At 64.5% G+C, this 57,671-nt stretch carries 46 protein-coding genes, 1 tRNA gene and 1 pseudogene (1 of these 48 running past the window's edge); 40 read left to right on the top strand and 8 right to left on the bottom strand.

Translation table 11 applies throughout. The annotated features are described in order from the left end of the window. Positions 1-246, top strand: the 3' portion of a protein-coding gene (locus QME84_02125) for a MaoC/PaaZ C-terminal domain-containing protein (GenBank protein ID MDI6873072.1). The gene continues 180 nt to the left of window position 1, outside the view; 246 of the gene's 426 nt are visible here — the last part of the coding sequence; its start codon lies off the left edge, out of view; it ends in the stop codon at positions 244-246. Positions 247-661: 415 nt separating this feature from the next. On the opposite strand, the gene QME84_02120 is transcribed toward QME84_02125, so the two are convergent. Beyond that, the gene (locus QME84_02120) at positions 662-1,816 is read right to left on the bottom strand and encodes an acyl-CoA dehydrogenase family protein (protein ID MDI6873071.1); all 1,155 of its coding nucleotides are present in this window, start codon (positions 1,814-1,816) and stop codon (positions 662-664) included. Positions 1,817-2,023: 207 nt separating this feature from the next. Between QME84_02120 and QME84_02115 the strand changes: the two genes are divergently transcribed. The 14 genes from QME84_02115 to QME84_02050 all read left to right on the top strand — a co-directional run bounded on the left by QME84_02115 (position 2,024) and on the right by QME84_02050 (position 14,052). Then, positions 2,024-2,458: a MaoC/PaaZ C-terminal domain-containing protein gene (locus QME84_02115; protein MDI6873070.1), complete on the top strand. Its 435-nt coding sequence runs from the start codon at positions 2,024-2,026 to the stop codon at positions 2,456-2,458. Continuing rightward, the gene (locus QME84_02110) at positions 2,455-3,018 is read left to right on the top strand and encodes a DUF501 domain-containing protein (protein MDI6873069.1); all 564 of its coding nucleotides are present in this window, start codon (positions 2,455-2,457) and stop codon (positions 3,016-3,018) included. The genes QME84_02115 and QME84_02110 overlap by 4 nt, the downstream gene beginning before the upstream one ends. Then, positions 3,015-3,983, top strand: a complete 969-nt coding sequence (locus QME84_02105; GenBank protein ID MDI6873068.1) for a Ppx/GppA phosphatase family protein — start codon at positions 3,015-3,017, stop codon at positions 3,981-3,983. The genes QME84_02110 and QME84_02105 overlap by 4 nt, the downstream gene beginning before the upstream one ends. Positions 3,984-4,317: 334 nt before the next feature. Next, positions 4,318-4,689 (top strand): response regulator, encoded by a 372-nt coding sequence (locus tag QME84_02100; GenBank protein MDI6873067.1) that lies wholly within the window; start codon positions 4,318-4,320, stop codon positions 4,687-4,689. Positions 4,690-4,854: 165 nt separating this feature from the next. Next, positions 4,855-4,939, top strand: a tRNA-Leu gene (locus tag QME84_02095). Positions 4,940-5,184: 245 nt separating this feature from the next. Next, on the top strand, positions 5,185-6,285 hold the full coding sequence (locus QME84_02090) for a hypothetical protein (protein ID MDI6873066.1): 1,101 nt from the start codon (positions 5,185-5,187) through the stop codon (positions 6,283-6,285). Between the two features lie 30 nt (positions 6,286-6,315). Continuing rightward, positions 6,316-7,614, top strand: coding sequence for an acyl-CoA dehydrogenase family protein (locus QME84_02085; GenBank protein ID MDI6873065.1), 1,299 nt, complete (start codon positions 6,316-6,318; stop codon positions 7,612-7,614). A 161-nt stretch (positions 7,615-7,775) separates the two neighbouring features. Then, entirely contained in the window at positions 7,776-9,095 is a 1,320-nt protein-coding gene (locus QME84_02080; GenBank protein ID MDI6873064.1) for an acyl-CoA dehydrogenase family protein, read from the top strand. A 187-nt stretch (positions 9,096-9,282) separates the two neighbouring features. Then, positions 9,283-9,441: a hypothetical protein gene (locus QME84_02075; GenBank protein ID MDI6873063.1), complete on the top strand. Its 159-nt coding sequence runs from the start codon at positions 9,283-9,285 to the stop codon at positions 9,439-9,441. Positions 9,442-9,633: 192 nt separating this feature from the next. Next, positions 9,634-9,876 carry a hypothetical protein gene (locus tag QME84_02070; protein MDI6873062.1) on the top strand — a complete coding sequence of 81 codons (243 nt, stop codon included), beginning with the start codon at positions 9,634-9,636 and terminating at the stop codon, positions 9,874-9,876. A 95-nt stretch (positions 9,877-9,971) separates the two neighbouring features. Beyond that, a complete protein-coding gene (locus QME84_02065) occupies positions 9,972-10,307 on the top strand; it encodes a hypothetical protein (GenBank protein ID MDI6873061.1) in 336 nt (111 codons plus the stop codon). After that, positions 10,304-11,380, top strand: coding sequence for an NAD(P)-binding protein (locus tag QME84_02060; GenBank protein ID MDI6873060.1), 1,077 nt, complete (start codon positions 10,304-10,306; stop codon positions 11,378-11,380). The genes QME84_02065 and QME84_02060 overlap by 4 nt, the downstream gene beginning before the upstream one ends. Before the next feature lie 470 nt (positions 11,381-11,850). Beyond that, positions 11,851-13,218 (top strand): type III PLP-dependent enzyme, encoded by a 1,368-nt coding sequence (locus QME84_02055; GenBank protein MDI6873059.1) that lies wholly within the window; start codon positions 11,851-11,853, stop codon positions 13,216-13,218. 264 nt (positions 13,219-13,482) lie between these two features. Further along, positions 13,483-14,052 (top strand): GNAT family N-acetyltransferase, encoded by a 570-nt coding sequence (locus QME84_02050; GenBank protein MDI6873058.1) that lies wholly within the window; start codon positions 13,483-13,485, stop codon positions 14,050-14,052. A gap of 8 nt (positions 14,053-14,060) precedes the next feature. Here the strand turns inward: QME84_02050 and QME84_02045 are convergent, their stop codons facing one another. Then, a complete protein-coding gene (locus tag QME84_02045; protein MDI6873057.1) occupies positions 14,061-16,184 on the bottom strand; it encodes an ATP-binding protein in 2,124 nt (707 codons plus the stop codon). A 554-nt stretch (positions 16,185-16,738) separates the two neighbouring features. On the opposite strand from QME84_02045, the gene QME84_02040 reads away from it, so the two are divergent. From QME84_02040 to QME84_02025, 4 genes and pseudogenes are all read left to right on the top strand, one after another. Then, on the top strand, positions 16,739-17,266 hold the full coding sequence (locus tag QME84_02040; GenBank protein MDI6873056.1) for a hypothetical protein: 528 nt from the start codon (positions 16,739-16,741) through the stop codon (positions 17,264-17,266). Positions 17,267-17,517: 251 nt separating this feature from the next. Then, positions 17,518-17,649 carry a hypothetical protein gene (locus QME84_02035; GenBank protein MDI6873055.1) on the top strand — a complete coding sequence of 44 codons (132 nt, stop codon included), beginning with the start codon at positions 17,518-17,520 and terminating at the stop codon, positions 17,647-17,649. 18 nt (positions 17,650-17,667) lie between these two features. After that, positions 17,668-18,339, top strand: a pseudogene (locus QME84_02030) (enoyl-CoA hydratase/isomerase family protein). Between the two features lie 239 nt (positions 18,340-18,578). Beyond that, positions 18,579-19,844, top strand: coding sequence for a thiolase family protein (locus QME84_02025; GenBank protein MDI6873054.1), 1,266 nt, complete (start codon positions 18,579-18,581; stop codon positions 19,842-19,844). Between the two features lie 211 nt (positions 19,845-20,055). Here the strand turns inward: QME84_02025 and QME84_02020 are convergent, their stop codons facing one another. Next, on the bottom strand, positions 20,056-20,661 hold the full coding sequence (locus tag QME84_02020; protein MDI6873053.1) for a TetR/AcrR family transcriptional regulator: 606 nt from the start codon (positions 20,659-20,661) through the stop codon (positions 20,056-20,058). Positions 20,662-21,426: 765 nt separating this feature from the next. On the opposite strand from QME84_02020, the gene QME84_02015 reads away from it, so the two are divergent. The 5 genes from QME84_02015 to QME84_01995 all read left to right on the top strand — a co-directional run bounded on the left by QME84_02015 (position 21,427) and on the right by QME84_01995 (position 29,032). Further along, on the top strand, positions 21,427-23,040 hold the full coding sequence (locus QME84_02015; GenBank protein MDI6873052.1) for an AMP-binding protein: 1,614 nt from the start codon (positions 21,427-21,429) through the stop codon (positions 23,038-23,040). 340 nt (positions 23,041-23,380) lie between these two features. After that, positions 23,381-24,862 (top strand): acyl-CoA dehydrogenase family protein, encoded by a 1,482-nt coding sequence (locus QME84_02010; GenBank protein MDI6873051.1) that lies wholly within the window; start codon positions 23,381-23,383, stop codon positions 24,860-24,862. Then, positions 24,859-25,923, top strand: a complete 1,065-nt coding sequence (locus QME84_02005; protein MDI6873050.1) for an acyl-CoA dehydrogenase family protein — start codon at positions 24,859-24,861, stop codon at positions 25,921-25,923. Before QME84_02010 ends, QME84_02005 begins: the two co-directional genes overlap by 4 nt. Positions 25,924-26,063: 140 nt before the next feature. Next, a complete protein-coding gene (locus QME84_02000) occupies positions 26,064-27,065 on the top strand; it encodes a nitroreductase family protein (protein ID MDI6873049.1) in 1,002 nt (333 codons plus the stop codon). 230 nt (positions 27,066-27,295) lie between these two features. Continuing rightward, complete coding sequence (locus QME84_01995; protein ID MDI6873048.1) at positions 27,296-29,032, top strand: AMP-binding protein; 1,737 nt, start codon at positions 27,296-27,298, stop codon at positions 29,030-29,032. Positions 29,033-29,103: 71 nt separating this feature from the next. Here the strand turns inward: QME84_01995 and QME84_01990 are convergent, their stop codons facing one another. Together QME84_01990 and QME84_01985 are read right to left on the bottom strand one after the other, a co-directional pair. Continuing rightward, positions 29,104-30,969 (bottom strand): ASKHA domain-containing protein, encoded by a 1,866-nt coding sequence (locus tag QME84_01990; GenBank protein ID MDI6873047.1) that lies wholly within the window; start codon positions 30,967-30,969, stop codon positions 29,104-29,106. A 28-nt stretch (positions 30,970-30,997) separates the two neighbouring features. Further along, on the bottom strand, positions 30,998-32,068 hold the full coding sequence (locus QME84_01985; GenBank protein MDI6873046.1) for a flippase-like domain-containing protein: 1,071 nt from the start codon (positions 32,066-32,068) through the stop codon (positions 30,998-31,000). 387 nt (positions 32,069-32,455) lie between these two features. Here QME84_01985 and QME84_01980 point away from each other — a divergent pair, with 387 nt between their 5' ends. The 11 genes from QME84_01980 to QME84_01930 all read left to right on the top strand — a co-directional run bounded on the left by QME84_01980 (position 32,456) and on the right by QME84_01930 (position 46,062). Further along, complete coding sequence (locus QME84_01980; protein ID MDI6873045.1) at positions 32,456-35,002, top strand: heavy metal translocating P-type ATPase; 2,547 nt, start codon at positions 32,456-32,458, stop codon at positions 35,000-35,002. Between the two features lie 25 nt (positions 35,003-35,027). Then, positions 35,028-35,192 carry a YHS domain-containing protein gene (locus tag QME84_01975; protein MDI6873044.1) on the top strand — a complete coding sequence of 55 codons (165 nt, stop codon included), beginning with the start codon at positions 35,028-35,030 and terminating at the stop codon, positions 35,190-35,192. A 152-nt stretch (positions 35,193-35,344) separates the two neighbouring features. After that, positions 35,345-35,893, top strand: a complete 549-nt coding sequence (locus QME84_01970) for a SoxR reducing system RseC family protein (protein MDI6873043.1) — start codon at positions 35,345-35,347, stop codon at positions 35,891-35,893. A gap of 291 nt (positions 35,894-36,184) precedes the next feature. Then, the gene (locus QME84_01965; GenBank protein ID MDI6873042.1) at positions 36,185-36,565 is read left to right on the top strand and encodes a RidA family protein; all 381 of its coding nucleotides are present in this window, start codon (positions 36,185-36,187) and stop codon (positions 36,563-36,565) included. Positions 36,566-36,764: 199 nt separating this feature from the next. Then, on the top strand, positions 36,765-37,328 hold the full coding sequence (locus QME84_01960; protein ID MDI6873041.1) for a DUF362 domain-containing protein: 564 nt from the start codon (positions 36,765-36,767) through the stop codon (positions 37,326-37,328). Positions 37,329-37,711: 383 nt separating this feature from the next. Next, complete coding sequence (locus QME84_01955) at positions 37,712-38,977, top strand: tetratricopeptide repeat protein (GenBank protein MDI6873040.1); 1,266 nt, start codon at positions 37,712-37,714, stop codon at positions 38,975-38,977. A 180-nt stretch (positions 38,978-39,157) separates the two neighbouring features. Next, positions 39,158-41,320, top strand: a complete 2,163-nt coding sequence (locus tag QME84_01950) for a DUF5719 family protein (GenBank protein MDI6873039.1) — start codon at positions 39,158-39,160, stop codon at positions 41,318-41,320. Between the two features lie 328 nt (positions 41,321-41,648). Beyond that, on the top strand, positions 41,649-42,815 hold the full coding sequence (locus tag QME84_01945) for a porin PorA family protein (protein MDI6873038.1): 1,167 nt from the start codon (positions 41,649-41,651) through the stop codon (positions 42,813-42,815). Between the two features lie 324 nt (positions 42,816-43,139). Continuing rightward, the gene (locus QME84_01940; protein ID MDI6873037.1) at positions 43,140-43,472 is read left to right on the top strand and encodes a hypothetical protein; all 333 of its coding nucleotides are present in this window, start codon (positions 43,140-43,142) and stop codon (positions 43,470-43,472) included. Positions 43,473-43,663: 191 nt separating this feature from the next. Next, positions 43,664-44,860, top strand: coding sequence for a L,D-transpeptidase/peptidoglycan binding protein (locus tag QME84_01935; protein ID MDI6873036.1), 1,197 nt, complete (start codon positions 43,664-43,666; stop codon positions 44,858-44,860). 161 nt (positions 44,861-45,021) lie between these two features. Beyond that, on the top strand, positions 45,022-46,062 hold the full coding sequence (locus QME84_01930; protein MDI6873035.1) for a 2-dehydropantoate 2-reductase N-terminal domain-containing protein: 1,041 nt from the start codon (positions 45,022-45,024) through the stop codon (positions 46,060-46,062). A gap of 31 nt (positions 46,063-46,093) precedes the next feature. Here QME84_01930 and QME84_01925 read toward each other — a convergent pair whose 3' ends face one another. Together QME84_01925 and QME84_01920 are read right to left on the bottom strand one after the other, a co-directional pair. Next, positions 46,094-47,611, bottom strand: a complete 1,518-nt coding sequence (locus QME84_01925) for an AMP-binding protein (protein MDI6873034.1) — start codon at positions 47,609-47,611, stop codon at positions 46,094-46,096. 156 nt (positions 47,612-47,767) lie between these two features. Continuing rightward, positions 47,768-48,862, bottom strand: coding sequence for a DUF362 domain-containing protein (locus QME84_01920; GenBank protein MDI6873033.1), 1,095 nt, complete (start codon positions 48,860-48,862; stop codon positions 47,768-47,770). 465 nt (positions 48,863-49,327) lie between these two features. Here QME84_01920 and QME84_01915 point away from each other — a divergent pair, with 465 nt between their 5' ends. Then, positions 49,328-51,811 (top strand): MMPL family transporter, encoded by a 2,484-nt coding sequence (locus tag QME84_01915; GenBank protein ID MDI6873032.1) that lies wholly within the window; start codon positions 49,328-49,330, stop codon positions 51,809-51,811. Here QME84_01915 and QME84_01910 read toward each other — a convergent pair. Further along, positions 51,798-52,733 carry an amidohydrolase family protein gene (locus QME84_01910; GenBank protein ID MDI6873031.1) on the bottom strand — a complete coding sequence of 312 codons (936 nt, stop codon included), beginning with the start codon at positions 52,731-52,733 and terminating at the stop codon, positions 51,798-51,800. The two genes, QME84_01915 and QME84_01910, sit on opposite strands and share 14 nt — an antisense overlap. 466 nt (positions 52,734-53,199) lie before the next feature. Between QME84_01910 and QME84_01905 the strand changes: the two genes are divergently transcribed. The 4 genes from QME84_01905 to QME84_01890 all read left to right on the top strand — a co-directional run bounded on the left by QME84_01905 (position 53,200) and on the right by QME84_01890 (position 57,615). Next, positions 53,200-54,213 (top strand): alcohol dehydrogenase catalytic domain-containing protein, encoded by a 1,014-nt coding sequence (locus tag QME84_01905; protein ID MDI6873030.1) that lies wholly within the window; start codon positions 53,200-53,202, stop codon positions 54,211-54,213. 233 nt (positions 54,214-54,446) lie between these two features. Beyond that, entirely contained in the window at positions 54,447-56,147 is a 1,701-nt protein-coding gene (gene ade / locus QME84_01900) for an adenine deaminase (protein MDI6873029.1), read from the top strand. A gap of 135 nt (positions 56,148-56,282) precedes the next feature. Further along, positions 56,283-56,540 carry a hypothetical protein gene (locus QME84_01895; protein MDI6873028.1) on the top strand — a complete coding sequence of 86 codons (258 nt, stop codon included), beginning with the start codon at positions 56,283-56,285 and terminating at the stop codon, positions 56,538-56,540. Between the two features lie 190 nt (positions 56,541-56,730). Further along, positions 56,731-57,615 carry a 3-hydroxyacyl-CoA dehydrogenase family protein gene (locus tag QME84_01890; GenBank protein ID MDI6873027.1) on the top strand — a complete coding sequence of 295 codons (885 nt, stop codon included), beginning with the start codon at positions 56,731-56,733 and terminating at the stop codon, positions 57,613-57,615. The last annotated feature ends 56 nt before the right edge of the window (positions 57,616-57,671 follow it).

Genomic DNA, 57,671 nt, shown 5'->3' with positions numbered 1-57,671 from the left:
GCCCACGGCCTCTTCAATATGGCCCTGCTGGGAAAGACGGTCATGGACTGGATAGGGGACCCGGGCTACCTCAAGAAGCTCTCCTGCCAGTTCCGGGGCATGGTCATCCCGGGGGACAAGGTCGTCTTCAAGGGACGGGTCCGGGAGAAGCTGGAGGGCAACCTGGTAGTCCTCGACGTGTGGGCGGAGAAGGAGGACGGAAGCGACGTCCTGAAGGGCGGCGAGGCCGTGGTTTGGCTTCCCTGAGGGGAAGACGGTAGACCCGCTCAGGGGACGCGCCTACCCGTCGGGGTTCGCAGCCCCTTTCGGCCCGGCGTGTAGGCCGGGCGACGTTAGGCGGGATGTGCCTCGGGGCCCCTCACGCGATCTGTGGGAAGTACGGTCAGGGCGCGGGACTCCGCGCCCTTTTCCCTTTATGGGATCGGGCAATGATGCCCGAAGCCGCCCGGTTGAGATGTGTCCGATACCGCGAAGGACGGCGGTGATGCCCACCGGACGTTTCCGCCCCTGGCAAGAACTCCGGCTGAGGCGATCGGGAAGGGTTGGCTTTTTTCCCGGCTCCTGGATGGTCTCAAGGTAAAAACGGAACCCCCGGGAACGACGGGTTCGATTCTTTTCCGAGGGTTTCCGGATTCCAGGTTCAGGCAGCGAAGCCGACGCCTCAGGCGTAAAGGCCCAGGGTGGTGGCGATGATTTCCCGCATGATCTCGTCAGTGCCCCCACCGATGCGCCCCAGGCGGGCGTCCCTCCAGGCCCGCTGCACGGGGTATTCCATCATGTACCCGTAGCCGCCCATGAACTGCAGAGCCTCGTCGGCCACCTCGAAGGCCACCTGGGCGGCCATCAGCTTGGCCATGGAGATCTCCTTTACCGGGTACTCCCCGTGGTCGTACTTCCAGGCGCAGATATACACCAGGGACTGGGCGGCCTCGATCTTGGTGGCCAGGTCGGCGATGCGGTGGGCGATGGCTTGGTTCTTGCAGATGGGCTTCCCGAACTGCACCCTCTCCTTGGTGTACTCGATGATGCCCTCCAGGGTAAGGCGCGCGCCGCCGATGGCCGCCGCCGCGCCGATGAGGCGCTCGCCCTGGAGCTCCCACATGATGTTGTAGAACCCGCGTCCCTCCTCGCCCAGCAGGGCGTCCTCGGGGATGAACATGTCCTCGAAGAAGATCTCCGCCGTGTCCGAGGCCCGCATGCCCACCTTGTCCAGCTTGCGGTTGACCACGAAACCGGGGGTGTCCGTGTCCACCAGGAAGACGCTCATGCCCTTATAGCCCTTGGTCTTCTCCGTGCGGGCCAGGAGGGTCATGAAGTGGGCGCGGGCGCCGTTGGTGATGAAGATCTTGTTCCCGTTGACCTTCCAGCCCCCGGGGACCTTCTCGGCGTAGGTCTGGATGCTGGCCACGTCGGAGCCGGCGTTGGGCTCGGTGATGCCCAGGCAGGCGATCTTCTCCCCCTTGATGGCCGGCACCAGGTACTTCTGCTTCTGCTCCTCGGTGCCGAAGGCCAGGATGGGCGGGGTGGCCATGCCCACCTGCACGGCCACGGCCATGTTCACGCTGCCGCTGCCCGAGCGGGCCAGCTCCTCGGCCAGGACGATGTTGCAGAAGTAGTCGCCTCCGCCCCCGCCGTATTCCTCCGGGTAGTGGAGCCCCAGGTAGCCGAGCTCGCCCATGCGGGTGAACACCCAGTCCGGAAAGCTACCCTGCTCCTCCCACTCCTCGGCGTGGGGGGCCAGTTCCTTCTCGGCGAACTCCCGGATGCTCTTGCGCAGCATCTCGTGTTCCTCGGTGAAAAAGAGCCCTACCGTCATCTCCCTCTCCTTTCTACGCCGACTATTAACCGCTACTTAACATTTGCGTTAAGCATAAGATAACTCGCCGTGGGATTGCGGTCAACCCACGCTTATCAAGCGAGCCGCTTTGGGCAGCTCATTCCCGCAGGTCCGCATATCGGCGCTTCTACGCTATACTCTGGCTGGAGGTATGCGGCACGGGAGCGGAGCGAAAGGAGTGGAGGCATGCGCTATTACCAGGATTTCCAGGTAGGAGAGAAGTTCGTCAGCAGGGGACGGACCATAACCGAGGCGGACATCGTCATGTTCGCGGCCTTCAGCGGAGATTGGTACCCCCTGCACGTGGACCGGGAATACGCGGCCAAGAGCCCCTTCGGGGAGAGGATCGCCCACGGCATGCTGGTGCTCTCCGCGGCAAGCGGACTTATGCCCCTCACGGATTGGGCCATCGTAGCCTTCTACGGCATGGACCGGGTGCGCTTCGTGGCTCCCACCAAGATCGGGGACACCATCCATGTGGAGGCAGAGGTAACGGAGAAGAGGGACAAGGGGGAAGCGGGCGGAGTGGTCACCTTCCGCCAGGCGGTGAAGAACCAGAGGGACGAGGAGCTGGCGGTGGCGGACTTCAAGATCTTCATGGCTGCGCGCAAGGATAAGTGAAACCGGAGGATTTTCTGGACCGCGGTGCCTTGAGCGAGGAGGACCGCCGCCTGGTGGAGCGGCAGCTCGGGCGCAGGCTGCGGGGCGAGGTGCGGGCAGCTTCGCGGTGCCTGCACGGGAAGGTGCAGGTCATCGCCACCTCGCCCCTGCTGGACGACGGCACCCCCTTTCCCACCCTTTTCTGGCTCACCTGCCCCCTCCTGCAACGGGAGGTATCGCGGCTGGAGGACGGTGACCTCCGGGAGATATTGCGACAACGCCTGGCTGATGACGAGGATTTCGCCTCCGCCCTGCGCGGGGCGGAGGAGGAATACCGGAGTCTGCGGGAGGAATGGGCGGAACGCCTGGGCTGCGGCGATAAGGTTCGGAAGCTTTTCGTCTCCCGTGCGGGAATAGGCGGGACGGTGGCCGGAGGGTTGAAGTGCCTGCACGCCCATCTCGCCCACTACCTGGCGGGAGGTGAGAACCCGGTAGGCGAGGCGGTGTACGAGAAGATGGGGAACCCGCAGGAACGGGAATGCCCCGGGGATTGTGAGCCCTTTCTGGGGAGGGGAAGATGAGGGCGGCCTCGGTGGACATCGGCACCAACTCGGTGCGCCTGCTGGTGGCCCAGGTGGAGGAGGGAGAAGGCGGTCCGCTTCTCCACACCCTGCACCGCCGCATGACCATAACCCGCCTGGGGCAGGGGGTGGACAGAAAGGGACGACTGGACCCGGAGGCCGAGGAACGGACCCTGCGCGTGCTCATGGAGTACCGCGCGTTGCTGGACGCGGAAGGGGTACGGACGGTGGAGGCGGCGGCCACCAGCGCGGTGCGGGACGCCTCCAACGCGGCCTCCTTCCTGGAGCGGACGGCGGAGGTCCTGGGCATTCGGCCTCGCGTCCTGAGCGGGGAGGAGGAGGCCCTCCTCTCCTTCCTGGGGGCCACCCACGACCTGGGGGAGCCCCCGGAGTCCTTCGGCCTCATCCTGGTGGTGGACATCGGAGGGGGCTCCACGGAGATCATCCTGGGGAGGGGGAGGCGGGTCCTCGCGGCCCGGAGCCTCAACGTGGGATGCGTGCGCATGGCGGAGAGGTTTCTCTCCTCCGATCCGCCCGCTCCCGCCGAGCTCGCAAGGATGGACAACCACCTGGGCAAGGAGCTGGCCGCGCTGGCGAAAGAGATGGGTCGTCCCCGGCCCGGGCTGGCGGTGGGGCTGGCGGGAACCATCACCACCGTGGCCGGCATAAGACTGGGGCTTTCCGAGTACGACGGGGAGGCCATCCATCACACCTGGCTTACCCGGTCCGAGGTGGAGGAGGAATACCGGCGCCTGGCCTCTTTGTCCCTCGAAGAGAGGAAGCGCTACATGCGCCTGGAGCCGGACAGGGCGGACGTCATCGTGGGAGGGAGCGCGGTGCTCAACGCGGTGATGGCCGGGTTCGCCCTGGACCGCCTTCTGGTGAGCGAGAAGGACATCCTGGACGGGCTGGTCCTCCGCGCCGCCGCGGGGATGGACCTCCCGCCTGCGGGAGGGCGGGAGTAGGTGTTCCAACCTTGCCGTTGGCGGAACGGGGAAATACGGCTTGAAACGGCTGGAGAAGGCCGGGCTGACCTTCCGTCCGGGCCGATGTTACCCGCCCGGAGGCAGGATTTGTTTCGAGGCAGCGAATCCGTCCGGAGTGCATTGATTGTGAATCGATTCGACATTCCCGAGTGGTAATGGGGGATGCTTTCGTACGGGTTTCTCGAGGCTACGAATCCTCCGTTTCGGTATATTATGAGTCGATTCGCGGGTGGCGGAACGAAGGAGGAGGTTGTAAAATGAACCGCGGGCTGAAGGGAATAATCCACGGTCCGTTTAACCGCAGGGGAGGATAATGCTTGGCAAGAAGGTCCTGGTGATAGACGACGAGCCGGCCATCCACAAGCTGCTCCAGACCATCCTCGAGCACGAGGGATTCCAGATCATGGGCCTCGAGGAGAGGAAGGATACCCGGGAGACGGTGGCCCGGCGCCGTCCGGATGTCATCATCCTGGACATTATGATGCCCGAAGTGGACGGTTTCCAGATCCTAAAGATGCTCAAAGAGGATGAGGAGACCAGGGATATTCCCGTGCTCGTCCTCACCGTGCGCAGCCTCAGGGAGGACCGGGAGATGGCCATGGCCCTCGGCGCCGACCTCTACATGACCAAGCCCTTCCAGCCCTCCGAGCTGGTGGAGGTGGTGAGGTCCCTGGCCGGAGCGTGACCCGAAGCCATCCTCTTCTACGCGGGAGGCCCTCCGTACCGGAAGCAGGGGAGAATAACCATGCCCCTTCAGGTTTCCATGAGCCTGCCACGGGTGGCGTTCCCAACCACTGGGTGCCGGGGTCGATTTTGCGACCGAGTTCCAGGGGATTAAAATTAGTGTGGCGCCCGGGTGGTGGAACCGGTAGACACAAGGGACTTAAAATCCCTCGGGGAATCCCGTGCGGGTTCGACTCCCGCCCCGGGCACCATCTTTTTTCGCTAACCTACCGGGGCATACATGAATGCGCGAGGCCGGCTCACCTGGGCTTGCCCGAACGTCGAACGGGAAAGGGTAAAGACCCCAGGTGGGTATGAAGGGCCGTTTAAAGGCTCCCTGGGCGTGGGTATCTATAATTTCAAGGGATACTCAAGGGATTAACGTCCGGCGGTCGTGTCATGTCGTTGGGGAGTGGGGGTACAGAGTGATCACCACCCCAGCGGGCGGGGAGAAAGGTTGAGGTTCAAGCGCTGTTCCGTCTGCGGGGTACCCCGCATCATCGGGCGCGTGAACGCCTGGATGCCCAACGGCGCGGTGGTCAACCTGGGCAACCAACGTTACCGCCAGATCTTTTACGAGGCGGACCTCCTACCCGAGATAAGGCGGCGCATATCCGAGGGCCTCGGCTTCCCGGTTAACCGCATCTTCTACGAGGCGGAGCGCAACTCCGTCCGGGAGGTGGTGGAGGGGCTGCTGAGCAACCCGACGCGCATGGTTTTCCTGCGCATCCTGCCCCTGAAGCGGGGCGCGGTGCGCTTCTTCCACCAGCTGGCGGCCCTCACCGGGACCGCACATTCCCGCACCCTCCGGTATAAGCCCGGGCGTTTCGGGGAGGCCCTGATCCGCAATCCCTGGGACCTGGACCTCATGGCCGCGGTGGTGGTGGGAGCCTTCGAAGCCCTGGAAAGGCGTCCCTTCCGGGCGTTCTGGAAGAAAGAGGAAGAAGGTTATATCCTCCGGGTGGAGGCCGCCGATTCCAGGCCGGAGATCTCCGACCGCCTGCGGGTGGATTACCCTCTTCTCAAGGAGGGAGATTTCCGGCACCACCTGTGTCCCCGCTGCGGCGTTCCCCTGCAGTTCAGATACCTGGAGTGGATAGAGGACGAAGGACTGATCGTGGATCGGAGGCGGAACATCCGCATGATCAACTGGGAGGCCCACTCCGTGCGCCTGGTCATCCGGGAGCTGGTGCGCGAGCTGGGAGAGGAGGTGGTGCCCATCATCGTGGACGCCGAGAGGGACAGGACCCTCCGCATGCTGCAGGACCTGGGCCTGGTTGGCCTGGCCGGGGAAGAGAGGGGCCGGCTTCTCCAGGAGATGCTCTCCCAGCTCCCGGTATACGGCTACGGGCTGGCCAGCGAGGTGGAATACACCGCCGGAGGGGTCCTGCGGGTGTGGGTGGACAATCCCTACGAGGAACGGCTCATGGCCGGAAGGCTGGGGGCTTTTTATGAGGCCGTCGAGGGAAGAAGGGCCCGCATCGACTGGACGGAGGATGGACCCTCAACGGTCTCCTATATCTTGTCGCCGGAGAACGGGACCGGGACCTCGACCTGAGGCCGGTGCCGGAAGGCAGGAGGGTGAAGGATGGAGCCCGTGTGCATCGAGAATCCGGAACACCGCTTCATGTACGAGCTGGTGGGGCCGGGGGATCGCTTCCTGGCGGGACTGGTGCGCGATTTCATCGAGCGGGAGATAAGACCCATCCGGAGGGAGATGGAGGAGAGCACCCGGGGTGATTTCTCGCTGGTGGAGGAGGTTCAGCGCAAGCTGGTGGGGCTGGGTTTCCAGGGCGCTTTCCTCCCCCCGGAATACGGGGGATGGAACCTCACCTCGGCCCTCACCTACTGCGTGATATTGGAGGAGTTTGGCAGGGGGGAGCCGGCCTGCGTGGCCGCCTTAGGGGGCGGCGCCTGGGCCTTCCGGCCGGCGGTCATCGCCGGCAACCGCACCCTCCTGGAGGATTTCGGGCCCCGCTTCACCAGCGGGGAACCCTACGTGGCCTGCTTTGCCATGACCGAGCCCTCCGGGGGATGCAACATCGAGAACGTGGACATGCGGGGGCGGGGAATCCATACCCGGGCGGTGCTGGACGGCGACGAGTGGGTGATAAACGGCTCCAAGGTATGGCCCACCAACTCGGGCATCGCCGACGTCTACTGCGTGGTCTGCAACACCGACCCTTCCCTGGGAGACGAGGGCATCGCCCTCATCTACGTCCCCGTGCCCATCGAGGGTTTCTCCTTCGGGCGTTTCGAGGACAAGGCGGGATTCCGTGCCAGCCGGGAGGGAGACTTCTACTTCGACAACGTGCGGGTTCCCAGGGCTTACCGGGCGGCGGGACCCGGTGAGGACGCCGTGCTCCTCCACGACAACCTCATCTTTGCCCGGCTCTTCAGCGCCGCCTGGGCGGTGGGCATCGCCCAGGGGGCCTTCGAGGAGGTTCTGGCCTTCACCCGTGACCACAAGGTGGCCGGGAGGCCCATACGCCAGCACACGGAGGCCGCCAATATCCTGGCGGACATGGCCATCGGCATCCAGGTGGGCAGGGACGCCTACGTCAACGCCGCCTACATGTTCGACCACCCGGAGATCTACGGGCCGCGCACCTCCCGGTATATGCTCTCCCGCTCTACGGTCGCCAAGGTGTTCTGCTGCGACATGGCCGTGGAAGTGACCAACCGGGCCATGGAGCTCATGGGTTTCTATGGAGGGGATCCCTCCTACCACGTGGAGAAATACTGGCGGGACAACAAGATCATCCAGCTCTGGGAGGGCGGAGTGCAACTGGGCAAGCTGGACGTGGCCCGGGGCTACTACCCTTATGACCAGTTCTACGAGAACGAGATGTACGACCACCTGCGGGAGAAGGACCGGAAAGCCTGACGCTGCCTCTATGGCAATAATTGCCATATCACTTCCCGTGCCGCCGGTGAGGCGGGAAGCGGAGGCCGGAAGCTGGTTACCTGTTACGGATCTTGGGGAGCGATGGGCGCGGGAGTCGGCATGAGCACGGGTTTGCGAGGCTTGCGGGGAGGTGAGGGGGATTGAATGAGATCTGTATCGAGGACCGCGAGAGGCGTTTTCCGCCCGGGATCCTGAAGGCCGCGGACCGCATGCTGGCTGGATCCCTGCGTGATTTCGTGGACCGGGAGGTAATCCCGGTACGGAGGGAACTGGACCGGGAGGCTCGTTCGGGGGAGGACTCCCTGTTCCGGATCCTGGCGGGGAAGCTCCGGAAGCTGGGCCTTCCGGGGGCGATCATCCCCGAGGAATACGGAGGGGAGGGCCTGGTCTCCTTTCTCTCCTGGTGCCTGGCCGTGGAGGAACTGGGGCGCGGAGACGCCTCCCTGGCGGTGAGCACGGCGGCTTCCGCCCTGGCCCTGCGGCCGGCGACGCTGGCCGGGAACGGGGAGGTGCTCGGCCGTTTCGCGCCCCGAGTCCTCAACGGGGAGGATGAATTCACCGCCTGCCCGGCGGTATTCGAGGACCCCGCCCTGGGAGATGCCCTCGACCCGGACCTGGAAGAATTGGGGTGGAAGACGCGGGTGGTGGAGAGCGGGGAGTGGCTCCTCCTCACGGGCATAAAGGCTTGGTGCGCCAATGCCGGCCGGGCGGGAATGTACTGCGTGGCCGCCGTCCCGGGGAACGGAAGGGAGGGTGGGCAACCGGCCCTCGTATATTGCGAGGCCCCGGCCGAGGGGCTGGAGTTGAGGAGAAGGGAGACTACCGGCCTGCTCTCCGTTCCCTTCGGGGACCTGTACCTGAACGGCGTGAGAGCGCCTCGTTCCTGGCGGGCGGCGGGTCCCGGGGAGGATGCACTCCTGCTGCGGGAGGGGCTGGCCTTCCTGCGCCTTCTGGCCGCCGCCGTGGCCGTGGGCGTCGCCCAGGGGGCCTTCGAGGAGGTTCTGGCCTTCACCTCCGACCGGGTGGCCGCGGGGAAGCCTATCCGGCAGCACACCGTGTGCGCGGTCATGCTGGCGGACATGGCCGTGGGCATCCAGTCGGGAAGGGACACCTACGCCGGCGCCGCCCTGCTCCTCGATTCCCTGCCCGATGTCACGACTCGCGCCGGCGCCTCCGTGCTTTCCCGCGCCTCGCTGGCCCGCGCGCACTGCTGCCGCGCGGCCGTGGAGGTGACCAACCGGGCCATGGAGCTCATGGGCTCCTACGGGTACGTCACCGATTACCACCTGGAGAAGTACTGGAGGGACGCCAAGATGCTGCAACTGGCCGAGGTGCCGGGGGAGCAGTTGAAGCTGGACGTGGTACGCGGTTACTACGAGTTCCATTCCCTGTATCCCAACCCGCTTTACGAGGAGTTGACCCGGAGGAGGGAGCGGTCCCGGGAGGAGGCCCCCATATGATACGGCCCATGGAGAGGTAGGCGGGGAGGGAGTATTTTACAATTTGAAATAAGTAAAGCAATCCAAAATGATGATATAGAAAAATCTGGGGGGAAGCCGAGAACGGCGGTCGCGCACCGGTCACTGGTCGGCCGCCGGGAGTCAAAAGCAAAACCGGCCTCCGTGAAAAGAGGCTGGCTTTTCCTTTATGGGAAAGGATACAACCATCAACACGGCGTCGGAGGTCGGTGAATACACCCTGCACAACAGGGCGGTCATCGATGACCTCGAGGACGAGGTGGAGATAGACATCGTCGTCCGTGAGAAGGAGCCTGAGGGGGAGAGGGTTCAGGGTAGGATAGAATGATTCCGGGGTCCGCTTTCAGGTCGGAGAGGGGGAAGCGGTTCCCGTGGCGGAACTCCGTTCCCTGCCCCAGGCCGTGCAGGAGCACCCGGAAGTACCGGACCTCGAGGAAGGGAACCCTTGGGCTTTGTGGTCCGGCGGAAAGGAACCCCGCCATCCGGGGAAGGGACGTCCTGATAAGGGGGAGGTCGCGCGGTGCGGGTAGCGCTCAAGGTTGTTTTCTGGACGGCGTTTGCCACGTTGGCGGCCTCCGCCGGCCTGACGGTGGCCGGAAGCATTTTCAACCTGGAGGCCGTCCTGGTGGCCGGAATGGTGGGGTGGTTTCTGGGGTGCTTACTCCTCTTCGCCTGGTCCGTGCTGTTGGCCCTGGCGTGGCTGAGGTCGCGGGGCGCGAGGAATGGCGGGAGCGGAGGTGAAAAAACCCACGGTGCCGTTTGACCAAAGGGGAGCGCGGCTTGGCCGCGAGGTCCGGGGAGCCGGGACCGGGTGGAAAAACTAGCGGCACAGTTTGGCTGAAGGTGAGGTGAGGCGAGGTGGGAAACGGGCACGAGAGAGCCTCTCCTTGGGTGGAGTTGAGGGCGGACGCCGATCATTGCCTGGAGACGGCGGCGCGGCGGGAGTACCAGAGGCTTACCCGGGCATTCCTGCGGGGCGAGCTGGAGGAAGTGGAGGCGGAGGAGAGCATCGAGCTATTGCGAGAGTTCCTGGAAAAGGCCGATTTTGTGGCCCTGCGGCGTGCCTGCGAGGAACGTCTGAGGCAGGGCAAGGAAACCGCCTTTCTCCTCTACCGCGAGGGGAAGGAACTGGTGTACGGTTTCCTGGATGAAGTGGAGGATACGGGCCGGGAAACGGGGAGGTCGCAAGGATGAAGCGGGGAGAGGTGATCATATACGGGGCGGGCATGTCCGGGATGGTGGCCGCCTGGAACCTGGCCCAGGAGGGTTTCCGGGTGGTGGTGCGGGAAAAGGAGGACTCCTTCGGTGGTTCGCGGATTTTCAACCCCTCCACCCACGTCACGCCGCTGGACCTGAAGGCCACTTCGGAATACGTTGGCCTGGACGTCTCCCCCGCCTTTCACCGCGTGGAATCAATATCCCTCTACCTCCATCGCCTACGCCTGTCCCTTCCAGCGGCGGGCGCCTATGCCGTGGAACGCAGTTCCCGACCCTCCAGCCTGGACGCCCTGCTCTACGAGAGGTGCCTGGAGGCGGGAGTGGAATTCGAGTTCGGGCATGCCCTGCGCCGGGAGGACTTGGAGGCCTTGCCCCCGGGGAGCATCATCGCCTGCGGGCTTAACCCGGAGGCTTACCAGTACCTGGAAATACCCTACCTGGTCTGGGAAGGGTGGATGTCCCGGGGGGCCAGCGAGTGCAGCGGCTACGCCTGGATATGGCTGGACGAGTGCGTCACCGAGTACGGTTATGCCTCCTTCTGCAACGGCCTCTATTACAACCTTCTCTTTTCCTACGGGCGGGGCGTGGGCGAGGAGTGCCTGCGCCGCTACCGGGAGTTCATGCTCCGGGCCGAGGGGCTGGACCACGAGGATTGGGAATACGTTAAGGGAGTGGTACCCCTGGCCGTGCCGGACAACCCCCGCCTCTTCCACCGTGGCTTTATCCTCTGCGGGACCATCTCCGGAGCCATGGACCCCCTCATGGGATTCGGGATTTCCGGCGCCCTGGTCGGCGGCAAGGTAGCCGCCATGGCGGTCACGGAACCCGAAAGGGCGGAAAAGGAGTTCGCCCGCTTCACCCGCAACTTCGCCACCGTGCACCGCTTCAAGCACCAGGTGTGGTATGGACTGCGCTCCCGCGTGGACCTGCTGGAGGGCCTGGCGGAGACCCTGGGGCCGGAGTTGTCCCTGCGCCTCATGACGGAGGCCATCCGCCGGGGCCGGAAGAGCTCGGCCATCCCCGGTTTCAGCCCGGTGAGCTGCCACTGAAAGGAGCATCAAGGGGAAAACACTTGACCATGTGCGGAACCCGTAACCGGTTCAGGCGTGAAGTAGGGATGGAGCGGAGGAAAACGGGCCGCAGGCGTAAAGTAAGTGCCCACGATATCAACCCCACCGATGCCGGCGTTTCAAGGAACCGGGTGCACCGGCCGGGAGCGAGGGTCGGGAAATTCGCACGTGGAGGGCGGGAATGGTCCGCAACCGGAAGGCCACCACATCGATAGCGGGGCGGCACGGCTTGATGAAGGAGCACGCCGGGAAAACGCGGAAATCTTTATCGGCCGCAGTCCGTAGGTCGAACAGCTGGACGGAGGTGGGGCATTATGCCGTCGGACCTGCTGACTGAACCGGAGCGGCAGGTTGCCGCGAATCCCTGTCCCGCACCGCCATGGGTTAGCGGGGCAAGGGAGGGGCGGACCGCGCGTCGGGGAGAAATTGACTCCACGTCCAGGCCCTCCATGAGGGAACTGGCGAAGGCCTTCTTCAGGGTCTACGGGCGATTTCCCAGCTCGGACGGTCATTCCCACCGAAAATTCCTCATAAAGGCGGGATATGACGGCTCCAGCTACCCGCAGCCCCTGGTGCTGGAGGGATGTTCCAATGCGCTTGCGGAAGTTCCCTGGAATTACAGCCGCGGAACCCTTCACTATCGGGGCCATGACTCCTTTATGACCATAGGCCCGGCAGACCACGTCCTCATAAGCGAGGTGAAGAGGAAGTACGCCTTTGCTCGCACTCCCTTCCTGGTCTTCGACATCTCCAGGGTGATGGACAACTACCTTCTCTTTCGGCGCCTCCTGAACGGGGCCGAGATATTCTACCCCGTTAAATGCAACGACCACCCCTTACTTCTGGGTTTGTTGCGGGACTGGGATTCCGGTTTCGAGGCCGCTTCCTGGGCGGAGATCCGCAGCCTACTGGCGATGGGCGTGGAGCCGGACAGGATAATCTTCGGCGCACCCATCAAGGCCGAGGAGCACATCGCCTCCGCCTGGCGCGCGGGGGTCAAGATCTATGCCTTCGATTCGCGGGAGGAGGTCGAGAAGCTGGCCCGGTCGGCGCCGGGCGCACGGGTTTATCTGCGAATCTCCGTTCCCGACCTGGGAGCCAGCGTGTTCCCGCTCTCGGGCAAGTTCGGGGCTCCCCTTCACGACGCCCACCGTCTTCTCTGGTTCGCCCGCCGGAAGGGGCTTAGGCCGGTGGGCCTTTCCTTTCACGTAGGATCCCAATGCCTGGACCCCTCCGCCTGGTGGCTTGCCGTGGCCGCGGCAGCCCGCGTCTGGGAGGGGGCTGCCAAGCAGGGGATGAAGCTGGAATTCCTTAACCTGGGAGGGGGAATCCCCGTTTCCTACCGCTTGCCGGTGCCGGATAAAGAGGTCTTCATCAGCCACATCAACCTGGCTTTGAGGGGGCATTTCCAGAAGCCGCCCCGGGTCTTGGTGGAGCCCGGGCGGGCCATGGTAGGAGATGCGGCGGTCATGGTGGCCACGGTCATAGGGAAAGCCCATCGTCAGGGGATGGACTGGGTGTATATCGACGCCGGCACTTACCAGGGATTGGTGGAAGCGGTGCAGGAGAAAGAACGTTTTTCCTACCAGGTCTATGCAGAGGGTAAGGGCCCTCTCCGGCGCTATAACGTGGGCGGTCCGACCTGCGACTCGGAGGACGTGGTGGCGCGGGAGGTGATCCTTCCCGAGCTGAGGTGCGGTGATCGAGTGTATATCCTCAACGCCGGAGCCTACAGCAACGTCTGCGCCACGGAGTTCAACGGTTTCTCTCCCCCCGAGGTCCATTTCACGTGTAGCGACGCGGTGGTCCACCGGTGAGCAGGTAAGGAAACTCCACGTGGTCCATGCATGCGGGGGATGACAACATCAACAACGCAGTGGTCCACCGGGGAGCGGGGGAGGGAACGGAAAGGAGCAATATCCGGGCATCGGTGCCAGGAATGTATTGCGCCTGAATTGAACGTGGAAGGGAGCCGAGGAGTCACCCGGTGTCGGTCCTCGAGAACGAAACTGGTGAATTCCAAAGCTTGCCAACTTGGAGGATAGGGGAAGAGAGGACAGCGAAGGGAGTGGAAGATGGGGATGGCGGACAAAGGGGTTGGCGGGGAGATAACGACCCTCCTCTACCGGGATGACCTCCCAGCGGAGTGGGAGGGCTACCTATGGGAGAAATACCGGGAGAGCTTCGGTTTCTTGGATACCTACCAGGACCAAGTTTGTTACGACCGGGAGTCTTTCCTGGAGGCGCTGCGGGACCCCAGGTACCTGAAGTTCGTGGTCCTGGAGGATGGCGCCCCCAGGGGGCTGGCCCTGGCCACCAACGACTTGGAAAGGGCTTCCGTGGCCTACATCAACCCCGAATATATCCGGAAGCGGTTCCCGCGCCAGGTGGAGGAGGGTAGATTCTATTACGTGACCACCATCTACGTGGACCCCGCGGTCCAGGGAATGGGCCTGGTGAAGTCCATGCTCCGGTCCATGCTCTCCTATATGCGGGAGGGAAACCGCATCGCGGGGTTCGATTTCTGCCAGTCCAAGGAGTTTCTGGCCGGCTTGATCGAGGACTTGAGCCGGGACCCAGAGGTGAACATCCCGGTCCGTGCCCGGCGGCTGGACGCCCAGATATACTATGTCCTGGAACTGGAACCGTAATCCCGAACTCAGGTGGCTTCCCGCCAGAGGGGGAGACGGAAGGAGAACTCGGTCCCTCGTCCCGGCTCCGTGTCCACCTCGATCTCCGTCTCCAGGAGGTCGGCGATGAGGCGCACGATGTACAGCCCCAGCCCGGCCCCCGACTGGTGCTTGTTCACGTCCTCCAATCGGTCGAAGGGGTTGAATATGTTGCGCACCTCCGAGGGATCCATGCCCTTACCGAAATCGCGGACCGAGATGCGTACCCGGTCCTCCTCCAGGTCCGCCCGAAGGATGACCGGGCTGTCCGGGGGGCTGAAACGGATGGCGTTGCTCAGTATATTCCGCAGGAGCAAGGTAAGATAGGAACGGTCCGTGGTCACCATCACCTTTTCCGTTGGCACCTGGCTCTTGACCCGGAAGCCCTGGTCCGGCCCAAACTCGTTCTTGAGGTCCTCGAACATCTTCTGTACCGGGATCACCTGCTTGACTACCGGGGTTTCCTTGTTCTGGAAGCGGGAAATGGTGATGAACTGGTCCAGCAGCGCGGTAAGGCGCTGACAGGAATGAATGATGTTTTCCAGGCACTCCTGGCGCTTTTCCTCGCTGAGCTGCCGGTAATTATCCCTCAGGATCATGGAATAGCCCTGCAAGATGGTGATGGGGGTGCGGAACTCGTGGGAGGTCACGTTGATGATGTCCGCCTTGAAGCTGTCCAGCTCCTCCACTTTACGCTGCGTCTTGCGGGCCTCCTCCAGCTGGGTCAGGAGGTAGTTGGAAAGAAGGTAGTTCTCAATATAGATCCCCGCCCGTTCGCAGAAACGACTCAGGAACTCCAGGTCCATGGGTTCCACCCCTCCCCGCGCCTTGTGCCCCACCAGGAGCACCCCCACCTCCCCCAGGCTTCCCCGGATGGGGAGGAGGGCCACCAGGCCGGCTTCCTTCATGCTTCTCTCGAGGGAGGAAGAGCCTCGCCCGGCGGCGATGTCCTCCAGAACCACCGGCGCGGTTATCAACCGATGCAGGGGGGAGCCGGTGTAGGATATCTCATGGAAGGGAACCAACTCTCCTTCCCGGCGGCGCGTCCCCGCCAGCCAGTCACCCTTCCCGGTGAATATCTCCCGGGGTATGGCCACCATGAGCTCGGTGAGGCCCAGTCTCTCGCAGATAAGGCGCGTGGATTCGCGGATGCCGGTTCGCATGTCGGGAGTGGTAAGCAGTTCGGAGGCCCGGTGCAGGAGCTCCATCTCGTCGTAGAGACCGGGAAAGAGGAAGAGGGAGGCCAGGCGGTAGCCCACCTCGCGCGCCGCGGGGGCCAGCCCGAGGGCCACGGCCAGGATGAGGAAGGAAACGGCCCTGTCCAGGGCCGGGTTTTCCGGCCACCGGCCGTGGAGCAGCCAGTACAGGGTAAGCAATGGGACCCCGAAGAGGGCGATGGAGAAGAGGTAGGCGAACAGGCGGCGGACGGCGATGCGCACGTCGAGCAGCCGGTAGCGCAGGATGGCATAGGCGGTGAAGGCGGCCGGAATGATAACCGCAAGGAAGGTGTAGTCGGAGGTTACGTCCCTGGCCATGAGGCCGGGAAGTAGGATGGTGAAGACGAAGGCCAGAAGGAAGAAGAGGCCGAAGCCGATGAGTATGTACAGCGCGCGCCAGCGGTCCATGCCGCGGGAATGGCGCCACTGCAAGAAGACGCAGAGCAGTCCTCCACCACCTAGGAAGGCGAAGTAGACCACGAATAGGGTATACAGGCTCCCGTACTGCATCAGGTAAGCCCCGCTCGCCGCCTCGGCACGGCGGATGACGAGGTCGGTGAGGGAAGCCAGGAAGAGGAGGAACCCGGAGGAGAGGACGGACAGGTCCAGAACTCCGCCGCGCCGCAGCCCCCTGTAGAAGTCCAGTCCGAAGAGGAAGAAAAAGGACACCGCCAGGGAGGCGACGGCGTAGGCGAAACGGTACTGGGTGGTGACAAAGAGCACCGAGGGTTGGGCGAAGAGGCGGTCCATGAAACCGGACAGGAGCCACAGGGAGACCGTGACCAGGAAGAGGGAGAAGTAAGTGTGCGCCCGGGTTCGCTTCCTGGCGGAGGCCACGGCCAGGGCAAGGGCAAGAATGAGCGCGGCCTCTGCTGCGGTGATGATGAATTTCGCCACTGCCCCTCCCCGGGTCTACCCCACCCTTTCTACAAGGGGCCTGATCCTTTGCCGGAAGAAAATCCGGCTCTCACCCGAGCGTAATTTGCCTTCGTGGAGCCTGTTCGTCGCCGGTACGGTCCGGATCGAGTTGGCACCAGGTTTAATTTTAATCCAAAAACGGCGGGATGTGCTTGACATCCGTGATCCGCTTCTCTTCCCTTATTACGGATCTGCTATCCAGGACCCCGCTTCTCTTCCCTTATTCCGAATCACGATACTTATTCTTGCTCTTCCTCATCCTGGCTTACCCGAATCCGTTGGGTGGCTGGAACATCGGGACGGGCGGCATCACCAATACCGCCTGGCGGGGTGAACGATAGGAGAGTAGACGGAGGCTGCCCCGGCTCCTTCCCTGCATCGGGGGCGGGGGATGATAAGATACCCTTGCGGGCGGAGCCCGCCGCGGCGGAGGCGGCCGGCGGGGAGGCCGTCCCCGCAAGTCGAGACCGGCGAAGGTTTTGTTGGCGGGGAAGTCGTGATCCGGAAGAGTCCTGGGCGAGGGAGGGATGTTCTTGGGTAAGTGGGGATGGAGATTGGCGGCTGTCCTGCTCCTGGCAACGCTGGCGGCCACGGCTCTCGGTTGCGGAAGGAAAGGGGAAGGGTCCACGGGTCCGCGGATAAGCGTGGAGAGAAGCGGGGAAGGAAGCGAGGGGAGCGCAGTGATACTGCACGGCGAGGGCACCGAGTCCCAGGTGGAGGTCTGGAAGTTCGATCCCGAGGAGGAGTCCTTGGGCACGCCCGTTTACCCGGGGGCCGAACTGGTGCCCGGAAGTGCCCTGGTCTCGCGCACGGTACAGGGGGAGAGGGCGCTCCTCAGCCACCAGGCGGAATACGTAACCTCCGACGATTACCAGGCCGTGGTCCGGTGGTACCGGGAGAAGATGGGCGCACCCCTGGAGAGCGACGACCGGGAGGTCGCCTGGGTGAAGGGGGAGGAAAGCGGGGTCATAAGGTCGGTGATGGCGGAGGAAACCGAAGAGGGTACGCGGATCCGGATCATCAGGCTCAGTGGCGACCTAGACCTGCGCCTCGAGGAGTGAGCCGTTCGGTGGAAGACCCTGGGATCGGCTGAATAGAGGGACCTGGAGCTCGACCATCACGGCATCTTCCGGTGCACCCTGTATTCCGGGTCGCCTGGAGCGGATGATGTGGAAGATGGCGGCGCAGGTTCGAGGAAAGGGAAAGGAGCCATAGATAACCAACCCCTGCCTTTTGGCGGTAACCCGGGCAGCAGTGTGGGGAATGAGGGAACCGAAAGGGCGATGGTAGTACCAGGAAAAGGGAGGGAGCCATGGAATTCGAGACCTTGCGCTTCGAGCTAGAGGGGGAGCTGGGAATCCTGACCTTCAACCGCCCGGATAGGGCCAACGCGGTGAACTCCGTGATGCTCGAGGAGCTTAACGCCTTTTGGAGGGAGATGTAGAACCGCGACGACTGCCGGGTACTAATCCTGACCGGTGAGGGCGAGAAGGGGTTCTGTTCCGGCCTGGACCTCAAGGAAGCCGCCGACTCCGGAGGGGGGTTCCTCAGCGAGGGGGTGACCGGGCAAAACATGTGGAAGGGTCAGAGGCGCTTCTCCGGCCTCATCGAGCTCATGCGCGCCTGTCCCCAGCCGGTGATAGCCGCGGTGAACGGCGCGGCCATGGGAGCGGGGTTCAGCTTCGCCATGGCCGCCGACGTACGACTGGCGGCTCCAGAGGCCAGGTTCTGCGCCTCTTACATCAACATCGGGCTGGGGGGCGCGGACATGGGGTCCAGCTTCCTCCTCTGGCGCCTCGTAGGATGGGGCAGGGCGGCGGAACTCCTCCTTACCGGAAGGGTGATCGGCGCCGAGGAGGCCTACCGCATGGGCCTGGTCAACGAGGTGTGTACCCGGGAGGAACTCATGCCGCGGGCCAGGGAGATGGCGCGCATGATGCTGGAGAAATCGCTGCTGGGGCTGCGCCTGACCAAGGATGCCCTCAACGCCGCCCTGAACTGCCTGAGCCTGGCCGACGCCCTGCGCCTGGAGGATCGCAACCAGGTGCTGCTCATGGAGAACCTGCTCATCGCCGGGGGCATGATCTCCTCCTCCTCTCCCCCCGCCCAGAGGGGCAAGGCCGCGGAGGGATAAGCGGCAACGCCCCCGTGGTTGTGACGGCGGGCACGCCGTTACGAAAGGAGCGGGAGAGGACGGCGAAAAAGGGTTCCTTCGCTTATCCGGGAATCCGTTCGGAGATCGGCGCGCCGGCCGGGGAAGGCGGGGTTGAGTTACATACTCCGGTATGTTTAAATCATGTTGCCGGCGAGGTCAGCGCGCTTCACCCTTTTTAAACGGGTCCGCGTGGAGAGGGAGGAACGAAGGAGGAAGGGATGGGAGACGACGTATATATCGTGGGCGTGGGCATGATCCGCTTCGGGAAGTACCCGGAGAAGAGCATCAAGCAGATGACCGCCGAGGTCATCGACGTCCTGCTCAAGGACTGCCCGGTGGAGAAGAAGGACATCCAGGCGGCCTGGTTCTCTAACTCCTTTTGGGGGATCGTCACCGGGCAGCACAGCATCCGCGGCCAGGTGGCCCTCACCCCCCTGGGCATCCAGGGGATACCGGTGATGAACGTGGAGAACGCCTGCGCCGGGGCCACCAGCGCCCTGCACGGGGCCTACCTGGGCATCAAGGCCGGCCAGTACGATATCGCCCTGGCCATCGGGGTGGAGAAGATGTACAACCCCGAGAACAAGCAGGCCATGTTCGAGATGTTCATGTCCAACGCCGACGTGGAGTTCATCCGGGCGGTTATCGAGGCCTTCCAGGCCGACGAGCGGAAGAAGGCGGAAGAGGCCGCGACCCGGGGTGAGATTAAGGCGGAGGGAGGCGGGGGAGGACGCTCTCCCTTCATGGATATTTACGCCATGGCCGCCCGTATGCACATGGAAAAATATGGTACCACGCAGAGGCAGCTGGCGGTCATCGCCGCCAAGAACCACTATCACGCCAGCCTCAACCCACTGGCCCAGTACCAGGTGAACATGACCGTGGAGGAGGTGCTGGCCGACCGCCTGGTGGCCTATCCGCTGACCCGGGCCATGTGCGCGCCCATGGGTGACGGGGCCTCAGCGGCCATCCTCTGCTCCGAAAGGGCCCTGAGGCGCATGACCGGGGCCCGACCGGTCAGGATCCTGGCCTCCGTCCTGACCTCGGGTTCCCTCCCTGAAGGAGGAGAGATGGACCTCATCGGCAAGCGCCTCAGCGCCGAGGCCTACGAGAAGGCCGGGGTGGGTCCGGAGGACATCGACGTGGCCGAGGTCCACGACGCCACCGCCTTCGGGGAGCTCCTGCAGACCGAGGAACTGGGCTTCTGCGGGGAGGGGGAGGGGGGACCCTTCGCCGAGTCCGGGGCCACCAAGCTGGGTGGGAAGTTGCCCGTAAACACCAGCGGTGGCCTGGAGTGCCGCGGGCACCCCATCGGCGCCTCGGGAATCGCTCAGATCCACGAGCTGGTGACCCAGCTGCGCTGGGAGGCCGGCAAACGACAGGTGGAAGGGGCGCGCATCGCCCTCTCCGAGAATGGAGGCGGCTTCATCGGCACCGGCGAGGCGGCCATGTGCATACACATACTCGAGAGGGTGGACCGGTAGACCACTGCCCCAAGGGGCGGCGCTTATCACCAAGCCCGTCACGCGTTCACATCCTCGAGAATGTGGACCGGGTGGAGATACCTCTTTCCGCGCCGCGGGTGGAGGCTTGGTTTCCGAAAAGGGATAAAGGGAAGGAGCGGCGCGCCGGGTTGTAGCGCATGGAGAAGATCCATAGCTGTTCGAGGATCGGGCCACGGGGCTGGAAGGGGACTCATGCCCGGATGCCGCGTAGTATCAGCTCCATGAGGCGCTCACAGGCCTCCAGGAGGTCGAAGGAGCCGTCGGTGAGACACCAGTGGTAGAGCTGGCCACGGAAGGCGTTGATGAGCACGGTGGTCAGCTCCTCGGGGGGAAGGTCTGAGCGTATCTCTCCCCGCTCCTGCCCCTCCCGGATGAGCCGGTTGGTTATCCGGTAGAGGTTCCTTCCCGGGTTGACCAGGTAGGGTTCCCGCATGTGGGGCGCGATCTGGGAGTGATAGAGCACCTTCATGAGGGTGACCCCCAGGTCGGACATGAGCCGGATGGCCTCCCGGTTGAAGGTGCGCAGCTTGTCCAGGCTGTTCGCTTCGACGGGGAGACTTTCCGCCACCACCGCGTAGTGGCGGTCCATGTTCATGAACTCCTCCAGGATGATCTGGTCCTTGGAGCGGAAGTGGGCGTAAAAGGCTCCCTTGGTCATCCCCAGGCGGCGGCAGATCTCGTCCACGCTGACGTTCTCGTAGCCCTTGCGGGCGAAGAGGTCGATGGCCGTCTTGTAGATGCGTTGGCGGGTACGCAATCCCCTTTCCCTGCGGCTGAGTTCCTTCCTTTCCTTCACGGCTTGAGGTCTCCCTCCCTTCGACCGGTCCCGCTTTCGCCGCGGTGGAGATGACGCCGGGGCGTTGGCCCTCACGTCGCTCCCTCCCTTGGGCGCGAATGTTGGTTCACATCACCGTTTTCCAGGTCCCGTTCCAGCAGCGGGGCGGAAGGGCGATGAACCTCCGAGTTTCCTTCGGGCCCTCCGTCTATTTATCGGAGAAAGCATCCCCTCTTTTTCGCCTTCCGCTTGACAGGCGCTCCCGATAATATTAAAAAGATAATAACATACTCGGGTATGTAAAAGCGTATTCCGGCAAGGTGGGTTAGCGGGGAGGTTCGGGAGAGGGTAAAATCTCCTTGCGGGGACGGCCGCGGGGGCTGCTGTCCGGATGTTCCAGGCGGAAACGGGGAGAGGGTAAAGGTCGGTTTCCGTGATCGTCCACCTCCGTTCGGCTCGAATTCCGTCATGGATGCAGGGTTGAGGGCAGGACTTCAAAAACCGCATCGTGCTCACCGAAAGCAGGCATCAGCCCGGCAAACGGGCACCGCGGCCTCAAGTTCCTCCGACAGATGTGGGGCAAAGCGGGGAGAAAATCGGCGCCGGACGTGCAGCGGAGGGATTTCCCGTATCCGGAGGGAGGGCGGTGGCGGAAAGGATGAGAGGTTGTGACCTTCTTGTGAGGCGGCCCCTCTTGCAGGGCGTTCCACGGATGGAGGCGGAACCGGCGGAGGGCAGGTGTAAGAGTCGGGAGACGAAGGCTCGGGAAGAGATGAGGTGATGAACATGACCGAAAAGAACCCGGCGCTCATGTTCCACCAGTTGGAGATGCGCATGGAAGAGAAGCCCGAGTTCGTGGGGCTCATCTTCGAGAACGGGGGTCTCTACCGGGACGAGCCGCTCACCTACCGGCAGCTGGTAACCAACACCTTCAAGGTGGCCAAGGGCCTGCGGGAGAGCGGCATCGGCAAGGGAGACGTGGTGGCCACGGTGATGCGCAACCACCCGGAGATGGTCTACCTTATGGGGGCTACCAACCTGCTGGGCTTCGTCTTCGTGCCCATCGACCCGCGCTCCAAGGGGGAGAAGCTGGCCTACATGCTGGGGGACTGCAAGGCCAAGGCGGTGGTCACCACGGCGGACCTGCTCCCGGAGGTGGAGGCCCTGGCGAAGGACATACCGGGCATCGAGCGCATCTGGCTGAACCTCAAGCCGGACGCGGACCTTTCCCTGGCCTCCAGATACCCTACCATAAACGAGCTGGTGGACGGCCCGGACATCTACGAGCTGGAGGACCGGGTGGACGATCCCACCCTTCCCATGGAGATCATCTACACCTCCGGGGTGACGGGGAATCCCAAGGGGGTGGTGGTCAAGGCCACCCGGACCCTGATGTACACCGCCCTGGCCAAGATGGTGTGGGGGTACAAGGAGGACTCCATCCTCTACACCGGCCTTTCCCTGACCCATGGCAACGCCCAGGCGGTGACCCTCATGTCCGCCATCGCCCTGGGCATCCGCGCCGTCATCAGCCAGCGCTTCACCAAGAGCCGCATCTGGGACATCTGCCGCCGTTACGGGTGCACCACCTTCTCCCTCCTGGGCGGGATGATGTCCGGCATCTACAATGAACCGCCGCGCCCGGACGACGCCGACAACCCGGTGGAGGTGGTCATCTCCGCCGGCACCCCCATCGCCATCTGGGAGGATTTCGAGAAGCGCTTCAACGTCAAGATCCTGGAGTGGTACGGCGCGGTGGAGGGCGGTTTCGCCTATAAGCCCATCGACCAGGGGCCCATAGGCTCCTTCGGGAAGCCCATCGAGGGTCTCATGGAATACAAGATCGTGGACGAGAACGACAACGAGGTGCCGCCCGGGGTCACTGGGGAGTTGCTCATGCGCGCCGTGAACCAAAAGCCGGAGGTTGAGTACCACGGCCGCCCGGAGGACTCGGAGAAGAAGACGCGGGGCGGCTGGTTGCGCACCGGGGACATGGTGCACCGGGACGAGGAGGGCTGGCTGTTCTTCGACTACCGCAAGGAGGGGGGCGGGCTGCGCCGCCAGGGGGAGTTCATCATCCCCTCCTACGTGGAGAAGGTCATCGGGGAGCATCCCGACGTCTCCGAGGTCTGCGTGTACGGCATCCCCGCCGCCTCGGGGGCCCCGGGGGAGAGCGACCTGGTGGCCGCCGTGGCCCCCTTCGAGGGGAGGACCATAGATCCGGCGTCCATCTTCAAGAAGGCTGCCGAGGGGCTGGAGAGGAACGCCGTTCCCAGCTATATCCAGGTGGTGGACGAGATCCCCAAGAGCGCCTCGGAGAAGTACCTGGACCGGGTGCTCAGGGACCAGTTCTCGCCGGACGCGGAGAACGTGTACCGGCTGGAGGACTACCAGGTCTGAAGGAAGCCGTTCCCAGCTATATCCAGGTGGTGGACGAGATCCCCAAGAGCGCCTCGGAGAAGTACCTGGACCGGGTGCTCAGGGGCCAGTTCTCGCCGGACGCGGAGAGTGTCTGGGGGCCGGAGGACTGCCAGGCCTGAGAGGCGGAGGTCCGTGGGACATCCGTTTCCGGGGACCGGATTTTGGGGAACGGGTGGGCGCGTGCCGTATAACCCGTGGGGGATGAGGCTGGGGCGCGTGTCGGAGGATGCGCGGGCACGTGGGCGAAGCGATGCTGGATCGTATTCAGGCATGGGATAGTTGCGCTTCGGATCGGGAACCCGGAAAGGAAGGGGGTAAGATGATCGGTCAGGAGTTGAGCGAGACGGGAAAGAGGCTTTTCCGCGACTTCCCCATCCTGCGCATGCTGTGGGAGAGCGGGCGGAAGAAGGGGATACGGGAGACCATCGCCCTCATTGAGAAGGCGGAGGAATTCAACCGCACCTTCGCCGTGCCCCGCGCCCTGGAGCTGGACATGCGCATGGAGAGGGAGCCGGAGTACTTCGACTGGGAGATCATGCGCCGGGCCTGCAAATACCGTTTTCTATCCATCTTCATCCCCAGGCAGCTGGGGGGAGTAGCGGGCGAGTTCATGGTCACCAACACCTCCCTGCTCATGGATGAACTGTGCTCCGGGTGCTCAGGCATCGCCCTGGCCGTGGGGGCCCACAGCCTTGGGGTGGCCCCGTTGATCACTTCCGGGGCCCTGGCCCACTGGGACACGGTGCTCAAGGAGATCGTGGAGGGGGAGCTCAAGGAGCAGCCGGTGACCATGGCCTATGCCATCACCGAGCCCTCGGCGGGGACCGACGTGGAGGAGCCGGAGTACCTGGAGAAGGCCAGGCTCTCCCTGGAGGCCAAGAAGGTCAAGGGCGGCTACGTGCTCAACGGACGGAAGTGCTTCATCTCCGACGGGAGCGAGGCCAAGTACTTCACCGTGTGCGCCGCCCTGGACCGCAACCGGCCCCTGCAGACCTGGACCACCTTCCTGGTGGAGAGGGGCATGGAAGGATTTTCCACTCCCCGTGTGGAGCTCAAGATGGGACAGCGGGCCAGTCACGCCGCGGAGCTCCTCTTCGAGGACGTCTTCGTCCCCGATTCCCACGTCCTGGGCTACGAGGGGGACGGCATGGGCAACGGCATCCTCATGATCATGGCCGCCTCACGGGGCCCGGTGGGTTCCATCGCCACCGGCATCGCCCGGGGAGCCCTCCAGCATTTCCTGGCCTGGGCCAGGACCAAACGAAACGGCAAGCGTCCCATCGACGAGGACCGCATACGCATGAACCTGGCGGATATGTGGGGCATGGTCCAGGAGAACCGCGGCCTGTACATGAGCAACGCCATGCTCGGGGATGCCATCTTCGGAAAGGCCTTGGACAACCCCATCATGAACCTCACCCTGGGTCTGCCTTCCTCCCTGCGCACCATGCCCCTCATGCGCAACTTCCTCAATTCCTATTACGGGAAGGCCATGATCAACGCCATCCTCCGCTACTATCTCAAGGACGAGGACATGACCCAGCTCCTGGAGACGGCCTCCCTGGCTAAGTTCTCCTGCGCCGACAATGCCATGGAGCTGTGCTCCCGGGCCCTCAGCATCATGGGCCCGGAGGATTCCGAGGAGCGCCGCTGGGTGGAGAAGTGCTACCGCGACGCCAAGCTCACCCAGATCTACGAGGGCACCAACCAGCTCAACCGCTTGGTGGTGAACAACATCCGCTTCGAGGAGACCCTGCGGGTGGAAGTCCCCCGCCCGTTCAAGAAGGGGGTGATGGCATGATCGGGGTTCCCTGGGCCAAGGAGTCCAAGCAGTACGCGGTGCTGCGGAGCAACGCCCTCCACTTCGCCGCCGCCGAGCTGGCCCCCGTGGCCGACGACCTGGAGAAGACCGTGGACTCTCCACTCCTCTGGAAGGCGGTGGAGAAGGCCGGGGAGATGGGCATGCTGGCCGCCCTGGTACCCGAGCAGCTGGGGGGCGAGGGGGTGGACCTCTACTCCCTGTGCGTGGCCCTGGAGGAGAGCGCCGTGGAATGCGCGGGGTTCGCCGCCGCCCTGCTCTTCCACAACGCCGCCCTGGTCCCCCTGATCTACGTGGACCGCAAGGACCTGGTGGAGGAGTTTACCAAGGGGAGGCCCCTGTGCACCGTGGCCACCGCCGGGGAGGCCGCCCTGGAGGACGGGAAGATAAACGGGAGCGCTCCGTTCGTCTTCAATGTTCTGGAGGGCACCGTGGCGCTGCTCTTCCCGGGCTCCGGGGAAGGGCGGAAGGCTGCTTACGTGCGGACGGGCGCGCCCGGCGTGGAGACCCGGATCGACCCCTATCCCCTGGGATGGAGGGTGAGCAACTTCGCCACCCTGGACATGAAATCCGCGGAACCCGTTTACGTGCTGGACAAGTCGGAGAAGGAAGCGCTGGCGGCCACGGAGAGGACCCTCTACCTGGGCCTGGCGGCGGTGGCCAACGGCATCGTGCGCAAGGCCTTCCAGAAGGCCTACGAGTACGCCCGCCAGAGGTACCAGGCGGGGAAGCTGATCATCGAGCACCAGGCCATGCGCCTCATGCTGGCCCGCATGCTCTGCGCCATGGAGGAGGGCCGGGCGGTCATCCGCCGGGCCTGCAGCGTGGAGGAGCTGGGCCCGGCCATCATCGCCTGGAGGAGGGCGGGGGCCAATGCCTGCCAGGCGGCCATGGACGGGGTGCAGATACACGGCGGCTACGGCTACATGCGCGACTACGGCATGGAGAGGTTGATGCGGGACGCCAAGTACTGCCAGATGTTCCCCCGCCCCGAGGAGGAGCAGCTGCTGCGCCTCCTGGACATGGTGGAGACGGGTACCTGAGGCGTCAACCGGTAAGGCGGGATAACCCGGGTGCGGGTTGAAAGCGTGATAGCGGACCGACACGAAAGAGCATGGAACGCGGTGGAACCTAGCCCGGTATTTCCAGCGGAGGTCCGATTCGAGGAAGGAGGTAGAAGAGGTTGGCACTGGATAAATATTCCTACACCTACCTGCCTGCCCACCCGGAGGTGTGGTCGCTTTCAAGGATCGTGGTGGACGAGGAGAAATGCACCGGGTGCGGAAACTGTGTCCAGGCCTGCCCATGTGCCTGTCTTGAGGTGGTGGAAGGAAAGGCCAGAAAGATCGAGGGCGTGGTCTGCATGTCCTGTTCCGCCTGCGTGGCCCATTGCGAGAAGGACGCCATCCAGATGCAGGGTTTCTACAACGTGGAAAAGGGCCTCTTCAAGACCATGCTCCTCCACCCCGACGACGGGTATCCGAAGATACCCGAGGTGGAGGGGATAGAGGGGCTCACCCCGGTGGAGGAGGTCATCTACAAGCGGCGTAGCAACCGCATCTTCTCCAGGAAACCCGTTCCCGACGAGCTGGTGCGCCGGGTGGTGGAGGCCGGCCGCTTCGCGCCCTCGCACGGGAACAACCAGCCTTGGAGCTTCATTATCATCAACGACCGGGAGGAGATGGACAAGATAGCTAATATGATAGACCCATTGTATCGGCTGCTAGTGCGTCTATACTTCTATGGGGAGAAGAATCGATTGGTGAGAACGCTTCTGTCCTTGGGTTCCATCGCCGCTCCTCCGCTCATGGACCAGAGGGCCATAACGGGGGGGAGAGCCATCCTCAAGCCCAAGGACGTCTTCCTGGGAGCCCCCTGCCTCATCTACCTCCTCGGGGACAAGCGGGGAATCAACAACATGGACTTGGATATCGGAATCTGTGGACAGAATATGGTCTTGGCAGCGCACAGCCTGGGGCTGGTCACCTGCTGGATGGGATTCGCCGCCGTGGGGGCCAAGATGCTCCCCCACCTCAAGCGCTACCTGGGCATCAAGTGGCCCTACGTCCCGGTATCGGCCATCGTCCTGGGCTACCCGCGGGTGAACGCCGACTCCATGGTCAAGCGGGAGTTGCCCCGCATAACCTGGCGCAAGGGCGGCAAGACCTGGCAGGAAATGCCTTAAAGGGGTCAGGTCTTGAAATTTGATACCCACAGGGGTATCGCAGAGAAAGCCGATGGGTTGACGTCGCTTACGTTGCAGGTTCCTCCGCCACAAGGGAAGGAACCGCGAACCATCGGGGTCAATTGGGCCCCCAATGACCGCGGTGGATGTCGTATTAGAATGGAAAAGTCGAAGGATAACCTGAAGAAAAGACGGTGTCTGAGGCTGGATGCGTCGAAGGGGGTGGTGAAATGGCCGTGGAGACCAGGTCGGAGTTCCTGAGAAAGCTGGAGGAACGGGACCCCCGCCTGTACATGCTGGCGCAGCTCCTCTCCCACCGCGACGTGGTCTCGGGCGCCCTCCGGGCGGTGATGCGGTCGCGCTTCCCGGAGCATAAGGGCCTCCTCTCCAGGCTCCTGGAGCTGCGGGCGGAGGATAACCCCAACCGGGTGGGCCTCATCTTCGAGAACGGGGGTCAGTACCCGGATGAGAAACTCACCTACGCAAGGCTCTACGCCAACTCCCTGCGCCTGGCCCACGCTTTCCGCCGGGAGGGTTACGCCCGGGGAGACAAGATCGCCCTGGTCATGCGCAACCATCCCGAGTTCGTCTACGCCATGGCCGCCTGCACCATGCTGGGCACCATCCTGGTGCCCATCGACCCTCGGGCCAAAAGGGAAAAGCTGGCCTACCAGCTGTCCGATTCCGACGCCGTGGCCGTGATCACCACCGCCGACCTCCTCCCCGAGGTGGAGGAAGCGGCCAAGGGTATCCCCAACCTGAGGAAGATCTACCTCAACCTCAAACCGGATGCCGATCCCGCCCTGACTTCGAGGTATCCCACGGTGAACGAGATGCTGGACCAGCCACGGGTGGCCGACCTGGAGGACCGGGTGGACGACCCCGCCGCCCCGGTGCAGATAATCTACACCTCCGGGGTCACCGGGAACCCCAAGGGGGTGACCCTGGATTCGCGGCGCAACGCCATGTACTGCCTGCTGGGTTACCTGGTGTGGGGGTACCGGGATGACGACATCCTCTACACCGGGCTTTCCCTGGCCCACGGCAACGCCCAGGCGGTAACCCTCTTCCCGGCCCTGACCATGGGCATACCGGCGGTGATCAGCCAGCGCTTCACCAAGAGCCGCATCTGGGACATCTGCCGCCGCTACGGGTGCACCACCTTCTCCCTCCTGGGGGGGATGATGTCCGGCATCTACAACGAGCCCCCGCGCCCCGACGACGCCGACAACCCGGTGCGCATGGTCATCTCCGCCGGCACGCCCCGGGCCATCTGGGAGGACTTCGAGCGCCGCTTCGGGGTGCAGATACTGGAATGGTACGGGGCCATCGAGGGGGGTTTCGCCTACAAGCCCATCGGCGAGGGACCCATTGGTTCCTTCGGCAAGCCCATCCCCGGCCTGGTGGAGATGAGGGTGGTGGACGAGGAGGACAACGAGGTGCCTTCGGGCGTCACCGGGGAGCTCATCTGCCGCATGCTCACCCAGACCAAGGTGGACTACTACAAGAAACCGGAGGCCTCGGCGGAGAAGATGCGCGGGGGCTGGCTGCGCTCCGGGGACATGGTCCACCGCGACGAGGAGGGCTGGTTCTTCTTCGACTACCGCAAGGGCGGAGCCTTGCGCCGCGCCGGGGATTTCATCAAGCCCGACCTGGTGGAAAAGGTCATCGGGGAGCACCCCGACGTTTCCGAGGTCTGCGTATACGGGATCCCCGCCGCCTCGGGGGCGCCCGGGGAGAGCGACCTGGTGGCCGCGGTGGCGCCCTTCCCGGGGAAGTCCATCGATCCCGCGTCGGTGTTCAGGAAGGCGGCCGAGGGCCTGGAAAGAAATTCCATACCCAGCTACCTGCAGGTGGTGGACGAGATACCCAAGAGCCCCTCGGAGAAGCACCTGGACCGGGTGTTGCGGGACCAGTTCTCCCCCGACGCGGAGAACGTGTACAAGCTGGAGGATTACCTGGCCTAAGCCCGCTTTCAACCGGATGTGAGGGTCCGGGCGGCGCGAAGGGTGAGTGAACGGAGGGTTCGGGCTCGAGGTTACGTCCTCAGGCGGGCCCGGGCCCTGGACACCGCTTCCTCGGTGAGGTACATGGAGGCGGCAAAGAGGCGGGCCAGGGGAGGGTAGGCGGAGAGCTCCAGGTATTCGAGGTTCCCGGCGAGCTCCTCCGCCCTCCGCCGGAAATCTCCGGAGAGGAGCATGGACCGGGCTCCGGCCCCGGCGGCGTTTCCCACCTGGCGTATGTTCTCCAGGGGAAAGGGAGGGAGCATGGAGGTGGACAGGACGTCCAGGGGGTCCAGGTAACTCCCGAAGGCGCCGGCCAGGAGAACCTCCTTCACCTGGGAATGGGATACCCCGGCCTCAGCAAACAGGGCCTCTACCCCGGCGCGAATGGCCCCCTTGGCTTTCTGTATCTCCCGGATGTCCGACTGGGTAACGGCCACGCCTCCCTCGCCGCCTTTCCCCGGAGGGACCAGCCAGAAGGCCGCTTCCCCGCCCTTTTCGATCACCCCGGGATGTTCCGGGCGCAGGCGGCCGCTGTCCTCCAGGGCCCCCACCTTCAGGAGGGCGGCTAGGGCGGAGAGGATGCCCGAACCGCAGATACCTACGGGTGGGGCGTCGCCGATGGTAATGACTTCCAGCTCCCCGGCGGCGCTCACCACCACCCTCTCCACCGCCCCTTCCCCGGCGCGCATCCCCTGGCTTATCCCCATGCCCTCGAAGGCGGGACCCGAGGCGCAGGAACAGCAAAGCACCCTCCCGCCCACCTGCAGGGAGACCTCGGTGTTGGTCCCGATGTCCAGGAGCAGGCAAGGGCCTTCGCGTTCCGCGAGCCGGGTCGCGCAAACCGCGGCCAGGTAGTCGGAACCCACGTAGCCGGCCACGGGCGGGGGGAGGTAGACCCCCGCGCCGGGATGCAAGGAGAGGCCGAGGTCCCGGGCCTTGATCTCCAGGGGGAGGTCGGTGACCGGGAGGTAGGGACTGCGGGCCAGCCCCTCCACCGGGAGGCCCAGGAAGAGGTGGTGCATGGCCGTGTTGCCCACCAGGACTATCTCGAAGATGTCCCGGGGGGAATAGCCGGCGCCGGAGAGCATCCCGGCGAGGGCCTCGTCCAAGCTTTCCCTTACCAGGCGGGCCAGCTCTTCTCCTCTCCTCCGGTCCTCCAGGGCGTGCTGCATCCGGGTGATGACGTCCTCTCCGTAGGGCGCCTGCGGGTTCGGAAAGCCGAAGGACGAAATCGCCCTTCCGGTGACCAGGTCATGGGCGAAGATGGCCACCGTGGTGGTCCCCAGGTCCACGGCCACTCCGAGGACCCCCGCCCCAGGATGGGCCGCCCCCAGCAGCTCCCCTTCGCGTAAGACTGCTTGAACCTCCAGCTTCCCGGATCGCAGAAGGGCGGACATCTCCTTCAGACCCTCGAGGTCCGCCTTGACTCCGGCCGCCCGTCCCGCCTCGTCTATTCCGGACAGAAGGAGGGCGAGATCCGAACGGTGGTGACCTCTTGAGGAAAGCGCCGGCAGCCTCGCCCGCACCACCTTGACCGGCGGGTCGAGCGGCGGTACCTCCCAGGCGCCCTCCACCAGCAGGCGCTGTTCGCGGACCAGGGATGAGGCGGGTAGGTAGATCTTGAGGTTTCCCGCAGCCCGGGCCTGGCAGGCCAGTCGCACCCCTCGCCGCAGCTCTTCCCCCGAAAGCAGCTCCCGTTCCGCGTCCGTGGGCGGGGTGGCATTTCCTTCCAGGATATGGAAACGACATCTTCCGCAGGTCCCGCGGCCACCGCAGGTGCTCGCCACTTCCACCCTCTCCCGAACAAGGGAGTGGAGGATGATCTCATCCCGTGCCCCCTTAACGGTGATGCCCAGGGGCAACAGGGCTATTTCCACGTTCTTCCTGTCTGCTGCCAAACCCTATACCTCCCTGCCCTCGACACGGTCAGACCTTCATCGGCTCCCGCGGATGGCGCTCGACGTCCTTCAGGATGAGCAGGAAGGCCGTTCCACCCACCAGGATGCCCAGGTAGAAATCGACAAACCTCCAGATGAGGGTGAGGAGGCCCGCCAGTCCGGCATCGGGGAGGACGCGGCTGTAGACGTAGAGGAAGCCTACCTCCCCCAGTCCGCTCCCCCCGGGAGTGGGCACGAAGGGCATGAGGATCTGCACCACCAGCTGGGCGACCATGGATTTCCAGAAATAGGAACCGTATCCCAGTCCCACCAGGGCGAAGGGTACAGCCAGGAAACCGGTGAGCCAGAAGAGGAAGGTGAGCGCGGTCACCGCCGCCAGCCTGGCCTTTCCCAGGAAGACCATCCGCCGCAGGGAGGAGGAGAAGGAGCGCACCTCCTCCCCTAGACGCGCCAGGAGGCGTCGGTATCCATCGCGCCGCCGGAGGAAGGACGGGGATAAGCGCAGAAGCACCCGGTCCAGGGCCGCCTGGGGGTGAAGGAGGGAGAACAGGACCAGGGCCAGGAAAAGCAGCCCCACGGCCAGGGCGGAAAAGAGGAAGCCCTTCACGGTGAAGGAAAATTGGAACTGCTCCTGGGCCAGCCAGATGGCCGGGGGGAAGCTTAGCATGAGGAGAAGCGCGGACACGCAGGCGCCGAAGGAGACCACGGCGGCTGCCTCTCCCGCTCCAAGGCCGTATTGGTAGAGGAAGAGGGCCTCCCCGGTGACCCCGCCGGCCCTCCAGGGGGTTACCATGCCGGTGAAGTAACCGCCGTAGACCGTCTTCAGCAGATGGGGGAAGGGGACGTCCCCGTCCACGGCCCGCACCAGTATGCGCATGCGCAGGGCGGACCACAGCCAGCGCCCCAGGGAAAGGGCTACCGCCAGCACCAGGTAGAAGGGGGAGAGCCGGGAGAGGGCGGCGGGGATCTCCCTGCCCATGGTGCTCAGGAAGATGACCACCAGGGTCGCCGTGGAGATGGATACCGCCGCCACCAGGCCGCGGCGCATCCTGGACCGGCTAACGGAAAGCCCCTTCTCCTCCAGCGGTTCCTCCTCCATGCACGCTTTCTTCCCGCTCGTCCCGCGGCAATCCCTGCGCTTCGTGTTTCCGTGCCGTGGTTTCGCGGCGACCCGAAGATTTACCCTTTCGTGCGCCGGTTACAGTATAGAACATCCGTGCCCATTTCCCTCCCGCTTAACCGCGGCAATCCCTGCGCTTCGTGTTTCCGTGTCGTGGTTCCGCGGCGGCGGGGTACCAGGCCCTTCCTTCCGCCGACCGCGGTGGGACGACTCGAGTCCGGGCCGCCGTATGCCCTTTTCGCATCGGCGAAGGAGCGATGAACCGGATCAGCTTAACCGACGGCTTCCGGTGGGATAATGGAAGTGAGGCCGGTGTGTCACCGGAATTACCGGAGTCTACGTGGGAACGAGGGATGGATGAAAAGCATGGACAAGGAAGAAGTTGCCAGGATGCCGGACGGGGAGGAGGGACGGGAGAACAGTCCGGGAAGGTCCCCCGGGAGGGTGGTGGTGCGGGTAGGGGGCATGACCTGCGCCTCCTGCGCCTCCCGGGTGGAGAAGGCCCTCCGGGAGATGCCCGGGGTCACGGAGGCCGCGGTCAACCTGGCCTCGGAAAAAGCCACCGTCTCCTATCGGCCCGAGCAGGTGGGGTTGGAGGAGATCGTGGAGGCCATCAGAGGCCTGGGTTACGAGGCTGGGCTGGATAGGGCTGTCTTCGGGGTGGAGGGCATGACCTGCGCCTCCTGCGTGGCCCGCGTGGAGAAGGCCCTCTCCGGGGTGGAAGGGGTGGTGAGCGCGGAGGTCAACCTGGCCACGGAGCGAGCCACGGTGCTCTTCGACCCGCAGAGTGCCGACTTTGATAAGATGGCCCGGGCTGTGGAGGCAGCCGGCTACCGCCTCCTTCCCGCCGGGGAGGGGGAGGAGGCCCTGGACCGCGAGCGGCGGAGAAGGGAGAGGGAGACCCGCCTCCTGCGGGTGAAGCTCATCTACAGTGCGGCCTCCGCCGCCCTCATCCTGGTCCTCTCCATGTTGGGAATGCATCTCCCCGGCCTGTCCTCCCTTACCGAGAGGGCCCGCTTCCTCATCCTTTTCGCCCTGGCCACGCCGGTACAGTTCTGGCCGGGCCTCACCTTCTACCGCGCCGCCCTGAGGGCCACGCGACACGGCACCGCGGACATGAACACCCTCATCGCCGTGGGCACTACCGCAGCCTATTTTTACAGCGTGACGGCCACCTTCTTCCCCTCCTTCATCAGCGGGGCCGGTCTCGAGCTGGCCGTGTATTATGACGCCTCGGCAACCATCATCGCCCTCATCCTGCTGGGAAGGTTCCTAGAGGCCAGGGCCAGGGGGCGGACCTCGGAGGCCATCCGTAGGCTCATGAGCTTGCAGGCGCGGACCGCCAGGGTGGTGAGGGAGGGAAGGGAGGTGGAGATCCCCGTGGAGGCGGTGAGGGTGGGGGACCTGGTGGCGGTGCGTCCCGGGGAAAAAATTCCCGTGGACGGGGTGGTGGAGGAGGGGCGGAGCAGCGTGGACGAGTCCATGCTCACCGGCGAATCCCTGCCGGTGGAGAAGGGGCCCGGCGACGAGGTGACCGGGGCCACCCTGAACACCACCGGTTTCTTCCGCTTCCGCGTCACCCGGGTAGGGAGCGACACCGTCCTGGCCCAGATTGTGCGCCTGGTTGAGGAGGCCCAGGGGAGCAAGGCCCCCATCCAGCGCCTGGCCGACCGGGTGGCGGCGGTCTTCGTCCCCGCGGTCATCGGCGTGGCCGTGGTTACCTTCCTGGCCTGGCTGCTGACCGGCCCGGAGCCCTCCTTCAACTTCGCCCTCCTCAACTTCGTAGCCGTCCTGGTCATCGCCTGCCCCTGCGCCCTGGGCTTGGCCACGCCCACGGCCATCATGGTGGGGACGGGAAAGGGCGCGGAGATGGGCATCCTCATCAAGGGAGGCGAGGTCCTGGAGAGGGCGGGACGCCTGGACATGGTGGTCTTCGACAAGACCGGTACCCTCACTTGGGGACGGCCGGAGGTCACGGACGTGATTCCGGTGGAGGGCAGGGGGGAGGAGGAGGTCCTCCTCCCGGCGGCCGCCGTGGAGAGCGGGAGCGAACACCCCCTGGCCCAGACCATCGTCGGGGAGGCCGAGAGACGTGGCCTAGCGCCCGGAGAGGTGGATGACTTCCGGGCCTACCCCGGCATGGGCGTGGAAGCGCGCTGGCGGGGAAGGGTCATCCGCTTGGGTAACGCCGAGTTCATGCGCCGCAGCGGGGTGGACGTCACGCCCCTGCAGGCAGCGGAGGAGGCTCTCTCCGGGGAGGGGAAGACGGTGGTCTTCCTGGCCTCGGATGACGAGCTCCTGGGGCTGGTGGCGGTGGCGGACGAGTTGAAACCCATGGCCGCGGAGGCGGTGGCCGAGCTGAGGGGACTGGGCATCGAGGTGGCCATGCTCAGCGGCGACCGGCGCTCCACGGCGGAGGCCGTGGCCCGAAAGGCGGGCATCCACAGGGTGATCGCGGAGGTGCTGCCCGCGGAGAAGGCGGCGGAGATAGCCCGCCTGCAGGAGGAGGGTCACGTGGTGGCCATGGTGGGGGACGGCATCAACGACGCACCCGCCCTGGCCCGGGCGGACCTGGGGATAGCCATGGGGACGGGCACCGACGTGGCCCTGGAGACCTCGGACATCACCCTCATCTCTGGAGACCTGCGCAAGGTGGCCACCGCGGTACGCCTCTCCCGGGCCACCCTGCGCACCATCAAGGAGAACCTCTTCTGGGCCTTCTTCTACAACGTCGTCGGCATACCCTTGGCCGCTGGCGTGCTCTACCCGGCATGGGGAATCCTGCTCAACCCCATATTTGCCGCCGGGGCCATGGCCTTCAGTTCCGTGTCCGTGGTGGGGAATTCACTGCGCCTGAGGAGGTTCCGCGACCCTCGGCGGAAGGGACGGGAGGAGGTGGCGGCAGCCACCTAAGATTAAGACAGGGGAGGTGGAGGAAATGTTCGGCAAGGTGGTGGACCCGGTCTGCGGCATGAAGATACGCAAGAAGGACGCCGCGGCCACCTCGGAGTACCGGGGAAAGACGGTCTATTTCTGTAACCACGCCTGCAAGGAGGAGTTCGACCGCGACCCGGAGAAGTACGCTGCTCGCCTGGAAAAATGAGGAGCGGCGGCCTCCGCCTCCCGGGTGTGATGCCGGGAAGAGGCGGGAAAAGGCGGGTGTTTCGCCGCGCTGCTCCCGCGGAGAGCGTGGAGACGTGTTCCTCTCCGGGCCGTGAACGGGAGCAACAAGCCGTGAAAGGGTAGGTGTTCGGAATGAGGGACAGGGATGACGAGCTGGAGGATTATGCGCTGGCCCACTGGAGCAACCTGGCGGGCACCTCGCCGCGCCGCTCCCGCCGCGAGCTGGGAACGGTGATAAAGGTCAAGGGGAACCTGGCCGAGGTGGCCTTTCCCCGTGGGCGCATGTGCGAGGGGTGCGGGTCCTGCTGCGTGGCGGCGGGAGAGGACACCATGGTGGTGGAGGCCCGGAACCCGGGGGGAGCGAGGAAGGGAGACCGGGTGGAGGTGGAGGTTCCCATAAGGGTCGCTCTCAAGGCGGCCTACTTGCTTTACGGCGTTCCCCTGCTGGCCTTTCTCCTGGGCCTGGGGGCGGGAGGGGTTCTGGGCGCGCTGGTCCTGGGGGGCTCCTGGGATGTCCCCCTGGGACTGTTGTTCGGGTTCGGTTTCCTGGTCCTTTCCTACCTCCTTCTGGCCAGGATATATTCCCCCCGCTCCCGGGCCTCCTCCGCCTACCGGCCCACCATAATCAGGATCGTGGAGAAGGCCGCCGGAGCCGGCGCGCCCCCGGAGCCGGACCACTAGAGCGTTGTCGCACCACCTGCACCCGCTTGCGCTTGCCTCCTTCCCGTCTTTCCCCACTCCGATGGGAGCGGGTCCGCCTCCGCGTGGAAAGACCGGACTGCGAGGCGTTACCCGTCGTTCGGACAAGCGCCGTACGGGTCGAGGAAGCTCGAACGAGCATCCTATTGTCCTGTCAGGCAGGGAAGTTAAGCGGAACGACAAGCATATTGCACCGTTGATCGACCCGGTGGAAGATGCGGCAAGGAGGGAAGCCGCCGTTCTGGTATACTTCCCTTGACGGGGGTAGAGAAGATGAAGAATGCCGGTGTTGCGGATAACAGCTCCGCGCTTCCCTCCCCGAGGGGACCTTATTCCCTGTTCGTCACCTGGGAAGGACTGGTGTTCGTTTCCGGTCTCCTGGCGGTGAGGGGCGACGGGCACGAGGTCAAGGGGGACGTCCGGGGAGAGGCCATGGTGGTCCTGCGCAACCTTGAGGCTGCCCTGCGCGAGGCGGGCAGCGGCCTGGACAAGTTGCTCATGGTTCATGTCTACCTGAAGGACATCGGCGAGTTGGCCGCCTTCAACGAGGTCTACGAGGAGATCGTCCCACGCCCCTACCCGGCGCGCAGCGTGGCCGGGGTGGACCTCCCGGGAGGTTTCCGGGTGGAGCTCTCCGCCGTGGCCCACCTCTGAAGGAAGTGCGACGCGGGAAGTGCACCCCGCTTGGGAGCCTGAGGATATACGGGAAGCGTGGTTCTAACGCCTTTCCCTTCTGCCGTGTCGTCCCGGTGGCGGGGAGCGGTATAGGAAATGGGGGAAGACGGATACCCCAGCTGGCCGGGTGGGAGGCGATGCGCAGGATATGGACGGCACGGGCAAGGAAGGGATGACCATGCCGAGGGTAGTGGTGGCTCCCCAATCCATGGGCACGGTGACCCTGGGGGTCAAGAACCAGTTCGGGTTGATCATGCAGGCCGACCGTATCCGGGACCACAACTGGAACCTCCACCGCAAGTTCGCCGACATCTTCATGCTGGTGAGGCCGCATTTCACGGTCATCGAGGGCCTGCATGCCCTCAATCACGGCCATTACGCCCCGGAGGGGCTGGCCGGGGAATGCGTGGAGGAACTCGGCGTCTTCATCGGTGGGGAGGATACCCTGGGCGTGGACGCGGTGGGGGCCGACCTCCTGGGCATCGATCCCCGGGAGGTGGAACACCTAAGGCTGGCCGCCGAAGAGGGCCTGGGGTGCGTCGACCTGGAGAACATAGAGGTCGTAGGGGACCGGGAGCCCTTCCGGAGGAACTACACCCCGGAGCTGCTTCCCGCCTATCCACCGGACGTGCGCATCCTGGAGGGCGCGGAGAGGTGCTGTGTACCACGGCCCGCATACCTCCCCTGTGGGCCAGGTGAGAAGGAGGCATTCGACTCCGGTCCGCCGGAGAGGAGGGGGTAAGACTCCGGTGCTGAGAAAACGAGGGTTCATGTAGTGGAGAACGCGGGAGTTTAACTGGTAGTTGTTGGTAAATCGCCTGCATAATTCATTGTGTTCGTATCGAGCGGAATGGCCTGGGGTTTTCGGCTGAGGTAATCGGTGGAAACAAGGTTTCGGGCGCAGGGTCGAGAACTCTTCATGGCGACCGAGAAACGGCGGAATGACGCATATCTTCCGTATACTTGCCGGCTTTGGCCGGGCAAACGCCGGGTTTCATCCTGCGAAGTTTCGATTTTCGGTCAGCTTGTCGAAGTGAGGACCGTGATATTCAAGGCTGAGCGGACCATGTCGAATGATCGGGTTGAAGTTCCTCGCGTAGAGGATGAAGCGGGAGGGGCGCTTACTTGGCTTCCTTGGAAGTGAGGGTCGTCGGCAGGCGGGAATGCGGCGCGGCGCGGCAGCCGGAAACGGTGGAGAGCATCGACCCTTCCCGCCGCGGGAGATACCCCGTCCTCTACGTCCCCGGTTTCCTCCGCCTCTACGTACTCTCCGCGGCGCTGCGGCGGCGCCTGCGCAACCTGGACTTCGCCGTCTACACGCTCCGGATGCCCAATTTCAACTCCGGGGACATACGCTGGAGTGCCAAGGTGCTGCTGGACAAGGTGGACGAGCTCCGCGTTCTCTCCGGCGCCGATAGGGTGGCTCTTATCGGCCAGGGCCTGGGGGGCCTGGTGGCCAGGTTCATGGTGGAGGGCCTGGGCGGAGCCGAATTCCTCTACCGCCTGGTCATGCTGGGCACCCCCAACCGCGGTTCCCTTACCTTCTACCTCTTTTTCCCCTTCAAGGCCGCCCGGCAGATGCTCCCGCGCAGCGCTTTCCTAAGGAACCTCGCCGAGGCCTACCGGGAGACCTGGGGGGAGGAAAGCCCTCCTTACTACTCGGTTTGCACTCCCCTGGACGCCGCGGTCATCCCCTGGACCAGCTGCCTTCTGGAGGGGGCCGAGAACCTGCGTCCGGGATGGCCCTGCACCCATATGGGGCTGGTGCGCTCCCGGGCCGTGGCGGCGCTGCTCTCCGTTCTCCTGGAGGGAGAGGCGGACCGCGAGGAACGCCGCCGCGCCGAGGAGGACCAGGCGGCTCTGCGGGACCTGAACCGGGCCCTGGAGGAGGATCCCCTGAATGACGCTGCCCTCCTGCGCCGCGCCGAGATGCTCATGAAGTGGGGGTATTACAGCGCAGCCCTCCGGGACCTCAAGCGACTGGCCAAGCTGCGCCCCGACCTCCCGGAACTCTATATCCTCGCGGGCAGGGCCTACAGGCACAAGATAAAGTACGACGACAACCCCCTCTACAACCAGGCCATAAGGAACTATACCCGGGCCATCAGCCTGGAGCCGGGTTCGGCGGAGGCCTATTTCGAGAGGGGGGTGTGCTACGCCCTGCTCAACGCCTGGGGTGAGGCGGTGGACGACTGGGACCGGGCCCTTATCTTAAACCGCGATTATTACCCCGCCTACCTGGCGCGGGGCCTGGCCCGCAGGAGGAGGGGAGATATGGGCGGGGCGGAGGAGGACTTCCGGGAGGTACTGCGCATAAACCCCGGCGACCGGGATGCCTCGCGCTTCCTCTCAGAGCTGGAAGGCCGAGGTAACCGGCAGTTGGGAAACTGAGTTAGCCGGCGCCCCGCATCGGCAACCCACCTGAAAGCGGCGTTCAAGGTATGGCCATGCCACCGTCGAATAAGCATAGCGAGGCACGTAAAAGGAGGCGTTGCCGGTCTTATGGAGGGATATCTCCCTAAGGAAAGCCGTTCCGGGCACGGAGCAGCACGGTGGGGACGCGGGCTCCGGGTGCCCTTCCTCCTTCTCCTGACGGCCGCATTCCTGGCCGCCATCGGCTTCCCGCCGGGAGGGGGCAGGGCCAGGGCGGGAAGCCTGAGCGGCTGGAAGTTCTGCATCGACCCAGGCCACGGCGGGAGCGATCCCGGGGCCGAGGGCCCCACCGGCCTCCTGGAGAAGGACGTCAACCTCAAGGTGGCCCTCAGGCTGCGCGACCTCCTGGTGGCCGAGGGTGCCCAGGTGCTCATGACCCGGGAGAGCGATGTCACCGTGAGCATCACCCAGCGCTGGCAGATGGCCAACGCCTGGGGGGCGGACCGTTTCATCAGCGTCCACCACAACTCGATTGATAACCAACCCGAGGTCAACGGAACGGAGACTTGGGTTTACCAGTACGCAAGCGAAGAATCTCTCAAGTTGGCCAACGCTGTACAGGCGGAACTCCTTGCAGAATTTGGCCTGCCCAATCGGGGGGTAAAAAGAACGGAGAAATTCGGCGTCCTGAAAAACACCACCATGCCCGCTATCCTCACCGAGGCCTCCTTCATCTCCAACCCCCAGCAAGAGCAGCTCCTGAGGGACGACGCCTACCTGGCCCGGGAGGCCCAGGCCATCTTCCGCGGCATACGCATGCCCTCCCGGGTAAGCTTCATCCAGCCTCCCGAGAATCGCCCGTGCAGCGGTCCGGTGGAGGTTTCCCTGCAGGTGGTGGGATCGGATAGCCTGCAGCGCGTGGACCTCCGCCTGGAGGAACAGCTGCTGGGCAGCCGCAGCGCGCCGCCCTATGACTTCACCGTGGATACCTCCGCCCTGAGCGACGGCACGTACCGCTTAAGGGCGGAGGCCTATTACCTCAACGGTGGGACGGCCACGGTCTCCCGCGACCTGGTGGTGGCTAATGCTGCCAAAAAATGGTATTTCGCCGAGGGGACCACCGCCGCTGGGTTCGATGAGTGGCTCACCGTCCTCAACCCCAACCGGGAGGCGGTGGACTTCACCGTCTCCTACCATTTCGTCGAGGGCGATACCATGGTCCGTTCATACCGGGCGGAGGCGGAGGCCCGCGTCACCATCCAGGTGGCCAGGGAAGTGGGGGAGGGACGGGAGTTAGGGATAAGCGTGGAGTCTCCCCTTCCCCTGGCGGTGGAACGTCCCATGTACTTCCTCTACGCCGGCAGGTGGGCTGGGGGCCACGTCTCCTCGGGGATCACCAATCCCTCCCGGACCTGGTACTTCGCCGAGGGCTACACGGGTCCCGGCTTCCAGGAGTACCTGTGCCTTCTCAACCCCGGCGGTGAGGACGCCCGGGTCACCGTGGAATACTACTGCCAGGGTGGCCTGCTGGCCGAGGAGGATCTGGTGGTGCCGGCTGGGAGGCGCCGCACCCTGGACGTCAACCGCAGCGTGGGTCCCGGGCAGGAGGTGTCCGTCAGGGTGAGTTCCGATCGAAATATCGTGGCCGAGCGACCCATGTACTTCCTCTACGCCGGCAGGTGGGCTGGGGGCCACGTCTCCTCGGGGACCACCAATCCCTCCCAGACCTGGTACTTCGCCGAGGGCTACACGGGTCCCGGCTTCCAGGAGTACCTGTGCCTCTACAACCCCAACCCCTACGTCAACCGCGCCGCCATAACCTACCAGACCTCCGGGGGAGTGAACATCACCGACGAGGAATACATTCCGCCCTATTCCCGGAGGACGCTGGACGTGAACCGCCGGGCGGGAAGCGGCCTGGAGTTGTCCCTTCTGGTACAGGGCGAAGGCCCCCTTGTGGCCGAGAGGGCCATCTATCACGATTATTCCAACTGGTGTCGGGGCGGGGACGTAGCCGTCGGGGTGAGATCGCCCTCGCGCCACTGGTACTTCGCCGAGGGCTACACGGGGCCCGGATTCGAGAATTGGCTGTGCATCCAAAACCCCGGCGGCCAGGACTGCCAGGCGGAGATATGGATATATACCGAAGGCGGCGAGCTCCTCGAGGAGAAAGTCATACTGCCTGCTCGCACCCGGACCACCCTGAAGTTGAACTCCATGGTCCCCTACCAGGAGGGGATATCCGTATCCCTTCACGCCGGGGGGGAGGTGGTTGCGGAGAGGCCCGTATACTTCCGGTACTACAAAGGTTGGGTCGGCGAGCACGTCTCCAGCGGTTATGCGCCGGGGATGCAGAGGTGATAATACTTGAAGAGGGCGTCCCGAAAGGGGAGGGAGGTGAAAGGGGAGAAGGAAAGGAAGAGGAGAGCAAGGATGGCACGAGGCGCGAGAGTCTAACGAGGGAACGCGTCGCAGGAGAGGGATGTGGATGGGGGAGCGCGCGCGAGGGGTGAGAGTTAGCCGGGGCCGGGTGCGATATGGTGAAGAGAGGGAGTCGAGGTGCCGAGCGTAACGGGAGGGATGCGGTTGAGCGAAAGGATTTTCGGCGAAGGTTAGCCGCGGTGCGGGGTAGAATATTAAACCTGAAATGAAATTCGCGGGAACGGAAGGACTTGGCAAGGAGGTAGTGATGAAGGGAGCGGTGAGCAAGATACTTATCGTGCTGGGGATCGTTCTCATCCTGGCGGCCATCCTCTGGTGGGCCATCGCCGTGAACGCCCTGGTGAAGCTGCCGGACGACGTGGACGTGGAGAACAAGTACGAGGGGGAGATAACCTGGTACGTGGACCCCATGACCCATAAGCCGCTGGCGGAGGGAGAGGAAGTGAAGCTTCCCTTGGAGGTTACCCAGAAAATAGTCTCCCTGGCGGAGGAGTTCGATTCCTCCACCGGCCCCCTCAAGGAGACCATCGAGCTGAAGATAGGGGGCATGGCCCAGCCGGCCCAGGAGTTCGTCTACGTGCTGGACCGCAAGACCCTGGAGAACGTGAGGGACGACCGTGCCTACGCCTGGACTCCCGACAACGTCGTTGACCGCGAGGGAGCCTACTACCCGCTCTTCCCCTTCGACACCTCCAAGGACGAGACCTACAGGCTGTGGAAGAACGAGATCGGCGAGGCGGTGGAGGTGGAGTTCGTCAGCGAGGAGGACAAGGAGGGAATAACCGTCTACAACTTCAAACTGGCCTTCGAGGACAAGGAGGTGGTTGGAGACTACGTCCAGGGCATGGGCCTTCCCGCCTCCACCAGCTTCGAGGAGCTCAAGCCCCTCCTCAAGGCGGCGGGCGTGGACGTGGACGCCTTCCTGGCCCTGGCCGTGCAGGCCATGCGGCCCGAGGATCTGCAGGCCCTCCAGCAGGCGCTGCAGGGGGAGATACCCCTCAAGTACTACTGGACTGCGGAGCAGGAGATGTCCGTGGATCCCAAGACCGGCACCCCCGTCGACATCTACAAGAGCGCGGAGAGCCTCACCTACAAGCTGGACGTGGAGGGGCTTTCCGGTCTCCAGGCCGTCCTGGCCAAGTACGTTAGCGATCCCCGCCTGGGTCCGGCCATCGCCCAGCTGGCCGGGCTGCAGGAGCAGATGGGCGAGGCAAGGAAGGTATTCTCTTACGAGTACGCTTCCACCCAGGACACGGTGAAGGCCGCGGTGGAGGACACCAAGGACGGAGCCGGAAAGATAAACCTGGTCAAGGTCTATATTCCGTGGGCCCTGCTCATCGTGGGCGCCCTCATCCTCATCGTGGGCCTGCTCCTGGGCGGAGGCCCGGCACCGGAACAGGCGGAGGAGGAATAAGCTGCCCGCTGGTTAATCGGTGCCCAACGGGGCTTCGGATGCGGGAGGAACCTGCCTCCCGCATCTTTTATCCTACCTCCAGTCCGGCAAGGTCGGGGGAGGATGCCGGAGCGCTCAAGCAGGTGCCATGGGGTGTGAAAAAACTTTAGAAGCCGCACCCTCATCCCGGCACGATAAGGCCCGTCATCCCGGCAAGGTAGGTAGAACCGGAGGGAGTCATTGTGCCCCCGCGAGGCGCATAGGATAATGTTTGCATGAGGATAGGCAGGTTGGGGATAGGCAGGTTATCCTCAAGGTGACGCGGAAAGTTAAGAGGGAGCGGAATTGGAAGAACCATCGCCGGAGCGCCGCTGCCCCCTGTGCAACGCGCTCCTGGAAGAGATGCCCGAGGAGGGGTGTTTCCGCTGCCGCAAGTGCCTCTCCCTCTCCCGCTTTCGCGGGGAGGAGCTCCTGGCCATGGACATCCCGGGATACTACCCGCGCCTCGAGGAGCTTCGCCGGCGAAACCTGGAGATCGTGACCCTCATCGAGGCCGAGGGGATGAAGGGGGAGTGGCGGGACATGCAGTACATAAGGAGCCTGCACGAGGAGAGGCAGAGGGTGCTCTCCGAGTACAACTTCCTAAGTTATTTCCAGCAATTCGTGGATCGCTGGTGAGGAGCGCCGGCCGACCGGCGCGGAGGGTCCCCGGGTCAGGGAAATCCCCTCAACCGTGGCCGCAGGGATCGAGTGGCGGAGCCTTGAAGTTGCGAGGTCCGGTGCGCCCGGCGGGAGGTGGGCGCAGGAACCCGGTATGAGGGGGAAGCGTCATAAATCCCGATAAACGCCGGGAAAGGAGGTAGGGAGGATTGGCGAGGGAGAGGATGAGCAACTGGGAGAAGCTGCTCTCGCTCCTCAGGCCCAGGAGCGGGATTGCGCGCTGGGCGCTCCTCCTTCTTTCGGCCCTGGCCGTCTTCCTGTTGGCCGCCTCCACGGTGACGGTCCTGGCCGATTCCCGCCACCGGGGGGAGATGTTCCCCAACACCACCGTCCTGGGGGTGGACGTGACCGGCATGAGCCGCGAGGAGGCAGTGGAGAGGGTGCGCGAGGAAGTCGTGGCTCCCCTCATGACCCCCCTCACCCTGAGCTTCCGGGGGCGGAAGTGGGTCATCGATCCCCAGGAGCTCAACCTCCACGTGGACGTGGAGGCCCTGGTGGACCTGGCCTACCGGGCGGGATGGGAGAGGTCGGTCTTCGAGCGCGCCCTGCGCAGGGCCTTCAACCGACCCCTGGACATCAACATCGGGCTGGAATATTCGATGGACCGGGACCTTTTGACCAGGAAGCTGAACGCCGTCGCTGCGGAGATCTACTGCGAGGTGAGGAACGCCTCCCTGGATTTTAACTTCAACACCGGAAAGCTCACCTTCCATCCCTCCCGGGACGGCCTGCGCATGGACGTGGAGGCCACCCTGCGGGTGGTGGAGGAAGCCCTGCTTTCCCGCGAGAGGGTGGTGGAGCCGGTGGTGGTAGTGACGTCCCCCTCCCTCAAGAGCGAGGACGTGCAGACCGTCCTGGTGGTGGATATCATGGGCAACACCCTCAAGTGGTACAACAAGGATACCCTCATAAAGACCTATTACGTGGCCACCGGCGAGCCCAAGTACCCCACCCCCCTGGGAAAGTTCTACATCATCCGCAAGGAGGCCAACCCGGTGTGGATAAACCCCAACACGGAGTGGTCCAAGAACATGCCTCCGCGCATCGAGCCGGGACCCGATAATCCCCTCGGGGCCAGGGCCCTGGTGACCAGCGCCGCCGGGGGCACGGTCCTCATCCACGGCACCAAGAACCTGGTGCCCGGGCTCCATTCCCACGGATGCATCCGCATGGCCAACTGGGCCATCATCGAGCTCTTCGACCACGTGAACGTGGGGACGCCGGTCTTCATCTGGACCTCCAAGCCGGTGCCGTTGCCGCCTCCCGAGCAGGGACCTCCGGTGGGCCCGGAGAACCCCGGGCTGGGCAGCACCGGAAACTCGAACACCGGGGAGGCCACGCGGTGAGAGAGGGTGGGGTCGCCGGCCCGGACGGGTACCCTGCCGTGTCTTTTTAACGAGGAAGGCCGCGCGGTGTGCTGGATGGGATATCTTCCGTGCGGTAGTGGGAGCGGGAGCGGCGGGAGGCACGGCCGCGCGTATCCTGTCCTCGACGCCGATGAAGGCAGATGCCTTTCCGGATCGGTAAGTGCGGTTACGGCCGGAAGGGAAAGGAAATAATTACCATGCGGGTGGCGGTGGTGGGAGCGGGAGCCATGGGAGGCCTGGCCGCCCACATCCTGGCCGCCTCGGGAGCGGAGGTGGTCCTCTACGAGACCCGCGAGGAACGACTCGCCTCGCTGGCGACGGAGGGCCTCCGCCTCCGGGGGGTCCTGGAGGGGGAGAGCCGGCCGGAGGTCAGGCACCCCTCGGAGGGCGGCGCGCCCTTCGATGTTTTCATACTGGCAGTGAAGGCCCACGTCACCGCCGAGGCCCTGCGCCCGCTGAGCCCCTTCGTGCACCGGGACACCTTCTACCTCTCCCTGCAGGAGGGAAACGCATGGGAGGAGCTGGTGGAATTGGTGGGCGGGGAGAGGGCCTGCGCCGCTCTGGCCTGGGTCTCCGCCGCCGAGGCCGTAGACGGGACGGTGGAGGTGGAGGGTTGCCGTTCCCTGGTCGTGGGGTCTGCCGCTCCCGGGGAAGGGGGTGCCGAACCCCCGGGATTGGCAGTCCTCATGGGTGCCCTGCAGGACGGGTTCCCCGGCAACGTGGAGGTGACGCGTGACCTGCGGAAGGCCACCTTTTGCCGGCTGCGCTCCGTAGCCCCGGTTAGCGCCCTGTGTGCCCTTGGGGGTGTCGCCCCCCGCGATCTCCGGAACCGGGAGGGTATCGGAACCTGGCTTGAGGAGGCGGTCGAGGAAAGCACGGGAGTGGCGACTTCCCTGGGCCTGAAGTTACCGTTTGTCGAGAATCCCTGGGAGGATGCGGTGTGGGATCGGCTCCCTCCCCCCATGCTCCGCGATGTAAGGGCCGGTAGGACGACGGAGCGGGATTACCTGACGGGGTTCCTGCTGCGCGAGGCCGCACGCTGCGGTGCCAGGACCCCTCTCCTCAGCGCCCTGCATTTCCTGCTTGCGGAGGTGGAGAGGGGGGAGCGGGTTCCCGGGGAGCCCCTCTTTCGAGAGCTGCGCCGTCGTGTTTCCGAGGAACGCGGCATGTCCTTGATGTGATCGGCGGCCGGGCACCGGGTGGCGTAACCCGTCAGCGGCGCAGTAAGCGGTCCCTGAGCTCCTTCCTGGAAGGTTTTCCCAGGATAGTCCTGGGGAGCTCCGGGAGGAAGGTGATGCGGTGGGGGACCTTGTAGTAAACAAGGTGTTTTCTGGCGAATTCTATCAGCTCACCCTCGCTGGCGCCCCTGTCCGGCTCGAGGACCACGAAGGCGTGCACCACCTCCCCGCGCACCGGGTCCGGCTCGCCCACCACCGCTGCCTCCCGGACGGCGGGATGCCGCTCCAGGACCTGTTCCACCTCCGAGGGATAGAGGTTGAACCCCCCGGTGATGATGAGGTCCTTCTTGCGCTCCACGATATACAGGTAGCCGTCCTCGTCCAGGTACCCGATGTCCCCGGTGTGTAGCCATCCCCCGCGGAGGGCTCTCTCCGTCTCCGCCGGCTCCTTGAAATAACCCTTCATCACATTGGGACCCCGGACGCAGATCTCCCCCGGGCTTCCGGAGGGTAGTTCCCGTTCGAAGTTGTCCCGGATGCTCACCTCCACCCCGTGGATGGGGGGACCTACGGAGCCCGGCTTCATCGGGATATCCGGGCGCTGGCAGGATACCACCGGCGAGGCCTCGGTGAGCCCGTAGCCCTCGTAGATGTAGACCCCGAACTTCTCCTTGAAGGCCATCAGGATTTGCTCCGGGAGGGGGGCGGCGCCGCTCTGCAGGCGTTTCCAGCTGCGCACGTTGTAGCGGTGGGCGTGCGGGTGGTTGAGGAGCTGGATGAACATGGTGGGAACCCCGGTGATGGAACGGATGTGGTACCTCTCCGTGCAGCGGAATACCTCCTCGGCGTCGAACCAGCGCATGAGCACGCAGGAAAGCCCCCTGATGCCGGGAAGCAGGGATACGGTTAGCCCGTAGGAATGGGACAGCGGCAGGGCGGAGAGGGCCACCTCGTCCGGGGTAACCCGGTTGGTCTCCACTACCGAATAGGCGTTGCTCCCCAGGTTGCGGTGGGTGAGCATGACTCCCTTGGGCCTCCCCGTGGTCCCCGAGGTGTAGAGGATGGCAGCCACGTCGTCATCGGAGAGGTCCGGCCTGGTCTCCAGGGTCTCCGGCTGCTCCCGGATCATCTCCTGGAGGTTAAGGAGGCCTTTCTCCTCCCCCTCGCAGAGGATGACCCTTCCCCGTTCGAAGAGGCGCGGGCAGGCCAGGCGGACCTTCTCCAGGAGGTTGGGGGTGGTCGCCACGTAGGCGGCCTCCGAGTGCTCGGCCATCCAGGAGAGCTCCTCCGCGCTGATCAGGAACATGGTGGGACAGAAGATGATCCCCGTTTTGGCGCAGGCCCCGAAGAGGTGGGAGAATTCCGGCACGTTCTCCATGTGGACCAGCAGGACCTGGCCGGGCTCCAGGCCCAGCTCCAGAAGGGCGTGCCCTATCCTGCAGACTTCCTGGTAGATCTCCAGGTTGGTGTAGGTTCGCTCCTCGAAATTGAGCAGCACGTATTCCGGATGTCTCACCAGTTCACGGTCGTAGAGGTCCGTGAGGATGGTCATTTCCCTTACTCCCTGCTCCCGCCCCCGGGCTCACTGCTTTTGCTTATCTACCCCCCGCGTATTCGGGCCCGGACTCCGGTCTGCGCCGTCGGGTTTCCCGGCCTGCCGGCACCGACGAGCGCTCAAGTCGATTTTACGCCCTGGGGTTCCTCGGAGCTACCGGCGGAGGAAGTCCACCAGCCGCCCCACCTTCACCGCCCCCTGCGGGCACAGCTCGTAGCAGCAGTAACAGCCGATGCAGCGTTCGGTGTCGAAACGGGGGTAATCCTTCAGGGTTATGGCTCCTGCGGGACACCCCCGCAGGCAGGAGGCACAGGCGGTGCATTTCCCGCGGTCCACGCCGAGACGGGGGCGGGAAAGGCGGCGGAAGACGGTCCGCTGCAGGATTCCGCCCGGATCGAGGCGCGCCAGGGTGGAGGGAAGCCGGAAGCCGGGGATGGGCGTGAGATCGCCCTCCGCCTCCACATCCTCCAGGCGGGAGGGGGCCAGCCCCCTCTCTTCGGCGTACCTCTGGGAGGGGACTTTCCGTGGCTCCACGCCCATCAGGTGACATACGGCCAGGTCCATGGCTCCGCCGCTGTCGGAGGAGAGTAGGAGACCCACCTGCCGCAGGGACCCGCCGGAGGGCCCGTTGCCCTCCATTCCGGTCACCGCGTCCATGATCACCAGGTCCGGAGGGCGAATGGCGTAGATGTCCACCAGGAGTTCTCCGAACCGCTTGGGACTGGGGGCCACGGAATGGAGGCGGGCCTTCTCCCCGCCCACCAGGAGACCGTAGCTGTTCTTTATGGCCCCGGTGATCACCGTGGAGAGGTGGGTCTTGAACTTGGGCATCGATATCCAGTGGTCCACCTCGAAGACCTCGGAGCATACGGAGACCCGGTCCACGTAACGGGATTCGAGCCTCACCGTGCGGGGACGCAGGCTGAGGTTCACGAAGTCTTCACCCGCTGCCAGGTCCATCCCGGTTACCCGGGCCATGCGCGCCACCATGCCGTAGCCCCGCACCCCGGGGTTGTCGCCCACCAGGACGTGGCAGCCACGTCGGCGGAGCTCATCCCGCACGGCCTTCACCAGGAGCGGGTGGGTAACGACTCCTGAATCGGGGTGAAAGGGGCCCAGCAGGTTGGGTTTGACCAGGACCGTCTTTCCGGGCCAGTCGATTCCGCTGCGGTCCAGCATGGCGGAGACCAGTGGAACCAGGGTTTCCTCCCGGTAACGGGCCGCCGGCCTTGCCAGGATGTAGGCCATATCCTCCCTTCCTCGAGATCTGCCGTGGGGTGGCAAACCACGCATCCGTGTTAAGCATGAGCATAACACCGACCCGCTTTTTATCAGCACCGGTGGACCAAATGTGGCTACCGGAGGAAGCCGACGGGGGGCCGGAAGTCAGAGATAGCGGAAAAGCTTGGGATGAGCTTCCACGTTCGGGAAAAACTTCGCTCCGGCCATCGGCCCGGTGTCTTTTTCGGCGAGTCTCCGAAGACAAGAAAAACCGTCGCCATGGGCATGGATAGCGGAAGGAAAGGGGGTGAGCCTCCACGTGGAGGGAAAACCCCGTGATATCCCGGTACAGGCCGAACCGGGCAAAGGGCGGGAAGGGTTGCGACAAAAGGGGGTAGAAAAAAATGAATATAATGAAGATCGCGGGCGGAATGCGGAATGGTTCTCCGCGCCCGGGCGGGTAAGGTGTCCGCTCCCAGGGAAGGAGGAGGGGTGAAGTTTTTCGCGCGCTTGTGCCGCGACCATGCGGGGTGGGTGGTACTGGCCTGCATCGCCGTTACCATTCCTGTGGCCGCGGGCATGGGTTTCATCGAGGTCAGGGCGGGGCAGAAGGACCTCATACCCACCAAGTACGAGGCCTCCCGGACCATCAAGGACGTGGACCGCCTTTTCGGCGGGATCAACACCGAGGTTCCCATGGTGGAGAGCGATTATATGCTCACCTACCCCATGATCAAGAAATTTCTTCTCCTTGAAGAGAACATGGCCGAGGAGGTGGGCGAGGAATACTTCGTGAGCGTGGAACATTTCCTCTCCGGCTTCGCCCGCAACATGATGAACGAGGCCCGCAAGCAGTACGGGCCCATGGTAAAGGACATCTCCACCATCATCCGCTTCGGCGAAGGCACCCTGGTCCCCGACCCCTCCGATCCGGGAAGGACCCTCCCCTTCGAGGAGGTCCTGGAGAAGGGGGTGGAGCAATACCTGGCCAACCCGGTAGCCCGCAAGTGGACGGTGGAAAAGGAAGGTTCGGCCCTTCTCTCCGAGGACAATCGTTACGCCGCCATATGGATAAAGGTCAATCCCGACCTGGACACGAAGGGCACCCGGGAGGCGGCCCACCGCTTCGAGGGCTTCTTCCACTCCTATTTCGAGGACGGGCAGCCCCCGGCCTCGGTGACCTTGAGTGGCGATCCCTCCATCGACCGCGACCTGGAGAACTACGTCATGCAGAGCACTTGGCTCCTGGCCCTCATCGCCGTGTTGGTGCTCATGGCCCTCCTCTACCTCACCTTCCAGAGGCTCACGGACGTTTTCCTGCCCCTGCTGGTAATCGTGGTCTCCGCGGTCTGGATCTACGGATTGATGGGGTGGCTGCGCATACCCTACACCATGGTCTCGGCTGTCCTGGGGCCCCTGGTCCTGGGTATCAGCCTGGGCAACCTGGTGTACATGATGAGCCGTTTCTACGAGGAGTTCGGCATCCGCAGGGACCAGAGGGAGGCCGTTTACAGGGCGGTGGTCACCGTGGGCGTGGCCATCTTCCTGGCCTGCATCACCACCTTCTTCGGCTTCGCCTCCTTCGGTTTCTCCGACTTCGACGCGCTGCAGCAGTTCGGTTTCATGGGCGGGGTGGGCATCGCGGTGTGTTTCGTAATGAGTGTCACCCTCCTCCCCGCCCTCATGGTACTGCGCGAGAACCGCAGGTTGCGCCGAGGAAGATCGAGGGCTCCGCGCGGGGTGGCCATTTTCGCCGCCGGGGGGACTTCGCGCTATGACCGCCTGATGGAAAGAATTTCCGGTATCTCCCAGGACCGGCCGCGGGCCGTGATTACCATATACGTCCTGCTCGTCCTGGCATGCGTGCTGGGTACCTTCCGCCTCACCACCACCCCCGACCTGCGCGCCCTGGCTCCCCAGGACATACCTTCTCTTCAGGCCCAGTACCGGCAGGAGCGCATCTTCGGGGGCGTGCAGCAGGACGTGCTGCTGATCACCGGGGACGTGCTCGATCCCCAGGTCCTCCTGGCCATGCGGCGCTTCCAGGAGGAAATAGCTTCCACCCCTTACTTCACTACCAACGGAAGTTCCAGCCTGGCCGAGCTGATACAGGATTTCCGCGCGGAAACGGGGAAGGCGAAGTCCGGAGAAGACCCGGCGACCGCGCTCCCCGCCACGTCGCAGGAGGCGGAGGAGGATCTCGCCGCCATCGCCGAGCTCTTCGGCCCCCAGGAAGGCAACCTGATATCCGCCGACCACCGCGCCGCCCTGATCAGTATCTTCAGCGAGGGGGCCAAGGACAACCGGGAGATGATGGACAAGGACCGCGTGCTGCGGGAGGCCGCGGAGGAATGTTTCGGCTCCCTGGAGGTAGGTTACAGGCTGGGCGGCATCACCCCCATGACCGTGGCCATGCTGGGCAACCTGGTGCCCACCCAGATTCGCACCGCCATCCTGGCCCTTCTCCTCTCCGGCCTGGTGCTGGTGGTCATCTTCCGTTCCCTGACCTATGGGCTGGCTACCCTCACCGTGCTCATAGCCGGGGTGGCCGCGGAGCTGGGTTTCCTGGCCCTCATGGGATGGACCCTGGACATGATGACCGTTCTGGTGGCCTCCATGATCATAGGAATGGGAATCGACTACGGCATCCACGTGACCCATCGTTTCCTGGAGGAGTATGCGCCCCGCGAGGTGGGCGTGGCCCAGGCCCTGGACATCTCCGTGGTCCGGGTGGGAAAGCCCCTCCTGGCCAGCGTGGTCTCCACCGCCGGGGCCTTCCTGATCATCTCCCTGTCCAAGATGGCCCCCATCCGCCGTTTCGGGCTTATCACCGCGGTGTCCCTGGTGGTTTCCCTGGTGGCCAGCCTCCTGGTGCTGCCCTCCGTGATCACCCTCATCAGCAGGGGCAGGCCCCACCCCCACGCCGAATGGGAGGAGGAGGAAGGCGCGGAGCCGGAGGCGGTCACTCCAGTTTGAGCAGGCGGGCGAAGGCCTTCCCCATGATGATCTCGATCTCCTCCGGGGTGAAGGACACCTCGGGGCAGCAGCTGAGGTCGGGCTCGGTCACCGCCTTGACCCAGCGGTCCCAGGGGCAGAGGACGTTGAGGTAGGGACCGTCGGTGCCGAAGAAGACCCTCCAGGGGCCTATCTCGTCCAACACCGTGCGCAGCATGTGGTAGAACCTCTCGGGGTGGCTGTTGAAGATTATTTGCCAGCCGGAGAAATCGAAGTAGACGTTGGTCTTGATGCCGGCCACCATGAGGGCTTCTTCCCAAAGTTGATGGGCGACGTGGGCCATGATGATGGGTAGGTCCGGGAAATCGGCGGCCACGTCGTCCACGTGGATGGGCTGGGTGAAGCGGAACTTCATGGGAGCCGGCTGGCTTCCGGTGTGGAAGAGGACCGGGATCCCGTACTCCAGGCATTTCTCGTAAAAGGGATAAACTACCGGGTCATGGGGATAATAACCCGCGGTAGGGTGGAGCTTCAGTCCCTTCATGCCCCATTCCTCTACGCCGCGCCGGAAGAGGTCCAGCGCTCCCGGACGCCGGGGGTCGATGGTGAAGAAGGGGATGAAGCGGTCCGGAAAACGTCTGGCCGCCTCGGCGATCATGCGGTTCTGCTCTTCCATGGACACCGCGGGCTCGCCGGCCTGGAGGCCGTAATCCACGGCGAAGATACAGGCCTTGTCCACCCCGGCGGCGTCCATGTTGGCCACCGTCTTCTCCCCCGTGGTATCGGCGAGGACGGGTATCAAGTTGTCCACCAGGGCCTCCGGGTCGGGGTATTCGCCCGTGGCCCGGCCAACGGGGATGGTTGCCACCCTGGCCATACCGATGAAGAAGCTGCGGTCGATCCAACCCTCGCCCACCAGATGCACGTGGCTGTCGATGATCATGGCCGTACCCCCTCCTTCACGTTCTTCCCCGAAGCCTTTACCCTGAGTATAGGGGCAGTGAAGGCCCTCATCAAATACGCAGAGTCTTGGAAGAAGGAGTGGCGCGGAAAAACCCGGCTTTTCCGCCCGTGGCCTTCCCCCAGGCCTCCACTGAGTATAGGGGCAGTGAAGGCCCTCGCCAAGTCCGTGAAGCCATGGAAGGAAAAGGAAAAACTGCCAAAACAGCCCGGTTTACCCGCCGGGAGAAGGCCTTCGCCGGGTGCGCCGTTTCCTTGGCCCGGCGCGGGGTTCCGCCGTTACGGAAGGTATGGGGAGGAGATATTCTTACCCGGTTATTGTCTCCTGAAACGGTGAGGGGGATGCGTTCCGTGAAGAGGGCGCCGAATTTCAGCCACCGCGCCCTTGCCATGGGTTATCATGATTATAAGAAACGTGGGGAAGGAGAGGTTCGGAGGAAGGTGGCGCCATGCTCGGCCTGTATTTCGACGGAGAACTGAGACTGCGGGATGACCTCCCGGTTCCCGAGCCTGGACCGGGCGAGGCCCTGATCAAGGTGATGGCCGCCGGCATATGCCATACCGACCTGGAGATAGTCAGAGGTTACATGGATTTCAAGGGAGTCCTGGGGCACGAGTTCGTCGGTGTGGTGGAGAAGAGCGACAATCCCCAGTGGGTGGGGAAGAGGGTGGTGGGGGAGATAAACTGTTCCTGCGGGGTCTGTCCCATGTGCATCGAGGGAAGGGCCCGTCACTGTCCCCAGCGCACCACCCTGGGCATCAGCGGCAGGGACGGAACCTTCGCCGAGTATGTGGTGCTTCCCCTGGCCAACCTGCACCTGGTCCCGGACACCATGCCCCTGTACACGGCCGTCTTCGTGGAGCCCCTGGCGGCCTGTTTCCGCATCACCGAGCAGGTGCACGTAACCCCCAGGCTGAAGGTTGCGGTGCTGGGGGACGGTAAGCTGGGACTTCTGGCCGCCCAGGTCATGCGCCTGACAGGATGTTCCCTGGTGGCTATCGGGCGCTACCCCCATAAGCTGAAAATACTGGACCGCCTCGGAATCCGAACTGCGCTGGAGGACGAGTACCGAACGGACGAGCAGTTCGACCTGGTGGTGGAATGCACTGGCCGCCCGGAGGGTTTCCGGCTGGCCCGGGAGTTGGTCAAACCGGCGGGCATCATCATCCAGAAGAGTACCTTCGTGGAAAGGGTGGACCTGGACATCTCCCGCCTGGTGGTGGACGAGGTCCAGGTCATTGGCTCCCGGTGCGGTCCCTTCCAACCGGCCATCCGCGCCCTGATGCGCGGGCTCATCAACGTGCAGGACCTGATCGACCGGCGCTTTCCCCTGGAGATGGGACTGCAGGCCTTCGAGTACGCCATGCGCGACGGATCCCTCAAGGTCATCCTGGAGATGCGCACCTACCCGGCGGAGGGCCTGCGCAAGCCGGGGGAGCTGGAGGAGGAACCGGTCATCTGAGGCTCGCCCGTTAAAGCGCAAAGGAAAGTTGAAGGACCGGGCGGGATTCGTTTAACTCTCAGGCGACAGGGGGATTTCCTGATATCCTCCGGGTAGACATGGTGACCGTTTTACGCCCCTCCCGGGTACTTCGGGGGCGGGTATCAACGTGCAGGGATCCGAATTCGGGGAGTCGGTAAGGCTGCGGCCCGTGGCGGCCTTAAGGCTTCCGGAGGGCGAAGGAGGGTCAATTGATGGAGGAAAGGTTCCTGGAGGTGGCCAGAGGCGAGGGAGAGGCCGACCTTCTCCTGGTGGGAGGCCGGGTGGTCAACGTCTTCACCGGGGAGATAGGAGAGTACCCGGTGGCCGTGGCCGGGGGCAGGATAGCTGGCTTCGGGGAGAGGCCGGCCCGCGAGGTTCTGGACCTGAAGGGGGCCTTCCTCTGCCCCGGCTTCATCGACGGGCACGTGCACATCGAGTCCTCCATGATCGCCCTTCCGGAGTTCGCCCGCGCCGTGGTGCCGCGGGGGACCACGGCAGTGGTCACCGATTACCACGAGGTAGCCAATGTGCTGGGAGCGGAAGGTCTTTCCTATATGCTGCGCCTGGCCGAGGATCTGCCCCTGGACGTCCTGGTCATGCTCCCCTCTTGCGTTCCCGCCACCCCCATGGAGACGGCGGGCGCCGTCCTTGAGGTCAGCGACCTGCTTCCCCTGCGGGAGTACGACTCGGTCATCGGCCTGGGGGAGATGATGAACTTCCCCGGCGTCATCCACGGCGACCCCTCGGTGTGGGCCAAGCTGGAGGCCTTCCGGGGCCTTCCCGTGGACGGGCACGCTCCCGGACTGCGCGGGAAGGAGCTGGACGCCTACCTGGCAGCGGGGGTGGAATCTGATCACGAGTGCGTGGAGCTGGAAGAGGCCAGGGAAAAAATGGAAAAGGGCATGTACGTCTACATCCGGGAAGGTTCCACGGCCAGGAACCTGGAGGCCCTTCTCCCCCTGGTGGATTCCCGCACCCAGGCTCGCTGCCTGCTGGTCACGGACGACAAGCAGCCGGAGGATCTCCTGGTGAACGGCCACCTCGACGCCGTGCTGCGCCGGGCGGTGGAACTGGGACTGGACCCGGTGACCGCCCTGCGGCTGGTCACCCTGAACCCGGCGCGGCGCTTCCGGCTGGCGCGGAGGGGAGGGATAGCTCCCGGGTGGTGGGCGGACCTGGTGATCCTCGAGGACCTGAGAAGCTTCCGGGTCCTCAAGGTGTTCAAGCGCGGAAGCCTGGTGGCCGAGGAAGGCGTCTATTCAGGGCCGCGGCGCCCGGTGACCCCGGCGCCCGGCGCCATGAACATTGCCTGGGATAAACTCCCTTCCCTGGACATCCCCGCGGAAGGGAAGAGGGTGCGGGTCATTGACCTGGTCCCCGACCAGATAGTCACCGGATCACTCCTGGAGGCGCCCAGGGTGGAGAACGGGATGGTGGTGTCCGATACGGGCCGGGACCTCCTTAAAGCCTGCGTCTTCGAGAGGCACCGGGGGACCGGCAACCTGGGATTGGGACTGGTGCGCGGCTTTGGGTTGCGAGAGGGCGCTCTGGCCTCCACCGTGGCCCACGATTCCCACAACCTGGTGGCCGTGGGAGTGGACGACCGGGATATACTGACCGCCGTCCGCCGGGTGGAGGCCATGGGAGGGGGCCAGGCGGTGGTCACGGGAGGCGAAGTTATCGCCGAACTTCCCCTGGATGTGGCCGGCCTGATGTCCACCCTGCCCCTGGAGGAGGTGGCGGCAAGGGTCAGGGAGCTTCGGGAGGCGGCCAGGGGGCTGGGGTGTCCCCTGAGGGAGCCTTTCATGGCCCTGTCCTTCCTGGCCTTGCCGGTGATACCGGAGCTGAAGATGACCGACCGGGGGCTTTTCGACGTGGGTTCCTTCCGCCACGTGCCCCTGTTCGCGGATTGAGTCTCCCCGGAGGGGAGGCCTTTGCCGGTCCGATCGCGCGAGGTGGCGGCACCGGGTCCCGGTGCTCCCGTACGGCGGTGGGACAGGGAGGGGATCGGTGTCCGGAAAACGGAAGAAAGGGGGAGCGAGTCCCCGATGGAACGTGTGAAGAACCTAGAGGAGTGGGTGAAGTCGGCACGTGCCCAAGCGGGGACCTTTTCCCACGGACGGGGCGATACCGGGAGCCTGCTCTCCGGGGGGAAGGAGCTGATCCGAAAGCTCGAGGATCTCATGCTCCGGAGAAGGGGAGCTGAGATCACGGCTGCCGCCATTCTTTTTCTGGTCACCTGCACGAATTACCTCCGGGGGAGAATGGCCTCCAGGCGGACAAAAAGGATCAGGCTCAGGTTGTGATATACTGGGAAAGCGGCTGCAACAGCGGAGGTTTGGAAAAAGTTTCTGCGCCATCACGCAGCGGATACCAAGGCACGTGGCGGCCGCTTATTCCGGGATGGGGATTGGGCTATCCGGAACGGGTTCGCGACAGTTGGATCACGGCGGGGAAAACGGCAGGGAAAGGAAGTAGCACGGGAGGTCAGCAGCAATGGAGATCAGGAAGGTTTTCGTCGTCGGCTCCGGCCTGATGGGTAGCGGCATCGCCCAGGTGACCGCCTTCGCCGGTTACCAGGTGAAGATGCACGACGTGGACGAGGAACGCACCTCGAAAGGGATGGAAGCCATCAAGAGCTCCCTGGGCAAGTTCCTCTCCAAGGAGAAAATAACCCAGGAGCAGTACGATGCCGCCCTGGCCAACCTGGCCACCACCACCGACCTCAAGGAAGCCTCCGACTGCGACCTGGTGGTGGAGGCGGTCTTCGAGGACCTGGAGGTCAAGAGGCAAGTCTTCTCCCAGCTGGACGAGATATGCCCGCCCCATACCATCCTGGCCACCAACACCTCGGCCATCCCCATATCCTCCATCGCCGCGGCCACCAAGAGGCCGGACAAGGTGGTGGGGACCCACTTCTTCAGCCCGGTGCCCCTGATGCGCCTCTGCGAGATAATCCGGGGGCTGCAGACCTCCGAGGAGACCATGGACATCGCCGAGAAGTGGGCGCAGTCGGTGGGCAAGGAGACGGTACGGGTGCTCAAGGACCATGCCGGTTTCATCGCCAACCGCCTCTACCTTCCCATGGGCATGGAGGCGGCCAGGATGCTGGAAGCCGGGGTGGCCACCCCCGAGGACATCGACAAGGCCATGCGCCTGGGTTACAACCTGCCCATGGGTCCCCTGGAGCTGGCGGACATGACCGGCATTGACGTGCTCATGAACGCTTGCCTAGCCATCTACAACGACACCGGGGATCCCAAGTACTATCCTCCGCCGCTGGTGCGCCGCATGGTGGCCGCCGGGCTGCTGGGACGCAAGACCGGGCGGGGTTATTACGATTATTCCAGCGGCAAGCAGGAGAGCTACTGGAAGCTGTGATCCGCCGCTGGTGCGCCGCATGGTGGCCGCCGGGCTGCTGGGACGCAAGACCGGGC

This window comes from Actinomycetota bacterium (genome assembly GCA_030019255.1).
Classification (GTDB): Bacteria; Actinomycetota; Geothermincolia; order Geothermincolales; family RBG-13-55-18; genus Solincola_A.
This window is presented reverse-complemented; position numbering and strand designations above follow the sequence as displayed.

Coding starts and splice junctions, on each gene's coding strand:
- QME84_02120 (MDI6873071.1), bottom strand. CDS start 1,816: ATGACGGTAGGGCTCTTTTTCACCGAGGAACACGAGATGCTGCGCAAG.
- QME84_02115 (MDI6873070.1), top strand. CDS start 2,024: ATGCGCTATTACCAGGATTTCCAGGTAGGAGAGAAGTTCGTCAGCAGG.
- QME84_02105 (MDI6873068.1), top strand. CDS start 3,015: ATGAGGGCGGCCTCGGTGGACATCGGCACCAACTCGGTGCGCCTGCTG.
- QME84_02100 (MDI6873067.1), top strand. CDS start 4,318: ATGCTTGGCAAGAAGGTCCTGGTGATAGACGACGAGCCGGCCATCCAC.
- QME84_02085 (MDI6873065.1), top strand. CDS start 6,316: ATGGAGCCCGTGTGCATCGAGAATCCGGAACACCGCTTCATGTACGAG.
- QME84_02075 (MDI6873063.1), top strand. CDS start 9,283: ATGGGAAAGGATACAACCATCAACACGGCGTCGGAGGTCGGTGAATAC.
- QME84_02060 (MDI6873060.1), top strand. CDS start 10,304: ATGAAGCGGGGAGAGGTGATCATATACGGGGCGGGCATGTCCGGGATG.
- QME84_02055 (MDI6873059.1), top strand. CDS start 11,851: ATGAGGGAACTGGCGAAGGCCTTCTTCAGGGTCTACGGGCGATTTCCC.
- QME84_02050 (MDI6873058.1), top strand. CDS start 13,483: ATGGCGGACAAAGGGGTTGGCGGGGAGATAACGACCCTCCTCTACCGG.
- QME84_02035 (MDI6873055.1), top strand. CDS start 17,518: ATGGAATTCGAGACCTTGCGCTTCGAGCTAGAGGGGGAGCTGGGAATC.
- QME84_02025 (MDI6873054.1), top strand. CDS start 18,579: ATGGGAGACGACGTATATATCGTGGGCGTGGGCATGATCCGCTTCGGG.
- QME84_02015 (MDI6873052.1), top strand. CDS start 21,427: ATGACCGAAAAGAACCCGGCGCTCATGTTCCACCAGTTGGAGATGCGC.
- QME84_02010 (MDI6873051.1), top strand. CDS start 23,381: ATGATCGGTCAGGAGTTGAGCGAGACGGGAAAGAGGCTTTTCCGCGAC.
- QME84_02005 (MDI6873050.1), top strand. CDS start 24,859: ATGATCGGGGTTCCCTGGGCCAAGGAGTCCAAGCAGTACGCGGTGCTG.
- QME84_01995 (MDI6873048.1), top strand. CDS start 27,296: ATGGCCGTGGAGACCAGGTCGGAGTTCCTGAGAAAGCTGGAGGAACGG.
- QME84_01985 (MDI6873046.1), bottom strand. CDS start 32,068: ATGGAGGAGGAACCGCTGGAGGAGAAGGGGCTTTCCGTTAGCCGGTCC.
- QME84_01980 (MDI6873045.1), top strand. CDS start 32,456: ATGGACAAGGAAGAAGTTGCCAGGATGCCGGACGGGGAGGAGGGACGG.
- QME84_01975 (MDI6873044.1), top strand. CDS start 35,028: ATGTTCGGCAAGGTGGTGGACCCGGTCTGCGGCATGAAGATACGCAAG.
- QME84_01970 (MDI6873043.1), top strand. CDS start 35,345: ATGAGGGACAGGGATGACGAGCTGGAGGATTATGCGCTGGCCCACTGG.
- QME84_01965 (MDI6873042.1), top strand. CDS start 36,185: ATGAAGAATGCCGGTGTTGCGGATAACAGCTCCGCGCTTCCCTCCCCG.
- QME84_01960 (MDI6873041.1), top strand. CDS start 36,765: ATGCCGAGGGTAGTGGTGGCTCCCCAATCCATGGGCACGGTGACCCTG.
- QME84_01945 (MDI6873038.1), top strand. CDS start 41,649: ATGAAGGGAGCGGTGAGCAAGATACTTATCGTGCTGGGGATCGTTCTC.
- QME84_01930 (MDI6873035.1), top strand. CDS start 45,022: ATGCCTTTCCGGATCGGTAAGTGCGGTTACGGCCGGAAGGGAAAGGAA.
- QME84_01925 (MDI6873034.1), bottom strand. CDS start 47,611: ATGACCATCCTCACGGACCTCTACGACCGTGAACTGGTGAGACATCCG.
- QME84_01920 (MDI6873033.1), bottom strand. CDS start 48,862: ATGGCCTACATCCTGGCAAGGCCGGCGGCCCGTTACCGGGAGGAAACC.
- QME84_01910 (MDI6873031.1), bottom strand. CDS start 52,733: ATGATCATCGACAGCCACGTGCATCTGGTGGGCGAGGGTTGGATCGAC.
- QME84_01905 (MDI6873030.1), top strand. CDS start 53,200: ATGCTCGGCCTGTATTTCGACGGAGAACTGAGACTGCGGGATGACCTC.
- ade (MDI6873029.1), top strand. CDS start 54,447: ATGGAGGAAAGGTTCCTGGAGGTGGCCAGAGGCGAGGGAGAGGCCGAC.
- QME84_01895 (MDI6873028.1), top strand. CDS start 56,283: ATGGAACGTGTGAAGAACCTAGAGGAGTGGGTGAAGTCGGCACGTGCC.
- QME84_01890 (MDI6873027.1), top strand. CDS start 56,731: ATGGAGATCAGGAAGGTTTTCGTCGTCGGCTCCGGCCTGATGGGTAGC.